We start from the raw sequence: 43,333 nt of genomic DNA, 5'->3' as shown, positions 1-43,333 counted from the left end.
TTCGTCTTGATCGTGCGTGACGAAGAGCGTGGTGACGCGGGTCTCGTCGTGGAACTGGCGGAGCCATTTGCGCAGCGTTTTGCGCACTTTGGCGTCGAGAGCGCCGAAGGGCTCATCAAGGAGCAACACCTGCGGGCCGACGGCGAGGGCGCGGGCCAGGGCGACGCGTTGCCGCTGGCCGCCGCTGAGCTGCGTGGGGTAGCGGTCACCGTAGCCTTCGAGGGCGATGCGGCGCAGCAGCTCGGTGACGCTGCGGTCGATGTCTTCGCGTGAGGGCCGATCAGGCCGTTTCATGACGCGGAGGCCGAAGGCGATGTTTTCGGCGACGGTCATGTGATTGAAGAGCGCGTAGTTTTGAAACACGAAGCCAGCTTTGCGCTCGTAGGCGGTGCGGTTGGTGACATCGCTCCCGTGAAATTCGATGCTGCCCGCGCCTTCATCGGCGAATTCGAGTCCGGCGATGATGCGCAGCAGCGTGGTCTTGCCGCTGCCACTGGGGCCGAGCAGGGCGACGAGTTCGCCGGTTTTGACTTCGAGATCGACGTTCTTCAGTGCGTTGAAGCTGCCGAAGGATTTGGAGATGTTGTGGATGTGGATGCTCATGCTGCTCCTCGTTGGGTGGTCGTGAGAGTTTTCAAAATCAGTGTGACGAGCGCGAGCAGTGCGAGCACAGACGCGACGGCAAAGGCGGGGACGAACTGGTATTCGTTGTAAAGGACCTCGATGTGCAGCGGGACGGTGTTGGTCTTGTTGCGGATGTGGCCGCTGACGACGGACACCGCGCCGAACTCGCCCATGCTGCGGGCATTGCACAAGATGATGCCGTAGAGCAGGCCCCATTTGATCTTCGGCAGTGTGACGCGCCAAAACATCTGCCAGCCATTGGCACCGAGCGTCATGGCGGCCTCTTCCTCGGCCTGGCCCTGCGCCTCCATCTGCGGCGCGAGCACTCGCGCGACGAAGGTGAAGGTGACGAAGATGGTGCTGAGCACGATGCCGGGCAGCGCGAAGATGATTTTGATGCCGTGCTCCTTCAACGACGGCCCGAAGAGACCTTGTGCCCCAAACAGCAGCACATAAACCATGCCCGCGATGACTGGCGAGACCCACAGCGGCAGCTCGATGAGCGCGGTGAGGAAGCGCTTCCCCCGAAACTGGAAGCGCGACACGCGCCAGGCCGCCGCGAGGCCGAAAAGTGTATTCAACGGCACCGTGATGGCAGCGACCTGCAACGTGAGCCAGATGGCATGCGACGTGGCGCGGTCGTCAAAGGCCTCGACATAGCCTTCCCAGCCTTTGCGGAAGGCTTCCTGAAAAATGACGACGAGCGGAAGCACGAACATCAGCGCCATGAACGCGACGGCGATGCCGATGATGAGCCAGCGGGAGAAAGGAGACTCGGAAGTGGCTTTGCGAGGCCGGGTGTGAGTTTGATGGAGGATGATGGCGGCCATGACAGTTTAAAATGACGAATGAGTAAGCCCGAATGACGAACTAATGACGAAGGACGAATGTCGAAGGTGAGCGCGTGGAGGTTTGGAGTTCCGGATTCGGCATTGGGGCTTCTTTCGTCATTCGGATTTAGGAATTCGTCATTGCCGCCCTGTGCGGCTCCGGCTCCAGTTGGTGAGAAGGTTGGAAACGAGCAAAATGGCAAACGACGCGGCCAGCATGACGATGCCGATGGTCGCGGCTCCGGCGTAGTCGTATTCTTCGAGGCGCATGGTGATGAGCAGCGGGGCGATCTCGGTTTTAAAAGGGAGATTGCCGGAGATGAAGACGACGCTGCCGTATTCGCCGACAGCACGGCCGAAGGCGAGCGTCATGCCCGCGAGCGTGGAGGGCAGCAGCGCGGGAAAGACGACGCGGGTGAGGGTTTGCCAACGATTCGCGCCGAGGCAGGCGGCGGCTTCTTCGACATCCATTGAGAGATCAGCGATCACCGGCTGCAAGGTGCGCACGACGAAGGGAAAGCCGACGAAGGTCAGCGCGATGGTGATGCCGAGCGGCGCATACGCGGCCTTGATGTCGTGCTGGGCCAAGAACGAGCCGATCCAGCCATTCGGTGCATACAGCGTGACGAGCGCGATGCCTGCGACGGCAGTGGGCAGCGCGAATGGCAGGTCCACCATCGCATCGAGCAGGCGACGACCTGGAAACGAGTAGCGTTCCAAAGCCCAGGCCGTGATCAGGCCGAAGACGCCATTCACCAACGCGGCGACGAAGGCGGTGCCGAAGCTGAGTTTGAGCGAGGAGATCACGCGGGCATGCGTGAGTGTCTCGATGACATGCTCCCAGCCGCCGCTGGCCGCTTTCCACGCGAGCATGGAGAGCGGAAAGAGCACGAGGAGGCTCAAATAGGTGACGGTGAAACCGAGGGAGAGCCTGAAGCCAGGCAGGACGTGACGTGGACGGGACATCGTATCGTAAAACGAGTTTTCTAACTCGTTGGGTTTGGGAGTGGGCGACGCGGTGGAACGAGTTGGAAAACTCGTTTTACAAGTTCGCGGCGTAGGCCTGGAGTTCGCGGTATTCGGCGAGGATGCTTTTCACTGCTGCTACAGTTGCTCTGACCTGTTGCGGCATTGGCGCGAGCGCGGGCGTCTCGAAGACAATCTCCAAAGCATGAGGTCTCTGCTCCGGTGGAGCACTGAGGATGCCGAGATAGCCTTCTTTGATGATGCCGCGTGAGGAGAGGAAGCCATCGATGATGTGCTGCTCATTACGTGGCAAAAACTCACTCGATGCCTTCAGCGCAGGCTCCAGCAGGTGCTCGCTGAGCAGCGCGCCGCTGACGAATCCGTAGCAGCCGTCGGAGGTGTCGTCGGAGTGCAGTGAGATGATGCCGTCGTATTTTTCACGGCGCAGCTCGCTCTCGAGATAGATGACCTCAGGCTCGATGGAGCCGTACCAAAACTCGCGATTCAAGTCGAGGCCGCTGTGACTGTGTCGAGTGCCGAGCGCACGGCCCGTGGGATTGCAGATGGGGAAGAAATGCAGTTCGTAGTCGTGCAGTTCCTCCGGCTTCTCGGCCGCCCAACGGATGAGATCCTGCACGGCGAGGGTGCCCGCTTCTTCATCACCGTGAATGCCCGCGAAGATGCCGATCTTGATGCCGTACCCTGGTTTGAGCGGCTTGCTGACGATCTTCGGGATGAAGATGCCTTGATCTGGCGGGAGGCTTTGGAGCATCAGACGTGAGGACGGCAGCGGGATGGTGCCACGCTGATACGCGTGCCTGCCGGTGAACTGGAAATGAGGTAGGAGAGTCATGGTTTCAAGTGTGGACTTGGTGGCGAGTGATGGCCGATCACTTCGGCTGGTAGATCTGGTCAAAGAGGCCGCCCTCATCGAAGTGCTTCTTCTGCGCCTTGGCCCAGCCGCCGAAGTCTCCGTCGATGGTGACGAGGGTGAGCTTCGGAAAGAGGGCGCTGTATTTCGCCGCAGCGGCAGGATCACGAGGACGATAGTAGTGCTTGCCGATGATGTCCTGCGCCTCGGGCGTGTAGAGGTATTCGAGATAGGCCTTCGCGACTTCGGTGGTTCCATTCTTCTCAGCGTTCTTATCCACCACGGCCACGGTTGGCTCAGCGAGAATGCTCAGCGATGGCGTGATGATTTTTGTCTGGCCGGGGAACTCGCGCTGGATGAGCCAGGCTTCGTTTTCCCAAGAGAGGAACACATCGCCGATGCCACGCTGCGCGAAGGTGGTGGTGGAGGCACGAGCGCCGGTATCGAGCACAGGCACGTTCTTGTAGAGCGCGGTGATGAACTCCTTTGCCTTTGCCTCGCTGCCGTGTTGCTTCAGCGCGTAGGCCCATGCGGCGAGGTAGTTCCAGCGCGCACCGCCGGAGGTTTTCGGATTCGGTGTGATGACATTCACGCCTGGCTTCACGAGGTCATCCCAGTCCTGAATGCCCTTGGGGTTCTCTTTGCGGACGACAAAGACGATGGTGCTCGTGTAAGGCGCGCTGCTGTTTGGCAGACGCTTCTGCCAGTCCGGCGCGATCAAGCCAGCCTGCTGACCGATGACGTCGATGTCACCGGCGAGCGCCAGCGTGACGACATCGGCTTCGAGTCCGTCGATGACGGCGCGGGCCTGTTTGCCAGAGCCGCCGTGGGATTGGTCGATGCTGACTTTCTTGCCTGCGGTCTCCTTGTAGTGCTTCGCGAAGGCTTTGTTGAATTCGGCGTAGAGTTCGCGGGTCGGGTCGTAGGAGACGTTCAGCAATTCGAAGTCGGCGGCGTGGGCGGTGAGGCTGAGAAGGAGGGCGGTGAAAATGGAGAGGGATGTTTTCATAAAGTTTGAATGAGTGGAGTTTGAGGATGTGGATGGGTCAGAAGAAGCGGTGGCTGATCTCGAGATAGGCGAAGTCGGTGTCGTTCCCGCGCACTCGGTTTTGGATGAAATTCCCTGGGATGAAATGTGCGTAGCCGAGAGTGATCTCTGTCTTCGGGCTGAGGGTGTAGCGGGCGCGGATGTCGAACTCGTGGCCGACGAAGCCGCCGCTGTTGCCCGTGCGATCACGGACGTTGTTCGCGTTGGTGAAGCGGTCTTTGTCACTGGCGAGCCAGTACCAACTGTAGCCAAAGTCGATGCGCAGATTGTGTCTTGGCTTGGCCTCCACGCGCAGCTTCGGCGTGCTGATATTTTCATAGACGATGTAGTCGTTCGCCGACCACGGGCGACCAAAGCCGTAGAAGCGCTCGAAGCGGTTGTCCTCGTCGTCATTCGGGTCGCGATCACCGCTGGCGTAGCCGTAAAAGGCGCTAAAACGTGGCTTCCAGGGGTGCGAGGCGAGCGTGTAGCCGACCTCGATATTGCCGCCATAGGCACGGATGGAGCGGTTGCCATTCCGCCCGAACTGATAGGTGAAGCTGGCGTCGTAATCGAAGCCGCTGCTGCCAATGATTCCATAAGCACGCAGGCCAGGCGAGTGGACGATCCTTTCTGCCACAGCACCATAAGCCGACTGATTCAGCGCCAGATAGTAGGGCTCCAGCGTGATGATGTCTGACCAACTCCGCCAATGACCAATGACGCCATAGAGCCACTTTTGCTCCGCTGGCTCGTCCCATTCATACTTGAGCCGCTCCAATGGCTGCACCGCGATGAGATCGATCTGCCAGTCATTGCTCTCCTGGCCGAGCGTGCCGTGGAAACCCTGGAAGGTGTTCGCGGTGTTGCGCCATTGATTGTTGCCCAGCAGGCGGCGGTCGAGGAACTCGAAGTTATGAATGCCGTAGCGCAGACTCACAGGGCGTGAGTTGCCGATGGCATCATGGCCGAGCAGGTCTTTGAAGTAGAGTTCACCGTAGAGACGGATGAACTCGAACTCATTCACATCGCGGGTATCGCGGTCATAGTTGCTGTTGTAGCGGCGTGAGTCCTGCACCTCGAAGGCGAGGCGGAAGGGATCGAGCGCTTCTTTGATACCAAGATAAAAGCGGGTGCGGTGGAGCCAGGGCTCATCACGACCCGCCTGCGGTCGGCGGATGTCGTCGTCGCGGTATTCGTAGCGGAAGCGGTAATCGAGCCCGAGGTCGAGCCAGTTCACCTTCAGCAGCGAGTCGATACCGAGTTCGCTCACATTGCGTGCATACTTCGGCGGATCAGGATCACGCGTGGTGCTGTAGCTGAGCGGGTTTTGATAATAGGTGCCTCGTGTGAGCTTGTCGGCTTCCGAGTCCTCTGCGACTGCCGATGTGGCGATGAAGAGGAAGGCTGCGAGGATGTGGGCGGGGCGTTGTCTGGGATGCTTGTCGGGTGTTTTCATGGTTCTTGCGGGCGTCTGCGTCCGGTGGTCCGGTCGGCGTCAGCAAGAGTGTTTTTGGAGGCCCCTGCGGGTGCAGTAGGCAAAGGGGTATCAAGGCCGCGAGGTGCGGCGGACTGGCGGAGCTTCGTCCGTGGCGAAGCGGGTCTTCTCTGTGCTTTCGACCTGCGTCACGCGTCCCTCATGGACGACGATCTGCACGGAGCCGAAGCGCATGGCAGCGACTTTCTGGCGGACGACTTCGAGCCAGGGCTCGATGGAAGATGGGGAGAGTGTCTGGCTCATGGCGCATCAGGTGGCGGATGAGAGGAGCGCGGCGAGGAAGCCGTCGGCGGGGTCAGTGTGGACACGGAGATCACGCCCGCGACCTGCCGGTCGGCGATGCCGAGACGGATGAGGGTGCGGGCGTATTCGCCGCGTTTGGTGAGCTTCATGCCCAACACATCCACTATTAATGTATACTCATCGAGTAGTAATTAAGATTTGGTCAAAACTATTTTCTCGCCGCTACGCGGGGATCTGTCCCCCAGTCATCCGTGCGGAAGGTCTGGGCGGGGAGACCGTCCTTGTTGAAGAGATTCGCCCACGGAGCATTGCCGGACCAAGCGTAGCGCACGGCGGCTGGCTGGGGAACAGCGGCGCTGGAGACACGAACGGAGTCGCCATCAATCACGGCATCTGCCCAGACGAATTTCTTGTCGGCACCGGCAATGAGAAAGCCTTGCAGCTTGTCACTGTGTCGCGTGGCGAGGCCTTGACCGATATGCGTGAACTTGAGGTGCACCTTGTCACCTACGATCTCATGCGAGGCGTAAAGCGGACCACTGAACTCGACTTTGCGGCCATAGACAAAGCCGAGTGCGACTTGCTTGGCGCGCTCGCCGTAGCCGGATTTGTTCGTGGGATGTGTCATGCCGCCGAGGTCGGTGCTGGTGAGCATGGCGGTGTTTGGGTGCTGCTGGATTTTGATGTGGACTTCGCGGGCGATGCCTTCGTTGTTGGCGGGCAATTTGGCGGGTGGCGCGGTGAATGGGCTGGCGTTCTTGGTGGTCGGATTCGCGAGATCCCAGGCGGTGCCGCCGCCGCTGGGTTTCTGCACATAAAGGAAAGAGAAGTCCTGGTTCCAAGCCTTGCGCCAGCCTCGGATGAGCGCGCCCATGAGGTGGTATTGATCCACGCCAGTGATGCCGGTGCCGCCTTCGCCCTGATCCCACAGCACGCCACGAATGGCATACGGCACGTAGGGCTGAACATGCGCCGTGTAGAGATGGCCGATGACGCCCATGCACTCACCGGGCTGTCTCGGCATTGCGGGCTCACGACCGACTCGACCACCGCTCTGCTTCGCTTTTTCGGCACTGGCCTTCCAGGCGGTCATGTAGCGCTCGTGGGCCTTCATCGCGGCGGCAAAGTCGTATGTTTTGGCAAACTCCTTCACCTGCGTCTGACATGCTGCGTCGCTACGATACATGTCCTCCGTGAGCCAGTAGCCGGAGGGCGTGCCACCGACTGCGCCGAGCATCATTCCGATGGGGACATCGAGATCTGTCTGCAAGCGCGAGCCAAAGGCGAAAAGGATCGCGGAGAAGCCATCGACATTCGCGGCGGAGGCCTCCAACCAGCCTGCGCCGCCTTGGCGGATCAGGCGGATGCGTGGATACGGCGCGGCGGCGAGTGTTTTCTGGAGGCCTTCGTCGTTCACTTTGTAGCCACGAACTGATCCCGCCATGTTGGATTGGCCCGAGCCGAGCCACACTTCACCCACGAGCACATCCTTCACCTCGATGGTGTTTGCGCCCTTCACCGTGAGCGTGAGTCCTTCTGCGACCTGAAGCGGATCAAGACGCACCTGCCACTTCCCATCAGCGCCTGCTGTCGCCGTCTTCGTCTGTCCGGCGATGGAAACTGAAACTTCCTCGCCGGGTGATGCCGTGCCCCAGATGGGCGCGGCGACATCACGCTGGAGCACCATGTGATCTGAGATAACAGGCGGCAGCTTCACAGCGGCTTGCGAGATAGCGGTGGCACCCAGCACCGCGATGAAGGTGGCGATTCGTTGAGTCTTCATGGAGAATGACCAAACGCCGCGCCGACACGGCTGTTGCCGCAGATCAGAATTTGATGCCTGTGCGGATGCCGAACGTGCATGGCGCGCCAGCTTCTCCGATGACTCGTGGCGTGCCGAAAATCGGGTAGTTCATGGCGACGGGGACGTAGTCGGTGTTGAAGGCGTTGTTCACGAAGAACTCGGTGAACCAGTCGCCGCCACGAATGCCGAGTCGGAAGTTCGCGAGCGTGTAGGCATCCTGTCCGGAGCGGTTCTGCGGCGTGTATTCAAAGGCGCCAATGAACTGCACATCCACCCGCGCATACAGGCTGAGGCGATGATTCAGCGGCAGGTTCGCGACGGCTCCGAAGGTGACGTTGTAATCAGGCGCATAAGGCAGGGAATGTCCGCCGATGCCTTCGCCACTGTCACGTGCGCCATCATCGAACTCGGTGTCCTGCCAACTGGCGGTGCTGAAGAGGCTGAGGCGATCACAGCAGCGGTAGTTCAGCGCGAATTCGACACCATGGGATGAGGCATCGCCTGCATTGTCGAGAAAAGAGCCGCCCGTCGCGCTGGGCTGGACGAGCTGCATGTCATTCCATTGGGTGCAAAAAGCTGCGAGGGTGTAGCCGAGACGATTTTTGAATGCCTGGCCTTTGATGCCGAGTTCGTAATTCCAAGTGCGCGCTTCCTCATACTCGGAGGGGCCTTCGACATTGAAGCCACCGGCCTTGTAGCCGCCAGAGAAGCTGAAGTAGCCCATGAGATCGGGTTTGAAGCGATACGACACCGCTATCTGCGGAGAGAGCGCTGAGTAGCTGCGGCTGGCATCCACGCGGCTCGTGCCGCCCGGGACGACGGTCAGGCTTCCACTGGCATCTTTGTTTTCGAGATCCAGACGAAGCCCGGCCAGCAGGTCGAGCTTATCCCACAAGGTGAGGATGCCCTGCCCATAAAGGCCGAGGCCGAGGTCCTGAAACTCACCCCGAGTGAAGGATTCTGGCACTGGCAGGAAACCAAGGTCGCTGGTATTGGCGATGTCCTGCTCGTGTTTGCTGTAAAAGAAGAATGCTCCGGCCTGCCACTGAAGGCTGGCTTGCTTGCAAAAGACGATGGGTTTCCCCTCCGGATTCTTGAAGCGGAACTCCTGCGTGAGGGTGACCATTTCTTCTTCATGGCGATGGATGAGCAGCGGCAGGTCGCTGTAATCGAAGTCGGTCAGATCTTCCGTCCGCCACCAAACGAGGCCCGTGGTGGAGATGAGGTCGAAGGCATCCGAATGATAAGTGATCTGGAGTGTTGGCTGAATGACATCACGCTTCGTGTAGCCGTAGAAATTGCTCGTCAGTTGGCGCTCGCGGCGATGCAGGCGGGTGACGTCTTGCAGCGCATAGTCACCATCATCTGCGGATTCGGCGGCGAGGATGAAGCGGATCTCCAGCGCCTCGTCGGGCTGCCAGAGGAGCTGCGCTTTGCCGAACCAGGAGCTGCGATTGTCGATGTCGCGTCCGGTCGCGGCATCTTCGGAGAAGCCATCGCGCTCGCGATGCCCTCCAGCGAAGCTGAAGCCGAGCTGATCCTGGATGAGCGGCCCGGTGACACTGCCCCGGAAGTCGTAGAGGTTGTAGTTTCCAAAGGTGGACTCGGCACTGCCGCCCCAGGTCGTCAGCGATGGGCGGCGGCTGGTGATGCCGATGAGTCCGCCAGCGGTGTTTCGTCCAAAGAGGGCGCCCATGGGGCCGCGCACGAGGTCGATCTGCTCCACGTCGAGAAGCTCGAGGCTGCTGGAGTTGGCACTGAACTGCGGCACTCCGTCAATGAAGGTCGTGACGCCAGGGTTCATGGGCGAGCCGCCGATGCCGCGAAACACGGGCTGGCTGGCACGACGAGCACTGTATTCATTGAAGAAAACGCCCGGCGCATGAATGGCCGCGTCTTTCACCGAGCGCACTGCGGCGGAGTCGAGAAAGGCAGCATCACTGACCGTGGCACTAAGAGGCAGGTTGAGCAGATCCCGTTCGAGCTTGGGCGTGGCAGGCTTCATCACCTCCAGCTCTCGCACCTCACGCGCCACAGGGATGGGAATGGCGCAAGGGCTGGGCATGCCTGTGTTCGTCTGGGCGCTCAGGAACGAGGGGATGAGAAGGCAAATCGCAAAGCGGAGATCAGGCATTTCTCTGCTTTATGAAACTCGCGCAAGGCTGGCAATGTCTTTTGAGATGATTTTGAAACTCAGATAGCCCAGCTCCCAAACTGGGAGGCAGATGCCATCACGGCTGTTCTGCATGCATGACGCTGGACATCCCGCCTGAATCATCCTACCCCTCGCGCCGCGCCCATCCGCCGCCGAAGACATGCCCCCCGCCCCCGAAACGCAACGAGCCGACAAATGGCTCCACCACATCCGCGTCTTCAAAAGCCGCAGCCTCGCCACCCAGGCCTGCACCAAAGGCAACGTCACCCTTGGTGCCCAGATCATCAAACCCAGCCGTGATCTCAAGCCCGGAGATGTCCTCGAAGTCGTCCGTGGCGACCTGAAGCTCCGCCTCGGCGTCATCGCCTTCCCCGCCCAGCGGCTCAGTGCCCCGCGAGTCCCCGAGTTCTGTGACAACCAGACCCCCGAGGAGTGGATCATCAAAGCCTCCGAACTCCGCCGCCAGCGCCAGCTCGAAACGCCCCACGCCCACGAAACCGTGGCCAAGCCGAACAAACAGCAGATGCGCCAGCTCCGCGAGTGGTGGGGCCAGGATCAGGACTGATACGCTTCGCCATCCGGGTTGACACATTCATCCCCCGCCCTCCAATGCGGCACGCATGGTTCACATCTCCATTCAAGGCCTCACGAAGCGTTTCGGCGCGCAAACCGTCCTCAATGACGTGAACCTCGAGATCGGCCAGGGGGAGCTCTTTTTCCTGCTCGGGCCGAGCGGCTGCGGGAAGACGACCCTGCTCCGCCACATCGCCGGCTTTTACCAGCCAGAGGCGGGCAACATCTTCTTTGATGAGGACAATGTCACCCATCTGCCCGCCCACAAACGCGGCACGGGGATGATGTTTCAAAGCTATGCACTCTGGCCGCATCTGAACGTCGCTCAAAACGTGGCCTTCGGACTCGAAGAGCGGGCCAGGCCAAAAGACGAGATCGAGAAGCGGGTGGCCCAAGCGCTGGAGCTCGTGCAGCTCGGCGGTCTCGGCTCACGCCGCATCTCCCAGCTTTCCGGCGGTCAGCAGCAGCGGGTGGCGCTGGCACGGGCGCTGGTCATCCGTCCGCGTTGTCTGCTGCTGGATGAGCCTCTTTCAAATCTGGATGCCAAGCTCCGCCATGAGATGCGCTCGGAGATCCGCCGCATCTGCAAGGAGTTCGGCCTCACCGGCATCTATGTGACGCATGACCGCGATGAAGCCCTCAGCATGGCGGATCGGCTCGCCGTGATGGACGTTGGCAGGCTTGCCCAAGTCGGCACGCCGGAGGAAGTCTATCGTGATCCCGCCTCACGCATGGTCGCCGAGTTCATCGGCGAGACCAACTTCATCGAAGCCCGCGTCCGCATGCCCAGCAGCGAGTCGGGCCTTTACGAGGTGGACACCGACTTCGGCCCCCTTCGCGCCCGCACCAATGATCCCGACTGGAAGCCCATGCCGGGCACCAGCGTCACCCTTTCCATCCGCCCAGAGGCACTCACCTTCGGGCACATGCTCGACTCCACGAACCGCCTGCCCTGCCACATCGTGGACACCGTCTATCTCGGTGCCACCGTGCAGTATCAGCTCCAGATCATCGGCGGCCCGCAGCTCAAAGTCTGCGAGATCAACCCGCGCCAAATCCGCCCACCCGCAGCGGATGAAATCCGCGTCATGGCCGCTGCTGCGGATGTGGTCATGCTGCCGCAGCACTGACGCGGCGCTTTTTCTCCGCACGAAGCTGCCCGCAGCCTGCGGCGACATCGATCCCCCGCCGCTGGCGGATCGTGCAAGGGATGCCGCATTCCTGCACGATGGCACTGAACACCTCCGCCGCGCTTTCCGTGCCTTCGCGGCCTTCGTAGCCGGCTGTTTCGTTCAGCGGAATGAGATTCACATGCGCGTCCAGACCCTGGAGCAAAGCAGCGACTCGGCGCGCGTGATCAGGCGTGTCATTCACTCCGGCGATCAGCGTCCAGGCGAAGAAGATGCGCCGCCCCGTCTTCTCATTGTAGGTCCGGCAGGCTTCGATCAGCTCCGCGAGCGGCCAGCGCTGGTTCGCCGGGATCAGCGCCGCACGCTCGGCCTCCGTGCTGCCGTGCAGACTCACCGCCAGATTGTAGGGCCGCCCCTCCTCCGCCAGCCGCAGGATGCCCGGCACCACACCCACCGTGCTGATGCTGATCTTGCTCGGGCCGATGTTTGCCCCGCTTGTGTCGCTGATGATGTCCATCGCCTTCATCACGGAATCGTAGTTGTGCAGCGGCTCACCCATGCCCATCAGGACCAGATTGCGCAGCCGTTCCCCGTTTTCGTTTAAAATGCGCCTCGCATGCTGCACCTGGGCGACGATTTCCCCCGGCCGCAGATGGCGAACGAATCCCATCTGCCCTGTCGCACAAAAAACGCAGCCCATGGCACAGCCCGCCTGCGTGCTGATGCAGGCCGTGTGGCGTCCTTTGTAGCCCATGATCACGGTCTCGATCTCCTGCCCGTCCTGCAATCTCAGCAGAAACTTCTGCGTCAGCCCATCCGCACTCGGCACATGAGAGGCCACCGGCAGCACATCCAGCCTGTGCCCCTCTGGCGTACCGACATGCGCATCCACCCAGCGTCTCAGCGGCGGCAGAAAGTGCGTGCACTGGCCCAGGTCCGTGACCGCACGATGCTGGAGTGCATTCCACAGCATCGTCCCATGCGCAGGGCGCAGGCCATCCTGCACGACCAGTGCCATCAGTTCATCACGACTGAGATCGTGCAGAGACATCATGGTTTCACTGGCTCTCCATTCAGCTTCATCTTCAGGAACCTCGGCAGATACACCTCCAGCGCACTCACCAGCGCCTCCGCGAAGCGCTGACGACCTTCCGGTGTGTCGCGCAGACGCACGCGGTTCGCCTCGATCTGAAGCCCGGCCACCATCGGATTCTCCGGGATGTGGCGGAAGGTCGTGTAGCCACCACGATAGTAGGGCAGGCTCGGCACCGGCATCCGGGGACTCGGCGTGGAATGGAAGCCACGCTTCTCCAGCAACTCCCCGAGACTCTCCGGCCCATGCAACAGCGCCGTGTAGTCCAGACCAGGATTCAGCCTCATGATCAGAGCCAGACTGCCCTCCTTGATAAACTCAGGCGAGTTCAGCACCGTGGCAGGCTTTTCATAATCCGGCACGGAATGCAGGTAACCCAGCTCCACCCGCACATCCGGGTGACTTTGCCCATGCAGGTCAATGAAGAATGCCAGCCCATGCCGCTCAATCGACGCCTTCAGCGCTTCATCAATAAATGCGTGATACTCACCCCAGACCTTCTCCGCCATCAGGTCTCCCTGCGCCGCTTCCTTGATCTCGCGGTTCGGGTCCAGCTTGCTTCGGTGCAGGTGACTGACCACCAGCGGCATCTGCTTCCCCGTCGCCTTCTTCACCTCCGCCGCGATGCGTCGCGCCAGATCCTGCGTGTTCGAGTCCTCAGTGCGCACTCCAGAAGTCCGGCTAGCCACCCCCTCGGGCTTCAGCTTCCCACCATGCGGAGCCGATATCACCAGCGGCAGCTCGCCCGGCAGATACTCGCAGTACTGCCTCGTCCCAAACACCGGCACTCCCACCTCCCGCGCCTCCGCGAAAAACGGACCGAGGCAGAGAAGCATCGTGAGGAAAAGAATTCGTGTCATGGGGTTGCAGAGCGAAGCTCTAAACCGACCCGCCCACGGAGCAACCCTTTCCCGCAGATCAAAAACGCCTGTTTCTTCACCGGGCCTGCCACAGAGCCGACGTCACCAATCGCTTCAGGGTAAAAAACCAAATCGTCGGAGATGACTGCCCATCCTCCCACCACCCACGTCAGTCTTTTCGTGACGCATCCATCACAAAAGGACACAGAGCCGACGGTTTTGCTCGTAGCGTTTTGAGAGGCAGCGTCCATCGTCGCGACCACTCCCATGGGCAAAGAATTCGATACAACCCCGCAAGACGTCCCGCACGTCGCCACCCAGTTTCGCACGATCTGTACTCCCGTGCCACACCCTGACTCGATCCAGCACATCGAGCGCAGCCGCCAGTTTGAGCCTCTCTCCATGCGCGGCATGCCGCCCATCGTTTGGGACCGTGCTGAGGACATCTTTGTCTTCGACAAGTACGGCAACCGCTGGCTCGACTGGAGCAGCGGTGTGCTCGTGACCAACTGCGGCCACGGCGCTCCCGAAGTCCGGCAGGCGATGATCGACCAGATCAATTCCGGCCTCATTCACAACTACGTCTTCCCCAGCGAAGAGCGCCCTGCCCTGGCTGAACTCATCGCCAGCGTTTCGCCCGATCCTTTGAAGAAGGTTTTCCTGCTCAGCTCCGGCAGTGAGGCCACGGAATGCGCCATCAAGCTCAGTCGTGCGCACGGCATCAGCGTGGGTGGACGTGAAAAGATCGGCATCATTGGCTTTGATCGTGGCTACCATGGACGCACGCTTGCCAGCCAGCAGGCGGGCGGCATGGCAGGGCAAAAGACTTGGATCGTGAATCTCGACCCTGCCATCATCCAGGCCCCCTTCCCTGACGGTTATTGGGAAGGCGACAGCAGCTTCGACGGCTTCCTCGCAGCCATCGAAAAGAGCGGCATGAAGCCCAGTCAGATCGCAGGCGTGATCATGGAAAGCTACCAAGGTGTCGGCCCTGACTTCGCCCCCGTGGAATACATTCAAAAGCTGCGCGCCTGGTGTACAGAGAACGATGTCGTCCTGACCTTTGATGAAGTGCAGTCCGGCTTTGGACGCACGGGCAAGTTCTGGGCCTTCGAGCACTACGGCGTCGTCCCCGATCTCATTTGCTGTGGCAAAGGCATCTCGTCCTCCATGCCACTGAGCGCCGTCATCGGCAGCGCTGCGATCATGGATCAATTCCCGCCCGGCTCCATGACCAGCACACACTCGGGCAACCCCGTCTGCTGTGCCGCCGCTCTCGCGAACATTCGGAAGATCCTCAACGAAGATCTCACCGGCAATGCCGCGCGTCTCGGCCCTGTGCTTCATGAAGGCTGTCTCGCCGTTCAGCGCAAGTATCCTGACCTCGTCGGCAATGTCACCTGCGCGGGCTACGTGGCCGGCATCCAGACCGTGAAACGCGGCACGAAGCAGCCCGATCACGATCTCGCTCATCGAGTCATCGAACTCGGCTATCAGAAGGGCTTGCTCATGTTTGCCCCTGTCGGTGCCTGGGGTCAGACCGTGAAGATCTGCCCACCGCTCACGATGAAACAAGATGCCCTGGAGGAAGGCATCGCCGTACTCCACGAAGCCTTCGATCAGGCCGTGAGCGAGCTGAAGTAAGCCCGCTCATCATCCAGTTCATTTCTGCAAATCGCCCGGAAGTCCGCCTCGACTTCCGGGCGATTTTCTATCTCCTCTCGGCTTCATGGCTTCTTTCTCTGACTGGCTCCAGGCTGCGCGTCCCAAGACATTGGGCGCGGCCATTGCTCCCGTGTTTGTCGGCTTCTTCATCGGCTCACGGCTCGGTGGGCAACCGATCAACATCGCCCTCCTGCTCTGCACGCTCGGCAGCACCATCGCGCTGCAAATCGCCACGAACTGGTTCAACGACGCGCTCGACTTCCAGCAGGGCAAAGACACCGAAGCGCGCGTGGGTCCGCGCCGCATCACCGCTGCGGGCGTGGTCAGTCCGGCGAGCGTGATGATGGCTGGCTTTCTCATGCTGGGCATGGCGACGGCACTCTCGATCCCACTGATCGCGGCACGCGGCCTGCCCATCGTGTGCATCGGTATTCCATCACTCTATTTTTGCTATGGCTACACCGGCGGAGTCGCACCTCTGGCGTATCGCGGACTTGGGGAATTGTTTGTCATCCTCTTCTTCGGCCTCGTGGCGGTGATGGGCTCCGCCTTTGTGCAAAGCGGCGAGTGGCTCACCGGCGGAGTCGTAGGCGGTGTGCAGATCGGCTGCCTTTCCACGGTGCTCATCGCCATCAATAACCTGCGCGACATCGACGAAGATCGCAGCACGGGCAAACGCACGCTCGCCGTACGCTTTGGGGCCACCTTTGCCCGGATGGAAATCACCCTGCTCATCGCTGTGGCTTATGCCGTGGGGCTTTACTGGTGGGATGCCGGCTACACACGCGCCTGCACGCTGCCGCTGGCGGTGCTGCCACTCGGCGTCTTCCTGATCTTCCGAATCTGGACGACTCCGCCCGGCCCGGCCTACAACAAGCTCCTCGCCATGAGCGGCGCGCAACTCCTCGCCTTTGCAGCGCTCTTTTGTGCGGCCATCGATGGCTGAGGCACGCATCCCACTGACGCATGTCTCCCATCTATGTTTATGATTACCTGCTGCGCAGTGGCGTGGCACTGAACTCGGCCTCACATCGCCGCGTGTTCCCAGGCGCGCTGATCCGCGTCGGCGCAGGCTTCGGTTGTGTGCATCCATGGCCGGAATTTGGAGACGTGCCGGTGGAGGAGCAGCTTCGTCTTTTAAGCGAAGGCATCACCACGCCCGTGACTGAGATGGCCCTGCGCTGTGCCGAGGTCGATGGTGCTGCGCGTGAGGCTGGTGTGAGTTTGTTTGAAGGGCTGGAGATCCCGCGCAGTCACTATTCGTGGAGCTTTGCGCAGGCCACGGAGCCGCAGATCCAGCGCGTAGTGAATGAAGGCTGGCACGCCATCAAAGCGAAGGGCTACGCGAACTACGGCGAGACGCGTCGCTTTCTGGAACAGTGCGCACGCGTGGGCGAAAAGAGCGGGCTGAAGCTGCGCGTGGACTTCAATGGCTGTCTCGATGCGTATGGCTTCAGCCAGTTCATCGAGTTCATGCCGCTGCGGACTTATCAGCAGCTTGATCTGATCGAGGACCCCTTCCCTTACGATGCCGCCGCCTGGCAACAAGCGCAGCAAAGATGGGGCGTGAAGCTGGCTCTCGACAAAGGATGGCGCGATGGCAGCACCGGCTTCTCCGCTGTCGTCGTGAAACCCGCGCGTCGTGACTGGCGCATCGTGGCGGAGAGACATCCGCAACATCCGCTGATGCTCACCTCGGCGATGGATCACGCGCTCGGGCAGATGTTCGCGGCTTACGAGGCTGCCATCGCTCGCGAGCAGATCGGAGATCGCGTCGGACTGTGCGGACTCTGCACGCAGCACTTGTTTGAGGAGGATAGTTTCTTTGAGCGCATGAGTTCTCCCGGAGGCCTGTTGCAGCCAGACCTCAGCGGCGGCGGACTCGGTTTCGGCGATGTGCTGGAGCGGCTGCCCTGGCGTCAGCTCGTGTGATCACGCCACCGCGCGTCGCCCGCGATACGCGAGGACAAAGAACAGACACACCACCGCCGTGAGCGCTGTTTCACCCCACCAGAAGCGGGACCAGTCCGTCCTGCCATCCACCTGACAGGCGTGATGCCACCAGCCGCCGCCGAGGTAACCTGCGAGATTGCCCACACCACTCATCAGCAGCGCCAGCAATGCCTGCGCACGCACGCGCCACTTCGGGTCGATGCGCTCCTCCAGATAGATCTGCGTGGTGATGAAGTAGAGCGTGAAAGCCAGTCCATGCAGCGTGGTGCCGAGCATGATCCAGCCTTCGGTGTTCATGGCGTTCATGCCGTAGCGGATCACGCAGATGAAGATGCCGGAGAAGAAGATCCACTTCAGCCGGAAGCGCGTCATCACTCCCGAGAGCACCAGCATGACGAGTATCTCCGTCGTCTGCGCGAGCGACATCACCGCTGAGATATTTTTCACCTCCAGTTCCTTCAATTGCAGCGCCGTGTAGGGATAAAATGCCGCCAGCGGAATGCAGTAAAGCGCCGCCGTGATGAAGACGATTCGGTGATCCCGATGCTTCAGCAGGTCGAGTGCATCCAGCCCGAGGATCTGCCGCCAGCTCCGGTGTTCCTGCGCATCCACAGGCGCGACAGCAGGCAGCATGAAAGTCATCCCAACGACCACGAACCAAAGGCAGGCCGCCGTAAACCCCGCCATGATCGAAGCATCCGAATGCAGCACGAAGCTGATGAGCCAGCAGCCCACCATCCAGCCAAACGTGGCGCAGGCACGCAGTGGCCCGAACTGACGCTTTGCATCCTGAAGCTGGGAAAAAACGAAGCTGCTGGCGATGCTCCACACCGGCATGGACACCAGTGCCTGAACCTGCGCGCACATGAGCACGACTGGATCACCCAGTCGCCAGTGCAGAGACAGGCAGGTCATCGTCAGCGTGAATCCGGTAAGCCCTGCCAGCCAGCGTAGCAGCCGGATCGGAGCCATACGCTGATCTGCCAAGGCTCCGACGAACAGCGGCGAGATGAAGGCAGCCACCGCCGTCGTCGCCAGCACCCAGGGCACGAGATGCCCTTTTCCATACGCTGCGAAGACATTCGCCAGCGGCACATTCCAGATGCCCATGGGCATCGCGGTGAAAAAGAATAAGAGAGCGAGTCTGGCGCGGTTGGGAGGCAAGGTCGCGGATGTTCGATGCGCCGAACCGGGATTCAAGTTTCAGGTTCCATGTTTCCGCACGGAACCATCAGTCGAGCCTCAATCCCAAAAGACGCCGACGCAGCATGTCGAGCGCAGCCTGACTGGAGAGCAGCTTGAAGCGATCCCGCGTGCCGGGATAGAAAAACTTCTTCACCACGGTCCCGCCGTCTTTCGAAGCCAGACCGACAAAAACTGTGCCGACGGGTTTATCCTCCGAGCCGCCCGTCGGACCGGCGATGCCCGTGAGCGCTAGAGCATGATCCGATCCTGATGTCTTCAAAGCTCCCTCAGCCATAGCACGAGCCACGGACTCGCTCACCGCGCCGTGCTGCTCCAGCAGGTCAGCAGGCACGCCCAGATGCTTTTGCTTCGCCTCATTGGCATAGGTGATGAAGCCATGCCCGAAGACTCGCGAGGCTCCACTGACATCGGTGATGCGATTGGAAAGGAAGCCTCCCGTGCATGACTCCGCCGTGGAGAGCCATTGCCCACGCTCGGCGAGGGTTTGGACGATGACCTCCTCGATGAGCCGCCGATCCGTGGACACGATATAGTCGCCGAGATGCTCGCGCACGATGGCTTCGCCGATGGCCACAGGCTCGGACTGGCCGGAAAGGCGCACATCCACATCGCCCTGACGGATGCAGTAGCCGAGGATAAGATCGGGGATGGCTTCGAGCTTCTTCTCCACGCGCTCCACGATGTCGGATTCGCCGAGGCCGGTGACTTTAAAGTAGCGGATGCTGCGGCTGGCGCCGTCCGGCAACAGCGTGCGGAGTCGAGGTTCCACCAGCGTTTCCATCATCGGCTTCAATTCGCGCGGAGGCCCGGGCATGAGAAAGAAGTGCGTATTCCATCCACGGGAGTGACTCAGCTCAGCCGGAAAATAAAGCCCCGGTGCCGTGCCGAAAGGATTGTCTAAAACGATGGCTCCACGAGGCACCATGGCCTGCTTGAGATTCGACGCCGACATCACGCGGTTTCGTTTGGCAAAGAAAGCTTCGAGATGCGATTTGATGCCCTCATTCAGCTCCATCGGCAGTCCGAGCAGTTCCGCCACGGACTCGCGCGTGAGGTCATCATTCGTCGGACCGAGCCCACCGGAGACGAGCACCACATCCGAGCGCGACGCCGCTTCGGCCATGGCTTCTTTGATCACCGCGCCATCCGACACCACAAGATGCCGCGAGACCATGAGCCCGAGCGCAGCGATCTGCTGGCCGAGCCAGGCGGCATTGGTATTGATGGTGTCGCCGAGGAGGAGTTCGTCGCCAGTGTTTACGAGTTCGATGCGCATGGATCTGAGTGCGGGGAGTGTGGAAAGCTGTTTTCGAGCTACTCCATACGCCCCGAATGTCCAGACGGGACTCTTTCCTCTCTATCCGTTACGCCGCCCACGGCCCGTGCTTGAGCACGATCTCAGGCACGTAGGATTTCCAGTCGGGATTCCCATCCCGTAGCATCTGACGGACGTTGGCGCTGGAGATGAAGACGCAGTCATCCAAGCACTCATCAATGATGCGCACGCTGCCAGTATCCAGCAGGTAACGCAGCAGATGCATCTGATGTGGGGATACCTTTGCCTGAGCTCCGGTGCGCAGCTTCCCGGTGATGGGATCACCGACAGGATAGACATAAAGGCGGACCTGATTTTTGAAGAGACGCCCGAAGGCCTCCAGCAGACCGCCACCGAGATCCGCATACCAGCGCTCATTGAAAAGCTCCTCAAACAAAGGCAGTCCGAGCACGATGCCGACCGGTCTCTGTGTGTATCGCGCGAGGTGCGAACTCAGGCGATGAAACTCGGCATATTTCGAAACGAGCACGTTCTTCCCCAGCGCCTGGAGGATGTCGGCACGAGCCAGGAAGTTCTGATACTCCACCTCGCAGTCGTCCATGCAAAGAAGGTTGTGCATCGTGATCTCGCAGATTTCCAGATGCCCGTCAGCGTCAGCACCGAAGTCTGCTTTGAAGGAGGAGATGCCTTTCTCCAGCATATCCAGATTCACCCGTGTGATCGGATCAAAGGTGCCGCGACTGATGAACACGGGCTTTTTATATAGCACATCCGCCACCTGCAAAATCTCACCATCAGGCCCGAAGAGTGCAGCATCGGACAAGCCGCTGCGCACAAGCTGAAGCGCCACGATGCGATCCTCAAAGCTCGCCGACGGGAAGGCAGGACCACTGAAATCGATCATGTCGATCTCCACACGCCAGCGGTTGAGATCATCCATCAGGCTCTCCAAAAAGACGGGCAGGCTGGAGCGCAGATGGAAGGCCGCGAAGAGCAGGTTCACCCCGAGAATACCGAGAGCCTCGGCTTGAAGCGGATTCGTGGCATCAAGCAGTCGCACATGCAGTTGGATGTCGCTGCTAGGCCCCTTGGGATCAGTTTGAAAACGCAGCCCCATCCAGCCATGGCATTCCTCTTTGGTATCGCGGAAGCCTTTCGCGCGAACCGTGTTTGCCAGGGCAAAGAAGGTCGTCGTCTCGCCTCGCTGTGCCGCCAGCCGCTCGTGAACGATCTGGTATTCATGATCCAGCATAGCGACCATGCGCTGCCGTGAGACATAGCGCTGGGCCTTGCCGTAGATCTCATCGCTGAAAGTCATGTCATAGGCCGACATGGTCTTTGCCACCGTTCCTGAAGCACCTCCGGCGCGGAAGAACCAGTTAGCGATCTCCTGCCCTGCCCCGATCTCGGCAAAGGTGCCATAAACACGCTGCGCCAGATTGGTGCGCAGGGCTTTCTCCAGGGTTCCAGGACGTTGGTGCGGATTGGCGATACTCATGGCGGCGGTAGGTGCCAGCCGTTCGCTCGTGGGAATAGCTTTCGCAAGGCTGCGTTGTGCAGGAAGGGGTGGGAAAAGTGACTCAACAGGCATGTCCCTTCATGCAGCCACAACTCGTGCCAAGTTTGCCGCTATTTCTCAGGCAATAATGTCACGCAGCACATTCCCATGCACATCGGTGAGCCGCAGGTCGCGGCCACTGAAACGATAAGACAGTTGTTCGTGATCGATGCCCATGAGATGCAGCACGGTGGCCCACATGTCATAGACGGTGCAGGCGTTTTCGATGGCGTGGTAGCCGAAGTCGTCGGTGGCTCCGTAGATGTGGCCGGGTTTGATGCCACCACCGGCCATCCAGATGGTGAAGCCGTAGGGGTTATGATCGCGACCATCGGTGCCTTGGGCGAAGGGCGTGCGTCCGAACTCGCCCGCCCACACGACGAGCGTGCTATCAAGCAGACCGCGTGATTTGAGGTCTTTGACGAGCGCGGCGATGGGCTGATCGACCTGGCGGGCCATGTTGCCGTGGCCTTTTTTGATCTCGCCGTGCTGATCCCAGGGATTGGGGCCTTGGCCGGCTCCGATCTTCTGCGGCAGGCAACTCAGCTCGATGAAACGCACGCCTCGCTCCACCAATCGCCGTGCGAGCAGGCACTGCCGAGCATACGCGGTGCGCGTGGTGTCGGGACCGTCCATGCCGTAGAGCTTCTTCGTCGCTTCGGTCTCGCCGGAGAGGTCGCAAAGCTCCGGCACGGCGGATTGCATGCGCCAGGCCAGTTCGTAGTTCGAGATCGCGGCTTCGACATGGATGTCGTGCTGTGTGGTGCTGGCGAAGCGGCGGTCCATCGCGCCGATGAAGTCGAGTTGACGGCGCTGGCTGTCGTGAGGCTGCTGCGGGCGGATGTTCTCCACGGCTTCGGCTTCATCGGCTTTGATGATGCTGGCCTGATGCTGTGCGGGGAGGAATCCATTGCTGAACAAACCGACACCACCATGCGGCACGCTGGCACCGCCGCTTTGCAGCACGACATAGCCGGGCAGATCGCGCGACTCAGTGCCGAGGCCGTAGCTCGTCCACGCGCCCGCGCTCGGATAACCGAGAAACGGAAAGCCCGTGTGCATGAAGAAATTGCCCTGCGCATGCTCGCTGAATTTCGCCGTCATGCTGCGAATCACGCAGAGTTCGTCCGTCACAGTCGCCATGTGCGGAAACAACTCGCTCACCGGCATGCCGGATTGGCCGTATCGATGAAATGCCCAATGCGCGGGCTGCACAGTACCGTTGTTGTTGAACTGCGTCTTCTTCACCTCACCGGGCATCGGCTGGCCCGCGTATTTTTCGAGCAACGGTTTCGGATCGAAGGAGTCGAGGTGCGACACGCCGCCGCTCATGTAGCAAAAGATCACGCTGCGTGCCTTTGGTGCGAAACGCTTCGCCCGATGCACCCTCGGCGTCTCCGCCTGCATCAATCCCGCCAACGCCGCCATTCCAAAGCCCGTGGAGGCGCTGGAGAGAATGTGGCGACGTGAGAGGTGTGAGTCCATCAGGCGAAGATGTCGCGTAGCACGTTTCCATGCACATCCGTGAGCCGCAGATCGCGGCCGCTGAAGCGATACGTCAGTTGTTCATGATCCACGCCCATGAGATGCAGCACCGTGGCCCACAGATCATAGACGGTGCAGACGTTCTCGGTGGCGTTGTAGCCGAATTCGTCGGTGGAGCCATAGACGTGGCCGCCTTTGACGCCGCCGCCAGCCATCCAGACGGTGAAGCCGTAGGGGTTGTGATCGCGGCCGTTGCTGCCTTGTGCGAAGGGCGTGCGGCCGAATTCGCCGGCCCAGACGAGCAGCGTGCTGTCGAGCAGGCCGCGTGAACGCAGATCTTTGATGAGTGCGGCGATGGGCTGGTCGATTTGGTTCGCCATCTTGCCGTGGCCTTCATTGAGCGAGCTGTGATGATCCCATGGATTGGCTCCATTGCCGCCGCCGAGGTTGTAGGCGAGCGTGCTGAGTTCGATGAAGCGCACGCCGCGCTCGACGAGACGACGTGCGAGCAGGCACTGGCGGGCGTAGGCGGCTTTTTTCGGCTCGGGATCGTCGAGGCCGTAGAGTTTGCGAGTTGCTTCGGATTCGCCCGAGATCTCGCACAGCTCCGGCACGGCGGATTGCATGCGCCAGGCCATCTCGTAGTTAGAAATCGCGGCCTCCACATGCATGTCGTGCTGCGTGGTGCTGACAAAGCGGCGGTCCATCGCGCCGATGAAGTCGAGCTGCCTGCGCTGCATGTCGTGCGGCTGGCGCGGGCGGATGTTGGCGACAGCTTCGGCTTCATCGGCCTTCACGATGCTGGCCTGATGCTGCGCGGGCAGGAAGCCATTGCTAAAAAGTCCCACGCCGCCATGCGGAGTGGCCGCGCCGCCGCTTTGCAGCACGACGTAGCCCGGCAGATCGCGCGACTCGGTGCCGAGGCCGTAGCTCGTCCACGCGCCCGCACTGGGGAAGCCGAGGAAGGGAAAGCCGGTGTGCATGAAGAAGTTCCCCTGCGCATGCTCGCTGAACTTCGCGGTCATGCTGCGGATCATGCAAAGATCATCCGCCACGCCGCCGATCTGCGGAAACAGGTCGCTCACCTCAAGGCCCGACTGCCCATAGCGTTTGAAGTCCCAGTGCGAAGGCTGGACGGTGCCGTTGTTGTTGAACTGCGTCTTCTTCACATCCCCCGGCATCGGTTTGCCCGCGAACTTCTTGAGCATCGGCTTGTGATCGAACGAATCGACATGCGACACGCCGCCGCTCATGTAGAGGAAGATAACCGAGCGTGCCTTCGGAGCGAAGCGCTTGGCGCGATGCACGAGCGCAGCTTGTGATTCTTCCTGCATCAATCCGGCGAGAGCGGCCATGCCGAAGCCGGTGGAGGCACGGGAGAGAAGATGGCGACGATTCATGGCATTCATTGCAGGTAGATGAACTCTTTGAGGTTGATGAGGCTCTGCGCGAGGCTAGTCCAAGCCTGGACTTTCGGATCATCGTCATTGGTGCTGTTGCGAGCCGATTCGATGGATTGGGTGAGCTGGTCTCTTTGCCCCTGGAGAATAGCGAGTTGCTGGCGCTGTGCATCGGTGAGCGTGGCGAGGATGTCAGTCTCGCTGAGGGTGCTGAATTCGACGCGGGAGGTTTGGGCGATTTCATCGGCGGTGAGCGAGCGGTCGTAGAGGCGGGCGCGGTAGATGCGACCGCTGAGGCCTTTGTTGCCAGCCGGGTTGCCATGGCGGCAGCCAAGAAGCACCTGGCTCTTTCCGGGCTCGAAGAACGCACCGGGAGCCTTGCGGTAAGTGCGGCCATACGGCTTGCCATCGCGATAGCCGGTGATGGTGCCATCGGCTTGATACACGACGGCGACATGCACGGGGCGCGTAGCTGCTTCGGTCTCAGGCGGGCCTTCGAAGAGTTCACTGCGATTGAAATGATCGCTGCCAGCGACCCAGTGCGCGGGTGTTTTTTCGGCGAAGACGAGCGAATCAAACACGCCACCATCGCGCTCCTGCACGGTGATCACTCCACCGCCGCGCTGGGTGAGGTTGTCGAGCATGACCCAGGCTTCGAGGGTCTTGGTGGTGAGCTTTTTCGGCAAGGCACCGCTTTCGGCCATGGATTTGCCATCGAGAACCAACGCGCCGTTTTCGATGCGGGCGGAACCGGTGAAGGTGAGCGAGAGCTTGCCCTTCGTGTCACTGGAATCCTTGTCGAAGGTCCATTCGGCGAGGGGAGATGGAGCGGATAGGACCGGCGGAGTCAAAGGCTGGCCAGCGAGGAGTTTGTTGCGCGCAGGATCGAGAATCGCGGCGATTTGACCATTTAATGCTGAGATCTGCTTTTCTTGTTCGGCGAGCTTTTGCGCCTGGTCGGTGCTTTCGGTCTGAAGCGCGGTCAGATAGGCGAGGCTTTGTTTCACCTCGTCATCGGTGGCATCACGCGAGAATGCCTCACGGAACATCTGACGAATGAGGAGGTCGTCGGGACGGTTCTTGGCATCGTTGATCGTGCGCATTGCCCAACCGCGTGACCAGTCGATGACACGCGTGTCATTGAGCAGCGCTAGAGACTGCGCGGGGACGTTGGTGACATCGCGCTTGCCACGCGTGCTGAAGGGCACGGGAGCGTCGAAGGTGGTGAGGAAGGGGTTCAGGGAATTGCGGATGACTTTGATGTAGATGCTGCGTCGTGGATCACCCGCGTCGGCGGACTCGCCGAAGGGAGTGGGGGCGAATTTGCCGGAAAGTGTGACGATGGAGTCGCGGATGGCCTCAGCTTCCAGGCGGCGGATGCTCCAATGGCTGAGGAGTTTGTTCTCCGGGTCTTTGGCGTTGCTGCCTGCGGCGCGTTGGAAGGTCTTGGAGAGCAAGATGTCACGCAGCAGACTCTTGATGCTGCCGCCGGAGGCGATGAAGCGCTGCGCGAGGAAATCGAGCAGATCTGGATGCGTCGGCAGATCACCGAGTTTGCCGAAGTTATCGACGCTGGCGACGATGCCACGTCCGAAGACGTGATGCCACACGCGATTGACGATGACGCGGGCGGTGAGCGGGTTGCGCTGCATGTCGGCCATGTGCTCGGCGAGTTCGAGGCGACCGCTGGACTTCGTGTTGAAGGGCGTGGGATCGAGCGCGTCGAGGAAACGGCGTGGAACGAGTTCAGCGGGCTGTTTGTGCTCGCCACGGACAAAGAGCGGCGCGTCTTTGGCATCGGCCTCGATGATGCCTGGGACACGCGTGGGCATGGGGAGCTTGGATTCGAGATCGCGATAGCGTTTCACGAGCGCGGCGGCCTCGGGCATGTCGGCGAGGTTGTTCGCCAGTTTTCCGGTTTGCAGGAGCTGGTCGAGCGCTTCCGCGTGCTCGTCGCTGAGCGTGCCGCTTTGCCACGCGCGGATCGTTTCCGGCACGGAGAAGACCAGACGCTCCTCGGTGGATGGCGGGGGATTTTTGTCCTTGGTGATGGCCACATCCGTGAGGCCAAACCACGAGCGCGAGTCCTTGCCATACTCCGCTGGCATGTCGGCGGAGGTCGTCACCTGGATGAAGATTTCATCGCCTTTCCAGAATTCGAGATCGAGCGAGCGCCAGCCGAGCTTTTCTTCTTTGGCTTCCTTGAGTTCCACCGCCTTGTGAATGGTGCCAGTGCGCGGGTAATTTTGCACGACGTATTTGAACTTCACGCCGCCATTGCCCGCCAGACGAAACCACAGCGTGCCGCCCTCGCACTTGAAGCGGTTGGAGAAAAGCACGGCGCGTTCCTTCGTGCTGAGCACATCGCTGAAGTAGCCGGAAGGATGAATCCGTGACAGCAGTCGGTCGCCATCCAAGGCCACGGAGAATTCGCCAGCCTTGGTGAGTGAAACGCCGCTGGCATTCCATTGATAAGCCGAGAGACCAGGGCGCTTCGGATCAAAACGATCTGCTGAATTGCCCTTCGCAGTCTTCAGCCAATGCGCGGCCACCGCGTCTTTGATCTGCTGCTTGAGTTTCGCCAACTGCTCATGCTCGGCCTTGCCAGTGCCGGGAGCGTTCACATCGATCACGGCCGGATGCGTGCTCGTGAAGATGCCGTAGAGAGCGTAGAAGTCGGCCTGCGAGATGGCATCGAACTTGTGATTATGGCAGCGCGCGCAACTCACCGTGAGCGCTTGGAAGGCCTTGGTGACGGTATCGATCTGGTTGTCGGTGAACGTGACCATTTCATCGAGCGAATCGACCGGCGAGAAACCGTGCAGCACCATGCGAAGCTGCGCGATGCCGATGGCGCTTTCATTGATGCCATTCTTGAGGCGCGGCTTCGGCAGCAGATCGCCGGCGATGGCTTCTTTGACGAGTTGAGGATACGGAACGTCGTCGTTGAAGGCGCGGATGAGGTAGTCGCGGTAACGCCACGCGTAGGGGATGGGGGGATCGCCTTCGGAGCCGTAGCTCTCGGCGTAGCGCACCCAGTCCATGAAGTGACGGGCCCATTTTTCGCCGAAGGCGGGACTAGCGAGCAATTGATCGACAGTTTGATCACCGCTCGGTGGAAGGCCGGTGAGGACGTAACTCGTGCGACGACGCAGCGTCTGCCCATCGGCCTGTGGCGCGGCGGGAATGCCTTGTTTGACGAGATCGGCGTCGATGTAGTCGTCGATGGTCTTGTTCGCGGGCTGCTTCGAGATCGGTTGGAAGGCCCACCATTGCTTGCGACGTTCAAGAATGGTCTTCCAGTCGGTTTCTTTGGCGACTTGCTCCTTCGAAGGTGGCAAATCGCGTGGATCAGCTGCGCCGTCGCGAATCCAGCGTTCAAAGTCGGCGATGACCTTGTCGTCGAGCTTGGCGCCAGCTTTGGGCATCTTGAGATCTTCGTGCTCGTGCTTGATCGTTTGAATCAGCAACGAAGCCGCGGGATCGCCGGGTTTGATGACATCACCCGTTTCACCGCCGGATTGCCAGCCTGCGCGGGAGTCGAGCACGAGGCCGCCTTTCTGTTTCGTAGCCGCGCTGTGGCACTCGTAGCACTCCTGCGCGAGAATCGGGCGGATCTTCGACTCGAAGAACTCGATCTGCGCTGGCGTGGCGGCAGTGGATTGACCGCAAAAAGCCGTCAAAAGGAACAAAAAAGAAAACTGTTTCATGCCAGGAGCCTCCGGGTGATGTTTTCAGCGGCTTCGATGCACAGACGACCTGCTTTTTCGAATTGGTCGCGCTTCAGGCGGAAGGATGGGGACATGACGGTGATGGCGGCGACGGGGTAATGGTATTCGTCAAGGATGGCGGCGGCGACGCAGTGGATGCCTTCCAGCCCTTCGGCGATGTCGGTGGAGAAGCATCGTTTGCGAGTTTTGGCGAGATCGACCTCCAAGGCACTGCGCGTGGCAAGTGTGGTTGGTGTGTATTGTTTGAGCTTCGTGGCGGCGAAGAATTTCTCGAGTTCGGCAGGCGGGAGATGCGCGAGGACGGCTTTGCCTGGCGCACACGAATACATTGGCACTTGCAGGCCAACGGTACTGCTGACTTTGATCGGCTGCGAGGAGATGCATTGCTCCAGCACGGTCATTTTGTGATTCACGCTGGTGAGGAGCTGCGTGGTCTCGCCAGACTCATCGCGCAGCCATTTGAGGGATTCCAAGGCGCACACAACGAGGCTTTTCTCGCGCACTTGAGGGCGGGAGAGGTCGAAGAGCTTGTTGGTGAGAACGAAGCGTTTGTCGTCCTCGCGGCGCTGGAGGTAGCCGCGGTTGTGTAGTGTGCCAGTGATGCGGAAGACGGAGTTCACCGGCAAATCCAGCTCGCGGGCGATCTCGGTGAGGCTCAAGCCCGCACGGTGCTGGCCGAGAAGTTCGAGAATGGCGAGCGTGCGTTCGGTGCCGGGTGCGAGGGTGTCTTCAGATGGGGAGATGACTGCTTCTTTGATCATTCTAAATTTAGAAACGTTTCTGGATTTGGAATTCTTGCTTCCATGTGAGACACAGCCTAGAAAGGCTGTGCTACTATGAAATCCGTCATCGCTGTTCACCCTGGTCATTTGGAAATTCTCGACACGCCTGTGCCGAAGCCGGGGCCGTATCAGGCGCTGGTGAAGACGGAGTGCGCCTGCCTTTGCAACCGCACGGACAGTGAACTGCTACACGGGCGGTTCCCCGGCATGGAGGACAAGTTTCCTTTCGCGCTCGGACACGAGACCGTGGGGATCGTCACGACGGTCGGTGAGAAGGTGCGGAACTTTGCGGTGGGTGATCGAGCTGTCGGTGGACTGAGCTTTGACCTGCAAATGGAAGGCGTGGACTCGGGTTGGGGCGGCTTTGGTGAATACACACTGGCGAATGATCATGCGGCGATGGTCGAGGACGGTGTGGCGGATGGGGCGAATGGCTGGGTCGAGGTGTATGAGATCCAGACGAAGGTGGATGCGGATATCCCACCACAAGAAGCTGTGCTGCTATGTACCTGGCGCGAGGTGCTGGGTGCGTTTCGTGATTTTCATCTCCAGCCCGGCGATGATGTGCTGATCTTCGGCGCGGGCCCGGTGGGGCTGAGTTTTGTGAAGCTCGGGCGACTTTTCGGACTGCGCTGGATTGGCATCGTGGATCGCCATGCGGACAAGCGCGCGAAGGCGATCTCGTTCGGCGCGGATGCCGCGTTTGAGCCGGGACAGATCGAGACACCAGGCAAGCTGGATGCGGTGATCGATGCGGTTGGGAGTACGGACATTCTTCAGCAAGGCCTGCCGTTGCTGCGTCGTGGTGGATCACACTGCATCTATGGCGTGCTGACGCAGCCAGTGCTGCACCTCGACAAATCGAAGGGCGACTTCAATTTCAACGTGCTGGTGCATCAATGGCCGACACGGAAATACGAGCGCGAAAGCCAGCCGCAGCTTTGTCAGTGGATCCGTGAAGGAAAGCTGACATCGGCGGACTTTATCACGCATCGGTTCCCGCTCGCCGACATCCGCGAGGCCTTTGATGAAGTGGCCCGACGCGGCGTCATCAAGGCGCTAATCGAGTATCCGGCGTGATCAGTCACGCGCGATCCGCGATCGCGAGCACTGTCTGGAAGTGAGGGCTGCGGGTCTCGCGATGCACGATGCTGGTCTCCACTTTTTGGAAGCCAGCGTCGGAGAGCATCTCGTGGAGTTCGGCCTCGGAGAAGCCAAGCCAGACATCGGCATACAGCTCGCGTGCCTTTTCAAACTGATGCTTGAGGAGATCGAGGATGATGATGCGTCCGCCGGGCTTCAGCAGAGCAAAGGCGGCGCGCAGGGCCTGGGCGGGGCGTTGGGCGTGATGCAGCGCCTGGCTGAGAAAAACAAGATCGACACTGCCGGGCTCGATGGGTGGGTTCTCGATGTCACCAAGACGGAACTCAAGATTCGTGAAGCCGTGCTGTCTCGCGAGATCGGCTCCGTAGGTGACCATTGCCTCGCTGTTGTCCACGGCGATGACCTTCTTCGCGCGCTGGGCCAGTAGCTGGGAAAGCGTTCCCTCACCCGCGCCGAGATCAGCAATGACGAGGGGGGGCATGAGCTTCAGCAACATCTCGCCCATGCCTTTCCACGAGCGGCCAGGGATGTAGTGGCGGCCAAATTTGCCCGCGAGCGCATCGAAGTAAGCCTGCGCTGTTCGTTCGCGCTTTTGCAGCACGACTTTCAGCGCATGGGAGTCCTTTTTCACCTCACGGATTTCATCGCCTGCGGACTCCAGCAGGGCGAGGAAGTGCTGCCAGAACTCGGCCTGTTTCCGATCCGGTTCTTCGAGGCGATAGAGGCGGTTTTTACCCGAGCGGCGATCACTCACCAGCCCGGCAGCCTTGAGCTTGCTGAGCTGGGCAGAGATGTTCGACTGTGGTAGAGACAGGATCTCCTGAAGCTCGGCCACGCTGAGTTCCTCACGCTTCAGCAGCAACAACAGACGCACCCGCGTGGGGTCGGCGATCAGGCTGAGGGATTTGAGAAGAGAGGTCAATGCACCGGTATCGTATCAACGCATCGTGATACATCAATCCATAAGAACAGCCGCCACCGAGGCTCACGGCAGGGGCTTGGGTTTCTTTGCCTTTTTGGGCTTGTCCGCCGTTTTTGTGCGTGGGGAGAGATACTGATCAAAGACATCCCCCTGCCCTAGCGCGCGAGGATCGTTTTGACGTTTCAGCTCGGCCATAAGTTTGTCATGCAGAGCTTGGCGCTTCGGGGCGAAGGTTGGATCGGCGGCGAGGTTCTTCACGCAATCAGGGTCGCTGGAGATGTCGAAGAGCTGCTCCGTCGGGCGTTTGCCGAAGGCGTGCTGCCAGAAGGGATCGCTTTCGCCAGCGGCTTCGGCCCAGGCCTTCGTGGGGCTGGCGTCGGTGTCTTTAAAACCTGTGCCGGGATCGCCACAGGGCCAGCGATCTGCGGCGAAGTTGTGGACGTAGAGAAGTGAGCCTTCACGGATCGCACGCGCAGGATAGCCAAGCCCGGCAGGTGATCCTGGGCGGGTCAGCACGTCGTTGCGCTCGCGCCCGATGATGAGGAAGTCGCGCGGCTGCTTGGGCTCATTTTTCAGCAGATCCGTGAAGCTACGACCGGTGATGGGCGACATGCCGGCAGCGATTCCATCGATCCCGAGCAACTCCAGGAAAGTGGGCGCGAGGTCGATGAAACTGATGAAGTCCGCCACACGACGTCCGGGCTTGGCAATGCCATCTGCCCATGTCGCGATGAAGGGAATGTGATGCGCATCATCATAGGTGTGGCCTTTCACGCGGGGGAAAGGCATGCCGTGATCCGAAGTCACGATGATGAGTGTGTTCTTGGCCTCGCCACTGGCCTCAAGAGCGGCGATGAGCGATCCGACTTCAGCATCGTAGGTCTCCACCTCCACGGCGTAGTCCAGCATGTCTTTGCGCACGGTTTCATTGTCGGGCCAGTAGGCGGGCACATGCTGGATATCCGAGGGCTTCTTGCCTGCGGCAATGCCGGAGTCGAGCTTGTAGGCGCGATGCGGATTGGCACTGCCGAACCAATAAAAGAAGGGTTTCCCTGGTGTGCGCGTCTTCAGAAATTCCGTCAATGCACCGCCAGCCCGGGTGACACCCTTTTTGCCACTGCCAGGGAAGCCGAAGTCGCGAGGGCTGCCATCGGCGAGCTTCGCATCGCCAGGGCCCCAGGTCTTGCCCTCGCAGCCCACATTGATGCCCGCTTTCACGAGCACCTCGCTGAAGGCCATGAACTTGGAGGGAAAGTAGGGCTGGTGATTCGCCGCCTCTTCGAGCTGCCAGGGATTGCGCCCGGTGAGAATGGCGGCGCGTGAGGGCGCGCATTTCGAGGTGGGCGTGTAGGCATTGTCAAAGACGAGGCCGCTCTTCGCCAGCTTGTCGATGTTCGGCGTCTTCACCCAGGTGCAGCCGTAGGCTTCGCCAAAATGGCGCGAGGCATCATCGGCGATGATGAAGAGGATGTTCGGAGGCGTTGCACCAAAGACGGGAAGGCAGCAGGCAGCGAGTAGGACCAGGAGCTTATTCATGAGGCGCAGTGTAACGACGCTCGGCGCACCGCATTTCGCCGAAAACAGGGCGCCGTCACTTCTTCGGCATCATGCGGAGCCGTCCGAACTGCCGCAAATTCGTGCGCTGGTTCTTCTCTCCGGCCAGCCAGTCCTCATGGAGGAAGTTGCCGAAGTTCCCCTGCCCTTTCGCCTTCTCATCGAGATCCCCGATAGCGATGTTCAGCCCCATCACGACTTCCTGATCACTGGGAGCAAAGAACGTCCCGGGCTTCAGTTCTAGACAAGGATCAAAGGCGATGCTCCACTCGATGATGTAGCCTTTGCCATCCGTTTTTGGTTTGGCTACGGCCTGCATGGCACCGCTCTCGATCCACTTCCGGTAAGTGCTCCAGGCTTCAGGCTTTACTCTCGGCTCCCCTTCCAGCAAACCACCCGTGCCGATGCCCCCGAGGCGGGATTTGGTGAGGTTGCACACCATCTGCCAACTATGACCGCTGCCACTTGCGTTCTCGTCACCTTCCCACGTGTTCGCCGCATTGATGAGGATCTCCATCTCATCGCCGAACCACGGCCAGCCGAGCGGCGTGAGTTCGTGAGCCTGTGGATTTTTCTCCGGCAGCCAGCGGTCCGTGTCGATGCCGTAGAGCACATCGTCCGTGACATCGAAGGCAAACCACAGCCGCGAGTCGTCATACTTGACCCAGCCGCGGAGCGAGAGATCCGCCGGGCTCGTGGTCGGCGTGAATTGCGGTGTCCAGCCTTTCGTTCCCTCAAAGGAAGTCGCATCGGCCCATTCGTCTTTGCCAATGATGCCATCAAGCTTCGGCGACGAACCCTGTGGGGCAGAGAGCTCACTCGGCCACTCTCCAGCTATGAGCAGGCTCGCAGAACTCAGGAGAACAGCCAAAAGGGAGTATGGGGCGAGGTTCATCTGGCAGTCGTTTGTTTCTCAATCGGCTTCTTCAAAAATAACCTGATCACTCAGCCTGCCTGCACATGACGAGACTGACGCTTCGCGCCGCGCACGCTCGTTTTCGCTGAAAGCGAACGCCCACGCAGGTTCAGCGCTTCACGGCTTGGCGTGCGATGCCAGTCAGCCTCCAGCGTGCTCGCTGCCAGCTCCGCATCCACACCGGATTCTTGAACGAGGAAGTCGAACAACGCCTGCGCCACCACACCGAGCGCGATTTGATGCGTGCGCCGAAGCGTGGCATGCAGCCAGTCGCTGAAGCGGAGAAACTCGGCAAAGGGCGAAGCCTCATCGCGCCACAGCAGCTTCAGAGTGGTCGTGAAGTGGCCACTGTTCGCCACGATGTCCCAATAGCGCGCGAAGCGTCTCATGCGCTGCATGTCGGCAAAGGGGATGTCTCGCGTGGAAAGGATCTCGTAGGGCGGATGTGGCGCATAGATCATGCGATACTCATCATCGTGCCGAACGATGGGCGTGCCGCGCAGACGCTTGAGGATGCCGATTTGGATTTCCTGCGGCCCGAGGTGCACGAGGCGGTCAAAGCCGCGCCCGAAGCTCTCGATGCCTTCGCCGGGCAAACCGACGATGAGATCGGCGTGGATGTGGACGCCGGTTTCTTCTCGGAGGAAGCGAAAGTTGTCCGCGAGGCGGTCGAGGTTCTGCCGGCGGCTGATGTTTTTCGAGGTGGCATCATCAAAGGTCTGGATACCGACCTCAAACTGCACCGCACCGGCTGGGAACTGCCGGATGAGGCCACGCAACTGCTCGGGCAGGCGGTCCGGCACCATCTCAAAGTGCAAAAACAGCCCCTCACGCCAGCGGTCGAGGAAGAACTGCAAAATGGCCGTGCTCGTGGGCAGATGCAGATTGAAGGTGCGGTCCACAAACTTGAACTGCGTGGCTCCGCGATCCAACAGCCGCTGCATCGACGCCAAAAACGCCTCCGTGGCAAAGGCGCGGACGGGAATGTCGAGCGACGACAAACAGAACTCGCAGGTGAACGGGCAGCCACGCGAGGCCTCGACGTAGATGACACGGTTTTTGAGGTCTTCGTCCGTGTAGAGATCGTAGGGCGAGGCGATCTGGTTCAGCACCGGCAACTCGGCGGCGATGACCTTTGGAAATGACGAATTCCGAATGACGAATGACGAAGCACTGACCTCCTCCGCTCCAGTTTCGTCATTCGTCATTCGAGCTTCGTCATTCAACAACCCACGGCACACCTCCGCGAACTTCACATCCGCCTCGCCGGTGATCACGTGATCCGCCAGCGCGACGATCTCCTGCCCCTCGGTCTCATACGACACCTCCGGCCCGCCGAGGATCACGGCCAGCTCTGGCCTGATTCGTTTCAGCAAAGCCACCACCTCCGTCGTCTGCTCCACATTCCAAATATAGACCCCAAAGCCGACGATGAGTGGCTCTTTAGCAAGAATGGCCTCCACGATCTCCAGCGGCTGCTGATTGATCACAAACTCGGCCATGCAGGCGCGATCCCGCAGCTCACCGAGGTTCGCCATGAGGTAGCGAAGGCCGAAGGAGGCGTGGATGTATTTGGCGTTGAGCGAGGCGAGGACGATGTCCGGCATGAGCGGGGATAGTGGCGGCTTCTGCCGGGCGCGGCAAACGGCAGTTCCAAAGTGGTCCGCACAGTCCTCTGTGCGGTTTGGTGACGTGGAAACGCTTATGCCGCACAGAGGACTGTGCGGACCACACTACTTCTTCCCCTTGCCTTTGCCCTTCTTCGCATTGCCAGCGTTTGCTTCCATGAGATCGGGGAGCGGGAGGTAGTCCCAGTCTAGGATCATCTTTTCGGCGAGCGCGGCGCGGAGTTCGCGTTCGGTGGCGGCGAGTTCGGGTTGGCCACTGAGGTTGTTTAGCTCGGCGGGATCGGCTTCGAGGTCGTAGAGTTCATAAGCGGGGCGCGGCGTGGTGAAGTAGGTTTTCACCATGCCGGGCGGGAGTTTGCCAGCGGCGTTGGCCTCCTGCATTTGCTTCCATGCTGCTCCACCGGCGGAATCGACGGGCGAATACGGAATCCAAGGCGTGCAGTTGTAGATGAACTTGAAGCGATCACTGCGCACGGCGCGGGCGAGGTCGTAGCCAGCGTTCGTCATGTCGGCTTGCACGGGGGCGGAGCCGTGAGGGCCGCGCTCGACGAAGAGGTGCTTTCTCGGCGTGTGGGCTTCGCCTTTGAGCAGAGGGAGGAAACTCACACCGCTCATTTTGGAACCTGCTTCGAGTCCAGCGGCAGCTAGCAGCGTGGGCGCGAGATCTTCGGCGCTGATGAGGGCACGGGAATCGCCGCCGGGCTTCACGACGCCGGGCCAGCGGACGAGGAAAGGCACGTTCGAGCCGGGATCGTAAAGGGAGCCTTTGCCGTGGGGCATGGCCATGCCGTTGTCGCCGCAGAAGACGATGAGCGTGCTGTCCATGAGGTCGCGTTTTTTGAGCACCTCGAGCACGCCCGCGACGGTGCGGTCCACGCGATTCACCTCGGCGCAGTAGTCGGCGAGCTGCTCACGCACGCCAGGCAGATCCGGCCAATGCGCGGGCACTTTCAGCGAGGCGGGATCAGGGCGGAACTCGGCGGGGGCATTCCAGGCGTGATGCGGGTCGCTGAAGTTCGCCCACATGAAGAAGGGTTTATCATTCGGCTTCTTGTCGAGAAAGGCGGCGACTTGTCCGGCCACTTCGTTGTCCGAGCAGGTGTTTAGCGAGTCCACGCGGTCGATGAAGGTCTTCAATTGATGCTCTTGGAAGACTTTCGAGGCCGCCGCGCCGACTTTGGCCGAACCATCGAGATGGAAGCTGCGTCCGCACACGCCAGTGAAGTAGCCGCCTTTGTCGCGGAGCAGTTCCGGCAGCGTGATTTCATCCCGAGGCAGCGGCGCGGAGAAGCGCGTCATGCGGGCGGCCACGGGCGAGCGACCGGTCATGAGCGTGGCACGCGAGGGCACGCACTGCGGTGCGCCGGTGAAGAAGCGATGGAACTTCATGCCCTCGGCCGCGAGCTGATCAAGCGTGGGCGTTTTGACGTTCGGGCTGCCGTAGGTGCTGAGGAAGGGGTAGCTGTGGTCGTCGCTGAGGAGGAACAAGATGTTCGGGCGCTGCTCCGCAGCGAATGACGAAATCAGAAGGACGAATGACGAAAGGAAGATGAGAAGGCACTTCATGGTGGCGATGAAACGAAGGTAGGCGGCTGAGATTGCGGCGAATATCCCGGCGCTGACAAACGGGGGAAGCGTGCTTTGATTTCCGCATGGCCACTCCTCGATTCAACCGTCGCTCGTTCCTTCATTCTGCTCTCGCGGGTTCTGCGGCCTCTGGGCTGAATGCGGCTCCGGTCGGCGATGCGGCCCATTTTGACGAGCCAGCGCAGAAGCTGGCGCTCCAGGATGATGCGGATGTGATCGTCTGCGGTGCGGGACCTGCGGGGATCGCGGCGGCGATCACGGCGGCACGGGCGGGGGCCAGGACGCGGCTGTTTGAGGTTCACGGCTGCCTCGGCGGGGTGTGGACGGCGGGCCTGCTGACTTACATCTTTGATTTCGACAAGCCGGGCCTGACTCGTGAACTCACGAAGCGGCTGGATGAACGCGATGCACGCCGCAGCAAGAATCCGAGCCGCTTTGTCTATGAGCCGGAGGAGATGAAGGTGCTGCTGGAGGAGATGTGCGTGGAGGCGGGCGTGAAGTTTCAACTGCACACGCGTGTCGCTGCGGCGTTTCGCGAGGGCGGCAGGCTGCGCACTCTCGTGACGGAGTCGAAGGCGGGCCGTCAGGCCTGGCGTGCGCCTGTTTTCATCGACACGACGGGCGATGGCGATGTGGGGGCGCAGGCCGGATGCGGCTGGGATGTGGGTCAGGACAAGGAGTGCCCCTGCCAGCCGATGACGATGAATGCGCTGGCGGTGGTGAAGGATGCGAAAGCCCTCGCTGCCTTCACTTCCTTCAATGGCACGGATGAGTTCAACGGTCCCGGCGGGCATTTGACCTGTGTAGAGGCTTTCAAAGCGGAACTGAAGCGTGCAGGCATCGAGACCTCGTATGGTCATCCGACGATCTTTCCCGTGCGTGATGATCTGGTCATGCTGATGCTGAATCACGAATACGGCATCAAGCCGTGGGACGCCGCCGCGATCAGCGAGGCCACGGTGCGCTCCAGGGCGGAAGTTTTCCGCGTGATGCGGGCGCTCAGGAAGCTCGGCGGCGTGTGGGAGGGCCTTCAAATCGCTGCCACGGCGGAGCAGATCGGCGTTCGCGATGGTCGGCGCATCCATGGCCGCTACACGATGACGCGGCAGGATTTGATCGAAGGTGCGCGGCAAAAAGATGCCGTGGCTCGTGTGACCTTCGGAGTGGACATTCACGCGGACTCGAAGGAGACAAACGCGAAGAAGCCGATCAACAACGGCGACTTCAAAATGAAGCCTTATGACATCCCGCTGCGTGCGTTGATCGCCAAAGACGTGGACGGCCTCATGATGGCCGGGCGCTGCATCAGCGGCGATTTCATCTCTCACGCCAGCTACCGTGTCACGGGCAACTCAGTGGCCATGGGCGAGGCCGCAGGCGTCATCGCCGCACTCGCGGCCAAGTCAGGTCGCCTGCCCCATGAGGTCGAGTGGAGCGAAGGAGCCGCGAAACTGGCCGCGATGGGTCAGCGAGTGTGATGGGTCAGGCTTTCTTCTTCCCCTTGCCCTTCTTACCCGCTTTGGGCTGCTGTTTTGGGATCACTTTCTCCCAAGGTTCGACGTTGGCTCGCTTGGCATAGGCGTCATACATGGCGCTCATCTGCTTCACGCGCTCGGGCGCTTGCTTGCTGATGTCATGCTGCTCGGAGCGGTCTTGGGCGATGTTGTAGAGTTCCCAGGGCTTGGCGTGCTCGGCGACGAGTTTCCAGTCACCCATGCGCACGGCGCGATTGCCTTCGTGTTCCCAGTAGATGGCTTCGCGCTCGATTTGGCCGCCTTTAAAGAGCGGCGCGAGGCTGCGGCCTTCCATCGGCTTGACGTTGGCGGGATAGGTTGTTTTCGAGAGATCCACGGCGGTGGCCATGAGGTCGATGAGGTGACATGCAGTATGGCAAAGCGGACCGCCGGGTGCTTTTCGAGTAAAGAAGCCCGTTCGATTGCCGGTGTAATTCACATTAATCCCCGCTGGCCAATGCGCGATGAGCGGCGTGCTGATGCCGCCTTCGTGGGTCCAGTGCTTGTGCTTGCGGAAGGGTGTGTTCGAAACGGTGGCCCACGCGGCACCGTAGCCGAGGTAGGTGTCCGCTGGGCCTGCCATGACGCCTTTGCCCTGACGCACGGGAAAGCCGTCGCGGGTTTGTTTCGGCACCATGTCGGGCTGGAGGTAATCCTTGCTCAAAGGCGGCAGCGAAGGCGTCGCGGCACGCGGGTGGCCGATGCCGACGCTGCCGACGACCTCAGCGCAGCCGCCATTGTCCTGAAGGAAGCAGATGAGCGTGTTTTCAAACTGCCCGGCGTCCTTCAGCGTCTGCACGATGCGGCCGATGCCCTGGTCCATGCTGTCCACCATCGCGGCAAAGACCTCCATGCGCCGCTGCTCCCACTCGCCGAATTCCTTTTCGCCCAGATCGGGCGGCAACGGCCAGTTCGTCGTGCTGGCGGCGGTGATGACGCCTTCTTTGAGCATCTTTTCGTAGCGTGCCTTCCGCACGGCCTCATAACCAGCGGCGTAGCGGCCTTTGTATTTCGCGATGTCCTGGGTCTTCGCGTGCATGGGCCAGTGCGCGGCCGTGTAGGCCACGTAGAGGAAGAACGGCTTCGCTTTGTCATGTTCGCGAATGAAGCGCGAGGCGTGGTCGCTGATGGCGTCGGTGTAGTAGTAATCGTCCGCCGGATACTCAGGATCGGCGAAGGGTGAGATGTATTGGTTGTCGCGGGTGAGTGTGTTCGGATCAAAGAAGCTTCCTGCGCCGTGGATGGTGCCGTATAAGCGATCAAAGCCGCGCTGGAGCGGCCAGTTGAACTTTTCGGCCTCGCTCTTCGGCTTCGTCACGTTGGTGACGTGCCACTTGCCGACCGCATACGATTTGTAGCCCGCCGGTTTCAGCGCCTCGGCGATGGTGACGCAGTTCTTGTTCAAATTGCCGGTGTAGCCTTCCAGTTTGCGATCCTCCATCATGTGCCCGATGCCCGCCTGATGCGGATACAGCCCCGTGAGCAGCGCCGCTCGAGTTGGGCAGCAGCGGGCGGTGTTGTAGAACTGCGTGAAGCGAATGCCGCCCTTCGCCAATGCATCGAGATTGGGTGTCTCGATCTCGCCGCCATAGCAGCCGATGTCGGAGAAGCCCATGTCATCGCAGAGGATGTAGAGGATGTTCGGTGGAGCCGCGACGGAGGAGTTCAGGAGAACGAATGACGCAAGGAGGAAGAGGAGAGACTTCATGGATGGATGCTCGAATGGAGACGAAGGCGGAAGATTGAACTTTCCTCGCAATGCCACACGCAGCTATCTCGTTTGCACCCGCCATGATCCGTTCCCTTGCCTCACTCCTCCTTTTCTCCGGCCTGAGCCCTCTATTCTCAGCGGAGAAGCCCAACATCATCGTCATCATGGCCGATGACCTCGGTTACGGCGATGTGGGCTGCTACGGCGCGAAGGCGGTGAAGACGCCGAACATCGACCGGCTGGCTGCCGAGGGCCTGCGCTTCACCAGCGGCTACTGCAGCGCCTCCACCTGCACACCGACGCGTTTTTCGCTACTGACGGGGACGTATGCCTTTCGCCAAAAAGGCACCGGGGTGGCTCCGCCGAACGGCCCGGCACTGATCCAGCCGGGCACGGCGACGATGGCGTCGATTTTGAAAACGGCGGGCTATGCCACGGCGGTGATCGGTAAATGGCATCTCGGCCTGGGCGATCCAAAACCGGACTGGAATGGTGACTTGAAGCCCGGACCGCTGGAAATTGGCTTTGATCACTGCCTGCTGCTGCCCACGACCAACGACCGCGTGCCGCAGGTGTATGTGGAAGATCATCGCGTGAAGAATCTCGACCCGAAAGACCCGCTGTGGGTCGGTGACAAGGCACCGGATGAAAACCATCCCACCGGCATCACGCATCGCGACACGCTGCGCATGAACTGGACACATGGTCACAATCAGACGATCCACAACGGCATCGGCCGCATCGGCTTCTACACCGGCGGCAAAGCGGCCCGCTTCCGCGATGAAGACCTCGGCGATGCGTGGATCAACGAGACCAACCAATGGATCGAGGCGCACAAGGAGAAGCCCTTCTTCCTCTACTTCGCCAGCCACGACATCCATGTGCCACGCATGCCGCATGAGCGCTTCCAGGGCCAGACGCCGCTCGGATTTCGCGGCGATGCCATCGTGGAGTTCGACTGGAGCGTGGGGGAGATCCTGAAGACACTCGACCGGCTCAAGCTGGCCGAAAACACGCTGATCGTGCTCTGCTCCGACAACGGTCCCGTGCTCGATGACGGCTATGAAGATGGCGCGGTGGAGAAACTCGGCACTCACGAACCTGCGGGGCCTTTCAGCGGCGGCAAATACAGCGTCTTCGAAGGTGGCACCCGCACGCCCTTCATCGCGCGATGGGCCGGACGCATCAAACCGGGCGTTTCCGATGAAGTCGTCTGCACCGTCGATCTCGCCGCGAGTTTCGCCGCGCTCACCAGCACGCCGCTGGCTGAAAACGCCTGCCTCGACAGCCAAAACATCCTTCCCGCTCTCCTCGGCGAGCCCGGCGCGAAGGGCCGCGATCACCTGCTCCAGCAGGACAACAACGGTAACAACCTCGGCCTGCGCATGGGCGGGTGGAAGCTCGTGCGCATGAAGAACAAGGGCGCATCCAAAGCTGTGGTGACGAAGAAACAACGTGATGATTCTGGCGGCGTTCATCGCCTTTACCATCTGCCTGATGATCCTGCGGAACAGAAGGATGTGAGTGCGGAGCAGCCGCAGCGGCTGAAGGAGATGATCACGAAGATGGATGAAATCACCGCTGGCGGAAGAACGCGGAAGTAGCGTGCAAAGCAGCACAGCGTCGTGGAGTTTCCCGAAGCTCCCGTCTCACGAGCCCATTCCAAAACGCATCAGGCCGCCAAAGCCGCATGATCACAGCGGACAGCCGTCGCATCTTCGAGATCGACGGCTGGCTCGACCGGCACCTCCGCAAGCCGGACGAAGATCGCCCAAGGGTCACTGCGGGAGGTCCAGGGGCAGGCGGCGTGCTCTTGCAGATGCTGGTAGAGGCGGATGCAGCCGACGATGCCCCCCAGCTCCAAGGCATGCTGGAAGCCGGAACGATAGTCACCCAGCAGGGTGAATGCCTGATCGCCGAGCACCATCATCGTTTTATCCCAATTCATCTGGCCGGGCAGGTGCAGCCGGGACTTGGGGATGAAGTAGAAATAGAATTGCCCGGGCAGGACCATGAGCACTTGATTCACATCGCAGGGATTCGGAACGAAGCTGGAAGACGTATTCATGGGAGAGGCAGCAGAAGTGAGGGTGAGTCGCCACACCGCGCGGGATGCGCGGCGTCCTGCTCTCAAGAAATGTGGGCGATGGTTTTCCGGTCTCAGCGCAGCGATGTCTCTGCGAGCATGGCAGGCCAAAGCGCCGTTCCATCTCCCCGGAACGAAAGCCTGGAGTCACGAGATGCCTCGCCAGGGCGAGATCGGCCTGTACGGCAGCGTGCTTTTTCACATCATGAAGACCCCCGGCCTTCGCCTAGAGGACATCTTCATCGCCAGGCGCAAGGAAGTCTCCCGCATCGCCAAAGAAGCCTACCAGCATGAGCAGGAGCCCGCCGAGTATGTGAAGGTGGACAGCCCCTTCTACTTCCTGCCCGGTGCCACACCCGCAGCAGGCGTCGTCATCGCGCCCATGCAGATCCCTGCCGTGCCGATGCCCGCCCGCCCCGCCGTGCTATCACCCTCCACCTCCAGCAAGCCCGTCAGCCTCAGCGCCGGTGACCGCGAGCGCCTCATCGAAGCCCAGACAGAGCTCGCCAGTGTCGAGGCAAAGATCGTCTTCGAGCAAAAGCGCTGGAAGGACAACAACGAGATCATCAGCAAGCTCACCAACAAATGGCGTGTCCCCGTGCAACAGGGCTCCAACAATCATCGCATCTGCGTCCAGGCCGGCCTGGATATGGATGATGCTGCCGTCAAAGCCCCCGTCCTGCTCGCCCGCAAAAAAGAACTCGAAGCCCTCATCGACGCCATCAAATCCACCCCATCTTCAGAGCCGCAGTCTTCGCCACCCTCGGAAGAAACGAAGCCTGAAAACTGACAACCAAGGTCAGAAGAATGGGAACCGCCGAATGAAAGGCAGGCAGATCAACGATCTCAAAACATCGGCTGCCATTCCTGATTGATCAGGTGCTTCAGGGCTTGGGGAAATGCAGATGCTTGCCTTGTTTGCCGGCCTTGTGGGCTTCGTGCGTGTCTTGCGGGATGCCTGGATCGCCTTGGGCGGTGAGCCATTGATCGAGGGCGGCGCTGAGCTTGGCCTTGATGGCGGCGTGCTCGGGTTTGCTGGCGAGGTTCGTCATCTCGGCGGGATCATCCGCAGTGTGGTAGAGCTGTTCGGCGGGGCGGTGAATGTAGCGCTTCACGAGCTCGTAGGTGTGCGGGTTGTCGAGCGCGGTGGCCATCCAGCTCGACCAATAGGGATTATGCGCAGCACTGCCGCCGAGCAGGCCCATGAGATGCTTCTCGATGAAGATTTCGTCGGGCGTGAGGTTACGGATGTAGCGCCACTCGCCGTCGGTGATGCTGCGGATGGGATACGCGGGGCCTTCGGGGATGTTGTTGTGCGCGGCGTAGGCGTAGTCGCGATGCGTGTCTTTTTCTCCGCGTAGGACAGCGGCAAAGCTGGTGCCGTCAAAGCTGTGCGCGGTCTTCGCTCCAGCGATGTCGAGCAGCGTCGGGGTGACATCGGCGTATTGCACGAGCGCGCTCGTGCGTTTGCCTGCGGTGACTTTTCCGGGCCAGCGGGCGATGAGCGTGGTGTGCAGGCCAGTGTCCCAGCAGGTCCATTTGTTGCCGGGGAACTGCGATCCCTGCTCGCTGGTAAATAGC

The 43,333-nt window shown here is 60.7% G+C and carries 36 protein-coding genes; 9 read left to right on the top strand and 27 right to left on the bottom strand.

From position 1 onward, the window contains the following. From AC6FTP_RS10740 to AC6FTP_RS10695, 10 genes are all read right to left on the bottom strand, one after another. Positions 1-603: sulfate/molybdate ABC transporter ATP-binding protein (locus tag AC6FTP_RS10740; RefSeq protein ID WP_497206915.1), on the bottom strand; the 603-nt coding region annotated here is incomplete at its 3' end. Continuing rightward, the gene (gene cysW, locus AC6FTP_RS10735) at positions 600-1,454 is read right to left on the bottom strand and encodes a sulfate ABC transporter permease subunit CysW (protein WP_497206914.1); all 855 of its coding nucleotides are present in this window, start codon (positions 1,452-1,454) and stop codon (positions 600-602) included. The genes cysW and AC6FTP_RS10740, both read right to left, overlap by 4 nt. Positions 1,455-1,592: 138 nt before the next feature. Then, entirely contained in the window at positions 1,593-2,420 is an 828-nt protein-coding gene (gene cysT / locus AC6FTP_RS10730; protein ID WP_497206913.1) for a sulfate ABC transporter permease subunit CysT, read from the bottom strand. Between the two features lie 76 nt (positions 2,421-2,496). Then, positions 2,497-3,273, bottom strand: coding sequence for a M14 family zinc carboxypeptidase (locus AC6FTP_RS10725; RefSeq protein WP_497206912.1), 777 nt, complete (start codon positions 3,271-3,273; stop codon positions 2,497-2,499). Positions 3,274-3,310: 37 nt separating this feature from the next. After that, positions 3,311-4,300 (bottom strand): sulfate ABC transporter substrate-binding protein, encoded by a 990-nt coding sequence (locus AC6FTP_RS10720; protein WP_497206911.1) that lies wholly within the window; start codon positions 4,298-4,300, stop codon positions 3,311-3,313. Between the two features lie 37 nt (positions 4,301-4,337). Next, entirely contained in the window at positions 4,338-5,777 is a 1,440-nt protein-coding gene (locus tag AC6FTP_RS10715) for an alginate export family protein (RefSeq protein ID WP_497206910.1), read from the bottom strand. Positions 5,778-5,867: 90 nt separating this feature from the next. Then, positions 5,868-6,059 carry a YezD family protein gene (locus AC6FTP_RS10710; RefSeq protein WP_497206909.1) on the bottom strand — a complete coding sequence of 64 codons (192 nt, stop codon included), beginning with the start codon at positions 6,057-6,059 and terminating at the stop codon, positions 5,868-5,870. Beyond that, positions 6,056-6,208 carry a hypothetical protein gene (locus AC6FTP_RS10705; RefSeq protein ID WP_497206908.1) on the bottom strand — a complete coding sequence of 51 codons (153 nt, stop codon included), beginning with the start codon at positions 6,206-6,208 and terminating at the stop codon, positions 6,056-6,058. The genes AC6FTP_RS10710 and AC6FTP_RS10705 overlap by 4 nt, the downstream gene beginning before the upstream one ends. Before the next feature lie 59 nt (positions 6,209-6,267). Continuing rightward, complete coding sequence (locus AC6FTP_RS10700; RefSeq protein WP_497206907.1) at positions 6,268-7,842, bottom strand: hypothetical protein; 1,575 nt, start codon at positions 7,840-7,842, stop codon at positions 6,268-6,270. A 43-nt stretch (positions 7,843-7,885) separates the two neighbouring features. Further along, positions 7,886-9,997, bottom strand: a complete 2,112-nt coding sequence (locus AC6FTP_RS10695) for a TonB-dependent receptor (RefSeq protein WP_497206906.1) — start codon at positions 9,995-9,997, stop codon at positions 7,886-7,888. A 181-nt stretch (positions 9,998-10,178) separates the two neighbouring features. Between AC6FTP_RS10695 and AC6FTP_RS10690 the strand changes: the two genes are divergently transcribed. Then, the gene (locus tag AC6FTP_RS10690) at positions 10,179-10,583 is read left to right on the top strand and encodes an RNA-binding S4 domain-containing protein (protein WP_497206905.1); all 405 of its coding nucleotides are present in this window, start codon (positions 10,179-10,181) and stop codon (positions 10,581-10,583) included. A gap of 55 nt (positions 10,584-10,638) precedes the next feature. After that, entirely contained in the window at positions 10,639-11,721 is a 1,083-nt protein-coding gene (locus AC6FTP_RS10685; RefSeq protein ID WP_497206904.1) for an ABC transporter ATP-binding protein, read from the top strand. Here the strand turns inward: AC6FTP_RS10685 and rlmN are convergent. Together rlmN and AC6FTP_RS10675 are read right to left on the bottom strand one after the other, a co-directional pair. Next, positions 11,702-12,775 carry a dual-specificity RNA methyltransferase RlmN gene (rlmN, locus tag AC6FTP_RS10680; RefSeq protein ID WP_497206903.1) on the bottom strand — a complete coding sequence of 358 codons (1,074 nt, stop codon included), beginning with the start codon at positions 12,773-12,775 and terminating at the stop codon, positions 11,702-11,704. The two genes, AC6FTP_RS10685 and rlmN, sit on opposite strands and share 20 nt — an antisense overlap. Next, a complete protein-coding gene (locus AC6FTP_RS10675) occupies positions 12,772-13,674 on the bottom strand; it encodes an N-formylglutamate amidohydrolase (RefSeq protein ID WP_497206902.1) in 903 nt (300 codons plus the stop codon). Before AC6FTP_RS10675 ends, rlmN begins: the two co-directional genes overlap by 4 nt. A gap of 267 nt (positions 13,675-13,941) precedes the next feature. Here AC6FTP_RS10675 and AC6FTP_RS10670 point away from each other — a divergent pair, with 267 nt between their 5' ends. The 3 genes from AC6FTP_RS10670 (at position 13,942) to AC6FTP_RS10660 (ending at position 17,271) form a co-directional block, all read left to right on the top strand. Then, positions 13,942-15,318 carry an aspartate aminotransferase family protein gene (locus AC6FTP_RS10670; protein WP_497206901.1) on the top strand — a complete coding sequence of 459 codons (1,377 nt, stop codon included), beginning with the start codon at positions 13,942-13,944 and terminating at the stop codon, positions 15,316-15,318. Positions 15,319-15,403: 85 nt separating this feature from the next. Beyond that, on the top strand, positions 15,404-16,285 hold the full coding sequence (gene menA, locus AC6FTP_RS10665) for a 1,4-dihydroxy-2-naphthoate octaprenyltransferase (RefSeq protein ID WP_497206900.1): 882 nt from the start codon (positions 15,404-15,406) through the stop codon (positions 16,283-16,285). Positions 16,286-16,305: 20 nt separating this feature from the next. Then, on the top strand, positions 16,306-17,271 hold the full coding sequence (locus AC6FTP_RS10660; RefSeq protein ID WP_497206899.1) for a hypothetical protein: 966 nt from the start codon (positions 16,306-16,308) through the stop codon (positions 17,269-17,271). On the opposite strand, the gene AC6FTP_RS10655 is transcribed toward AC6FTP_RS10660, so the two are convergent. From AC6FTP_RS10655 to AC6FTP_RS10625, 7 genes are all read right to left on the bottom strand, one after another. Next, positions 17,272-18,456, bottom strand: coding sequence for an MFS transporter (locus AC6FTP_RS10655; RefSeq protein WP_497206898.1), 1,185 nt, complete (start codon positions 18,454-18,456; stop codon positions 17,272-17,274). 67 nt (positions 18,457-18,523) lie between these two features. Further along, positions 18,524-19,774 (bottom strand): competence/damage-inducible protein A, encoded by a 1,251-nt coding sequence (locus AC6FTP_RS10650; RefSeq protein ID WP_497206897.1) that lies wholly within the window; start codon positions 19,772-19,774, stop codon positions 18,524-18,526. 88 nt (positions 19,775-19,862) lie between these two features. Then, positions 19,863-21,272, bottom strand: coding sequence for a TonB-dependent receptor (locus tag AC6FTP_RS10645; protein WP_497206896.1), 1,410 nt, complete (start codon positions 21,270-21,272; stop codon positions 19,863-19,865). A 138-nt stretch (positions 21,273-21,410) separates the two neighbouring features. Beyond that, the gene (locus AC6FTP_RS10640; RefSeq protein WP_497206895.1) at positions 21,411-22,817 is read right to left on the bottom strand and encodes a DUF1501 domain-containing protein; all 1,407 of its coding nucleotides are present in this window, start codon (positions 22,815-22,817) and stop codon (positions 21,411-21,413) included. Further along, positions 22,817-24,217, bottom strand: a complete 1,401-nt coding sequence (locus AC6FTP_RS10635; protein WP_497206894.1) for a DUF1501 domain-containing protein — start codon at positions 24,215-24,217, stop codon at positions 22,817-22,819. The genes AC6FTP_RS10640 and AC6FTP_RS10635 overlap by 1 nt, the downstream gene beginning before the upstream one ends. A gap of 5 nt (positions 24,218-24,222) precedes the next feature. Continuing rightward, positions 24,223-27,927 (bottom strand): DUF1553 domain-containing protein, encoded by a 3,705-nt coding sequence (locus AC6FTP_RS10630; RefSeq protein ID WP_497206893.1) that lies wholly within the window; start codon positions 27,925-27,927, stop codon positions 24,223-24,225. Next, on the bottom strand, positions 27,924-28,709 hold the full coding sequence (locus AC6FTP_RS10625; protein WP_497206892.1) for an IclR family transcriptional regulator: 786 nt from the start codon (positions 28,707-28,709) through the stop codon (positions 27,924-27,926). The genes AC6FTP_RS10630 and AC6FTP_RS10625 overlap by 4 nt, the downstream gene beginning before the upstream one ends. Positions 28,710-28,784: 75 nt before the next feature. Here AC6FTP_RS10625 and AC6FTP_RS10620 point away from each other — a divergent pair, with 75 nt between their 5' ends. Then, entirely contained in the window at positions 28,785-29,810 is a 1,026-nt protein-coding gene (locus tag AC6FTP_RS10620; protein ID WP_497206891.1) for a zinc-dependent alcohol dehydrogenase, read from the top strand. Positions 29,811-29,814: 4 nt separating this feature from the next. On the opposite strand, the gene AC6FTP_RS10615 is transcribed toward AC6FTP_RS10620, so the two are convergent. From AC6FTP_RS10615 to AC6FTP_RS10595, 5 genes are all read right to left on the bottom strand, one after another. Next, positions 29,815-30,756: an ArsR/SmtB family transcription factor gene (locus AC6FTP_RS10615; RefSeq protein WP_497206890.1), complete on the bottom strand. Its 942-nt coding sequence runs from the start codon at positions 30,754-30,756 to the stop codon at positions 29,815-29,817. 63 nt (positions 30,757-30,819) lie between these two features. Next, complete coding sequence (locus AC6FTP_RS10610; RefSeq protein WP_497206889.1) at positions 30,820-32,292, bottom strand: sulfatase family protein; 1,473 nt, start codon at positions 32,290-32,292, stop codon at positions 30,820-30,822. 55 nt (positions 32,293-32,347) lie between these two features. Continuing rightward, complete coding sequence (locus tag AC6FTP_RS10605; protein ID WP_497206888.1) at positions 32,348-33,205, bottom strand: DOMON domain-containing protein; 858 nt, start codon at positions 33,203-33,205, stop codon at positions 32,348-32,350. 50 nt (positions 33,206-33,255) lie between these two features. Further along, on the bottom strand, positions 33,256-34,833 hold the full coding sequence (locus tag AC6FTP_RS10600) for a B12-binding domain-containing radical SAM protein (RefSeq protein ID WP_497206887.1): 1,578 nt from the start codon (positions 34,831-34,833) through the stop codon (positions 33,256-33,258). Positions 34,834-34,959: 126 nt separating this feature from the next. Then, positions 34,960-36,420, bottom strand: a complete 1,461-nt coding sequence (locus AC6FTP_RS10595) for a sulfatase family protein (protein WP_497206886.1) — start codon at positions 36,418-36,420, stop codon at positions 34,960-34,962. Between the two features lie 86 nt (positions 36,421-36,506). Between AC6FTP_RS10595 and AC6FTP_RS10590 the strand changes: the two genes are divergently transcribed. Further along, on the top strand, positions 36,507-37,919 hold the full coding sequence (locus AC6FTP_RS10590; RefSeq protein ID WP_497206885.1) for an FAD-dependent oxidoreductase: 1,413 nt from the start codon (positions 36,507-36,509) through the stop codon (positions 37,917-37,919). A 4-nt stretch (positions 37,920-37,923) separates the two neighbouring features. On the opposite strand, the gene AC6FTP_RS10585 is transcribed toward AC6FTP_RS10590, so the two are convergent. Further along, positions 37,924-39,663, bottom strand: a complete 1,740-nt coding sequence (locus tag AC6FTP_RS10585; protein WP_497206884.1) for an arylsulfatase — start codon at positions 39,661-39,663, stop codon at positions 37,924-37,926. An 83-nt stretch (positions 39,664-39,746) separates the two neighbouring features. Here AC6FTP_RS10585 and AC6FTP_RS10580 point away from each other — a divergent pair, with 83 nt between their 5' ends. Beyond that, entirely contained in the window at positions 39,747-41,270 is a 1,524-nt protein-coding gene (locus tag AC6FTP_RS10580; protein WP_497206883.1) for a sulfatase family protein, read from the top strand. A gap of 68 nt (positions 41,271-41,338) precedes the next feature. Here AC6FTP_RS10580 and AC6FTP_RS10575 read toward each other — a convergent pair whose 3' ends face one another. Then, positions 41,339-41,734: a hypothetical protein gene (locus tag AC6FTP_RS10575; RefSeq protein ID WP_497206882.1), complete on the bottom strand. Its 396-nt coding sequence runs from the start codon at positions 41,732-41,734 to the stop codon at positions 41,339-41,341. A 103-nt stretch (positions 41,735-41,837) separates the two neighbouring features. On the opposite strand from AC6FTP_RS10575, the gene AC6FTP_RS10570 reads away from it, so the two are divergent. Continuing rightward, positions 41,838-42,542, top strand: coding sequence for a hypothetical protein (locus AC6FTP_RS10570; protein WP_497206881.1), 705 nt, complete (start codon positions 41,838-41,840; stop codon positions 42,540-42,542). A gap of 94 nt (positions 42,543-42,636) precedes the next feature. On the opposite strand, the gene AC6FTP_RS10565 is transcribed toward AC6FTP_RS10570, so the two are convergent. Next, on the bottom strand, positions 42,637-43,333 hold a 697-nt coding region (locus AC6FTP_RS10565), incomplete at its 5' end, for a sulfatase/phosphatase domain-containing protein (protein ID WP_497206880.1).

Origin of the sequence: Prosthecobacter sp., assembly GCF_044378005.1 — a bacterium.
In the GTDB taxonomy this organism is placed as follows: Bacteria; Verrucomicrobiota; Verrucomicrobiia; order Verrucomicrobiales; family Verrucomicrobiaceae; genus Prosthecobacter.
This window is presented reverse-complemented; position numbering and strand designations above follow the sequence as displayed.

Coding starts and splice junctions, on each gene's coding strand:
- AC6FTP_RS10635 (WP_497206894.1), bottom strand. CDS start 24,217: ATGAATCGTCGCCATCTTCTCTCCCGTGCCTCCACCGGCTTCGGCATG.
- AC6FTP_RS10630 (WP_497206893.1), bottom strand. CDS start 27,927: ATGAAACAGTTTTCTTTTTTGTTCCTTTTGACGGCTTTTTGCGGTCAA.
- AC6FTP_RS10715 (WP_497206910.1), bottom strand. CDS start 5,777: ATGAAAACACCCGACAAGCATCCCAGACAACGCCCCGCCCACATCCTC.
- AC6FTP_RS10685 (WP_497206904.1), top strand. CDS start 10,639: ATGGTTCACATCTCCATTCAAGGCCTCACGAAGCGTTTCGGCGCGCAA.
- AC6FTP_RS10590 (WP_497206885.1), top strand. CDS start 36,507: ATGGCCACTCCTCGATTCAACCGTCGCTCGTTCCTTCATTCTGCTCTC.
- AC6FTP_RS10725 (WP_497206912.1), bottom strand. CDS start 3,273: ATGACTCTCCTACCTCATTTCCAGTTCACCGGCAGGCACGCGTATCAG.
- AC6FTP_RS10625 (WP_497206892.1), bottom strand. CDS start 28,709: ATGATCAAAGAAGCAGTCATCTCCCCATCTGAAGACACCCTCGCACCC.
- AC6FTP_RS10580 (WP_497206883.1), top strand. CDS start 39,747: ATGATCCGTTCCCTTGCCTCACTCCTCCTTTTCTCCGGCCTGAGCCCT.
- AC6FTP_RS10610 (WP_497206889.1), bottom strand. CDS start 32,292: ATGAATAAGCTCCTGGTCCTACTCGCTGCCTGCTGCCTTCCCGTCTTT.
- AC6FTP_RS10705 (WP_497206908.1), bottom strand. CDS start 6,208: ATGAAGCTCACCAAACGCGGCGAATACGCCCGCACCCTCATCCGTCTC.
- AC6FTP_RS10695 (WP_497206906.1), bottom strand. CDS start 9,997: ATGCCTGATCTCCGCTTTGCGATTTGCCTTCTCATCCCCTCGTTCCTG.
- AC6FTP_RS10600 (WP_497206887.1), bottom strand. CDS start 34,833: ATGCCGGACATCGTCCTCGCCTCGCTCAACGCCAAATACATCCACGCC.
- AC6FTP_RS10700 (WP_497206907.1), bottom strand. CDS start 7,842: ATGAAGACTCAACGAATCGCCACCTTCATCGCGGTGCTGGGTGCCACC.
- AC6FTP_RS10620 (WP_497206891.1), top strand. CDS start 28,785: ATGAAATCCGTCATCGCTGTTCACCCTGGTCATTTGGAAATTCTCGAC.
- AC6FTP_RS10585 (WP_497206884.1), bottom strand. CDS start 39,663: ATGAAGTCTCTCCTCTTCCTCCTTGCGTCATTCGTTCTCCTGAACTCC.
- AC6FTP_RS10675 (WP_497206902.1), bottom strand. CDS start 13,674: ATGACACGAATTCTTTTCCTCACGATGCTTCTCTGCCTCGGTCCGTTT.
- rlmN (WP_497206903.1), bottom strand. CDS start 12,775: ATGATGTCTCTGCACGATCTCAGTCGTGATGAACTGATGGCACTGGTC.
- AC6FTP_RS10720 (WP_497206911.1), bottom strand. CDS start 4,300: ATGAAAACATCCCTCTCCATTTTCACCGCCCTCCTTCTCAGCCTCACC.
- menA (WP_497206900.1), top strand. CDS start 15,404: ATGGCTTCTTTCTCTGACTGGCTCCAGGCTGCGCGTCCCAAGACATTG.
- AC6FTP_RS10575 (WP_497206882.1), bottom strand. CDS start 41,734: ATGAATACGTCTTCCAGCTTCGTTCCGAATCCCTGCGATGTGAATCAA.
- AC6FTP_RS10650 (WP_497206897.1), bottom strand. CDS start 19,774: ATGCGCATCGAACTCGTAAACACTGGCGACGAACTCCTCCTCGGCGAC.
- cysW (WP_497206914.1), bottom strand. CDS start 1,454: ATGGCCGCCATCATCCTCCATCAAACTCACACCCGGCCTCGCAAAGCC.
- AC6FTP_RS10595 (WP_497206886.1), bottom strand. CDS start 36,420: ATGAAGTGCCTTCTCATCTTCCTTTCGTCATTCGTCCTTCTGATTTCG.
- AC6FTP_RS10640 (WP_497206895.1), bottom strand. CDS start 22,817: ATGGACTCACACCTCTCACGTCGCCACATTCTCTCCAGCGCCTCCACG.
- AC6FTP_RS10570 (WP_497206881.1), top strand. CDS start 41,838: ATGTCTCTGCGAGCATGGCAGGCCAAAGCGCCGTTCCATCTCCCCGGA.
- AC6FTP_RS10670 (WP_497206901.1), top strand. CDS start 13,942: ATGGGCAAAGAATTCGATACAACCCCGCAAGACGTCCCGCACGTCGCC.
- AC6FTP_RS10710 (WP_497206909.1), bottom strand. CDS start 6,059: ATGAGCCAGACACTCTCCCCATCTTCCATCGAGCCCTGGCTCGAAGTC.
- AC6FTP_RS10645 (WP_497206896.1), bottom strand. CDS start 21,272: ATGAGTATCGCCAATCCGCACCAACGTCCTGGAACCCTGGAGAAAGCC.
- cysT (WP_497206913.1), bottom strand. CDS start 2,420: ATGTCCCGTCCACGTCACGTCCTGCCTGGCTTCAGGCTCTCCCTCGGT.
- AC6FTP_RS10690 (WP_497206905.1), top strand. CDS start 10,179: ATGCCCCCCGCCCCCGAAACGCAACGAGCCGACAAATGGCTCCACCAC.
- AC6FTP_RS10660 (WP_497206899.1), top strand. CDS start 16,306: ATGTCTCCCATCTATGTTTATGATTACCTGCTGCGCAGTGGCGTGGCA.
- AC6FTP_RS10605 (WP_497206888.1), bottom strand. CDS start 33,205: ATGAACCTCGCCCCATACTCCCTTTTGGCTGTTCTCCTGAGTTCTGCG.